Genomic DNA, 56,962 nt, shown 5'->3' on the forward strand with positions numbered 1-56,962 from the left:
CGCAGGGGGCGCCGGGCGGGCCGCCGGGCGGCGCGGCGCCGCGGGCGGGGCCGGGCGGGCGCGGCGGGCCGCAGTCGCGGGCGGTTCCCCGGCCGCCGCCGGCCCCGTGGCTGCGGACGCCTCGACGACGATCTCGGGCTCGATTACCTGTTCGGTGGCCTCGACGGCGACCCCTGCCGCCGGTCCGGCAGTGCGGGTGGCGGCCGGTCCGTCCGGTTCGTGGATGGCCGGATCCATGCGCCCTCCTGGCGCCTGATCCCCTACCGGGCCATCCGCGGGCAGTGCGTTGTGGCGAACCGCGAGGTACGCGCCGATGCCGGCCGCGGCGACGACCAGCGTGACGGCGAGGGCGGCGACGACGAAGAAGGATGCACGTGTCATGCCAGAAGACTCCTCACTCGTCGAAAGGACAGCAAGAGCCGTGCCGTTAGTGTCCCAAGGCGATTATGCCTCGTTTCCATGGGGCTGCAAGCCGTTCCGTGCGCGCCGCGGCCCGTCGGAAGCATATTCGACGGGGAGGAACCGTGTCACCGCGGGATGACCGGCTGTCATCCCGCGGTGCCCGTGCTCGCCCGCGCGAGCCGCCAGCGTGTAGAATGAGGCGCCGGATCGGTTGGGGGGCCGAGCCGGTAGTCCGTTCGAAGAAAGGCAGGACACGAGCATCGTCCGGACCGCTTTGCCCGCCACAACCCCCAGCCCTGAACGTTTCGGGTCGACCGTCGTCCAGCGCGCGCTGAGCGTGACGGCCCTGTTGTTCGTGTTTCTCCTCGGCGTCAAGGGACTCGGTGACGGCTTCGAGCTGATCGGGCAGGACTTCATCGAGAGCTTCTTCGCGGCGACCTCCAATCCGTTTATCGGCCTCATCGTCGGCCTGCTGGCGACCACGGTCATGCAGAGCTCCTCGGTGACCACCTCGATGGTCGTCGCTCTGGTCGCGGCGCCCGAGAATCCGCTGCCCCTGGCCAACGCGATTCCCATGGTGATGGGGGCCAACATCGGGACCACGGTGACGGCGACCATCGTCTCGCTGGCCCACATCGGACGCCGGGACGAGTTCGAGCGGGCGTTTCCGGTCGCGATCTGCCACGACATCTTCAACTATCTGGCCGTGCTGGTGCTGCTGCCGGTAGAGATTGCCACCGGCTACCTCGGACGCACCGCCAGCACGCTGGCCGAGACGTTGGGACACGTGGGCGGGGTCGAGTACGAGAGCCCGCTGAGCACGGCGCTCAACGCCGGATTCGAGCCGATCATTGCGATGGCCCGGGGACTCTTCGCGGCCGCGGGCGGGCAGGCCGTCTTCCTCATCGGCATCAGCGGCGCGTTCATCTTCTTCGCGCTGTTTCTGCTCGTGAAGGTCATGCGGGCTGCAGTGACCTCACGGGTCGAGGGCATGATCGACCGGGCGCTCAGCTCGAGCGCGATCATCGCCATGCTGGTCGGCGTGGTCGTGACCGTCATGGTGCAGTCGAGCTCGATAACGACGTCGCTGCTCGTGCCACTGGGCGGCGCCGGCCTGCTGCGGCTCGAGCAGGCGTTCCCGGTCACGATCGGGGCGAACATCGGCACCACGGTGACGGCGCTTCTCGCAGCCCTTGCGGTCTCGGGGCCGAACGCGGCGGCCGGCCTCGAGATCGCCCTGGTGCACCTGCTGTTCAATATGAGCGGCCTGCTGCTGATCTACCCGGTGAAGGCGATTCGTCGATGGCCGCTGGAGGCTGCACGCCAGGTGACGAAGCTCGCGCTACGGTCGCGCAAGCTGACGGTCGTGTGGGTCGCCCTCCTCTTCTACGGCCTGCCCGCGCTCTGCATCGCCATCGGGCGCCTCTTCGAGTAGTCTCGGCGCCTCGTCTGCCGGCACGGGACGCGTACGGCCCGGCCGTAGTACACTCAGGGGTTTGGCAGGACCCAGAACCGTGGACCAGACATCGCAGGTCGTCGTCATCGGAGCCGGGATCGTCGGGTGTGCGGTCGCTTACGAGCTGGCGCGGCGCGGCCTGCACGTTCGCGTCATCGACCGTCGCGAGGTTGGGCAGGGCGCGACACAGGCGTCGGCCGGCGTGCTGGCGCCGTACATCGAAGCGCCCGATCGCCGGCCGCTCCTCGACCTGACCACCCGCAGCCTGGATCTCTACGACGAGTTCGTGGCGGGCATCGTCGAGGACTCGGGCGCGGCAGTGCAGTATGCGCGCACCGGTACGCTCGAGGTCGCCTCCGGCCCGCAGGACATGACGCGTCTGGAGAGCATCCTGGCCGCCTGCGAAGCGCGCGGCATCGGCGCCGAGCTCCTCGACGCGGGCGCGGTGCGGCAGGCCGAGCCGCAACTGGCGCCGGCCGTGCACGGGGGTTTGATCGTCGAGTCGCACGGCTTCGTCGGCGTCTCCGAGCTGACCGCTGCTCTGCGGCGGGCCGCAGCGTCCCACGGCGTAGCGTTCCAGACTTCCGCGGCCGTGACGCGCGTCGCGCGCAACGGCGCCGCCGTCCGTGTCGAGACGGCCGGCGACGCGCTCGCCTGCGAATGGGCAATCATGGCTGCCGGGAGCTGGGCGGGGCACGTGGAGATCGAGGGGGCCGCACCGGTCCCGATTCGACCGGTGCGCGGGCAACTCCTGCACCTGGGGTGGCCGGCGCCCGCCCTCAAACGCGTGATCTGGGCGTCGGACTGCTACCTCGTGCCGTGGAGCGACGGCTCGGTGCTGGCCGGTGCGACCAGCGAGGAGGTCGGTTTCGACGAGCGCGCCACGGTGGCCGGCGTCCGGGAGCTCATCGACGCCACGCGACGGGTCACGCCGGCGGTGAGCAACGCGTCGTTCCAGGAAGCCCGCGTCGGCCTCAGGCCGGCGACGCCGGACGAGCTGCCCGTCATCGGGCCGTCGGCGGCCGTGCCCGGTCTCGTCTATGCCTGCGGCCACTTTCGCAACGGCATCCTGCTGGCGCCGTTGACGGCGGCTCTGGTCGGGGATCTGGTGGTCGACCGGCGTCTCGACGGTGCGCTCGACATCACGAGTCCGTCCCGTTTCGGCTCGTGTTGAGCCCGACGGGTGGGGCGAACACGTCGCCCGATGCAGTAATCTCTGTCGCAGACCGAAGGAGCCGCTTGAATGATCAACGCTCGAGTGCAAGTACCGACACCCGTGAACGAGCCCGTGCTGAGCTATGCGCCCGGGTCCGGGGAGCGGGAAGAGCTGAACACCCACCTCGCCGAGGTCGCCGGCCAGCAGATCGAGATCCCGCTGATCATCGGCGGCGGCGAGGTCCGCACCGGCGATCTGGGTCAGTGCGTCATGCCGCACGACCACCAGCACGTGCTGGCGACCTTCCACAAGGGTAACGCCGACTCCGTGCAGCAGGCGGTGGCCGCCGCGGCAGCGGCGCGCCCGGAATGGGCGGCCATGCCGTGGGAGGCGCGCGCCTCCGTCTTCCTGAAGGCGGCCGAGCTGCTCGCCGGCAAGTACCGGCCGATCATCAACGCGGCGACGATGCTGAACCAGAGCAAGACGGTCTTCCAGGCCGAGATCGACGCGGCCTGCGAGTTGATCGACTTCCTGCGCTACAACGTCTCGTACATGCCTCAGATATTCGCCGAGCAACCCGCCAGCGCGCCGGCGATATGGGACTACGTCGAGTACCGGCCGCTCGAGGGCTTCGTCCTGGCGATCACGCCGTTCAATTTCACCTCGATCGCCGGCAACCTGCCGACCAGCCCGGCAATGATGGGCAACACGGTCATCTGGAAGCCGGCTTCGACCGCCGTTCTCTCCGCCTACCGGCTGATGGAGATGCTCAAGGAGGCGGGACTGCCCGACGGCGTCATCAACCTCGTGCCGGGCAGCGGGGGGCAGATCGGCGAGCCGGCGATGAACCACCCGGATCTCGGCGGCGTGCACTTCACCGGCAGCACCGCGGTCTTCCAGGGGATGTGGAAGACGGTCGGCGCCAACATTGCGGGCTACCGCGGCTATCCGCGCATCGTCGGAGAGACCGGCGGCAAGGACTTCGTCTTCGCCCACGCCTCCTCCGATCCCGACGCACTGGCGACCGGGCTCATTCGCGGCGCCTACGAGTACCAGGGCCAGAAGTGCAGCGCGGCCAGCCGGGCCTACATTCCCAGGAGCCTCTGGGACCGGTACGGCGACGAATGGTGCCACGAGATCGAGGCGATCAAGTGCGGTGACCCGGCCGACCTGACCAATTTCATGGGCGCGGTCATCGATCGCGCGTCCTACAACACGCTGAAGTCGGCGATCGACGGCGCGCGCGCCGATGCCGGCGCCGACGTCGTCTGCGGCGGGCACTGTGACGACAGCCGGGGCTACTTCGTCGCACCGACGCTCATCCGGGCCCACGACCCGCGCTACCGGACGATGGAGGTCGAGCTGTTCGGGCCCGTGCTGACCGTCTACGTCTACGACGACGACGCCTACGAGGAGACGCTGGAGCTGTGCGACAAGACGTCGCCCTACGGGCTGACCGGCGCCATCTTCGGCACCGACCGCAAGGCGATCAACCTCGCTCACGGCAAGCTCGCCAACGCGGCGGGGAACTTCTACATCAACGACAAGCCGACCGGGGCGGTGGTCGGCCAGCAGCCGTTCGGCGGCTCCCGCGCCTCGGGGACGAACGACAAGGCGGGCAGCCTGCTGAACATGATCCGCTGGGTCAGTCCGCGGACCACGAAGGAGAACTTCCTGCCCCCGCGCGACTACCGCTACCCGCACATGCAGGACGGAGACTGAGTGCCATGAGCTTCTGCGAGCACTGCGCGGGTCAACGGTTCGATCGGGCGCAGGTGCTCCGTACCCTGCGAGCAGCGCGCAAGCGGTTGAGGGACGGGCCGCAACTGTGCAGCGCGGTGGATGCGCTCGATGACGTCATCCAGGCCGTGCGCGAACTGGAGATACCGCACCTCGAGCCGCTCGACGAAATGGGCGACGATACCGTGATCCACTAGTCCGGGGGCTGCGCAGCGGGAAGTCGCGGCATGCAGACGACGTCCGGCCGAGCGAGGCCGGCCGCACCGGCTCGACGGTGCTCCGGCACGTGCGCGCGGCGAGGCGGACGAAGGGCCGCGCGACGGGCGCCTCCCTCCGTTCGCCGCGCCCCTCCTACTTCGGCTGCGGGACGATGCGGATGTAGGGCAGCGGCGCCTGCCAGCCGTCGGGGTACTTCTCGCGCGCCTCGGCGTCGGAGACCGCGGGCAGAATGATGACGTCCTCGCCCTGGTTCCAGTTGGCCGGGGTCGCCACCTTCTTCGCCGCGGTGAGCTGGCACGAGTCGAGCAGCCGCAGGATTTCGTCGAAGTTACGCCCCGTACTCATCGGATAGGTCAGCGTAGCCTTGATGCGCTTGTCCGGTCCGATCACGAAGACCGAGCGCGCGGTGGCGTTGTCGGCAGGCGTACGCCCGACCGACGAGTCGCCGGCGTCGGCCGGGAGCATGTCGTAGGCCTTGACGACCTTCAGCTCCGGGTCGCCGACCAGCGGGTAGTTGAGCGCGTGGCCCTGCGACGCCTCGATGTCCTTCGACCACCGCTCGTGGTCGCTGACGCCGTCGACGCTGATGCCCAGCACCTTGCAGTTGCGCTTCGCGAACTCCGGTCCGAGCCCGGCCACCGTGCCCAGCTCGGTCGTGCAGACCGGCGTGAAGTCCTTCGGGTGCGAGAACAGGATCGCCCAGCCGTCGCCGACCCAGTCGTGGAAGTCGATGGTGCCCGCGGTCGTCTCCGCCGTGAAATCCGGCGCGACGTCGTTGATGCGCAGTGACATGATTCTCTCCTTCGCAGACGTTGCCGCCTCTCCGGCTTCCCACCAGTTCCAGCGCCAGGACCTCCAGAAAGGCATGATTCTCCTCCCCGCAGGCAGGTGCCCGTCCCGCGCCGGAACCGCACCGTGGTCGGGCAGGCCCGCTCTCCCGGAATTATAGGTCGCGGCGTCGGTCCGGGAGTCGGCGGTCGAGTTTTCCGGACGCGCCGGACCCGCGAGTCGAAGTGATATTCTATTGGCGGATTCGGCGGTCGTGGGCCGTGTTCAGGCCCTTTTTCCCGTCGTCGAACGGAGCAGCGAGATGGATCGGGTGCAGATTGCGATACCGGTGCGGGGGTTCGGTGAGACGTCGCGGCGCGACGCCTGGTGGCTGCAGCCGGCCGCCGTCTTCGCCGGTCTCCTGGGCGCCCTCATCTACCTGAACTGGGCCGCGGTCCAGGGCGAGTACTACGCCCACGGCGGCTACCTGTCGCCGCTGTACTCGCCCGAGCTGTTCGGCGACTCGTCGCACAGCCTGTTCGGGCCGAAGCCCGGGTGGTGGCCGGCGTGGCTGCCCTTCTCGCCCGCGTTCCTCATTCTGTGGGCGCCGGCCGGCTTCCGGGTGACCTGCTACTACTACCGGGGGGCGTACTACAAGGCATTCTGGGCCGACCCGCCGTCGTGCGCGGTCGGCGAGCCGCGCAACGCGTTCCGCGGCGAGAACTCGTTCCCGCTGATTCTGCAGAACGTGCACCGCTACTTCCTGTATCTCGCGCTCGGCTTCATCGTGTTCCTGAGCTACGACGTCTGGAACGCGCTCTGGTTCGAGGACGCGGCCGGGACCGTGTCGTTCGGCGTCGGCATCGGAACGCTCGTGCTCGCGCTCAACGTGGTCCTGCTCGGCGGATACACGTTCAGTTGCCATTCCCTGCGCCATCTGGTCGGCGGCCGGCACGACTGCATCTCGGCGAACCCCGTACAGCAGCGCGCGTACGACTGCGTGAGCTGCTTGAACCGCCGTCACATGCTCTTCGCGTGGCTGAGCCTCGTCTGGGTCTGTTTCTCCGACGTGTACGTGCGGCTCTGCTCGATGGGGGTCTGGACCGACCTCCGCATCCTGTAGTTCCGCGAGCTGTGGCCCGCGGCCTCATCGAAGTGAAGAACAAGCGAAACCAGGGATGGACTACCAGACATTCGAACACGACGTCCTGGTGATCGGCGCCGGCGGGGCGGGGCTGCGGGCGGCGGTGGAGGCCTCGGCGGCCGGGGTCTCCGTCGGCCTCGTCTGCAAGTCGCTGCTCGGCAAGGCGCACACCGTGATGGCCGAGGGCGGGATGGCCGCCGCGCTCGGCAACGTCGACGACCGCGACAGTTGGCAGACGCACTTCGCCGACACGATGCGCGGCGGCCAGTACCTCAACAACTGGCGCATGGCCGAGCTGCACGCCAGGGAGGCGCCGGCCCGGGTGCGCGAGCTCGAGGCCTGGGGCGCGGTCTTCGACCGCACGCGCGACGGACGCATCCTGCAGCGCAACTTCGGCGGCCACAAGTATCCCCGGTTGGCCCACGTCGGCGACCGCACCGGCCTGGAGATGATCCGCACGCTGCAGGACCACGGCGTGCACCAGGGCATCGACGTGCACATGGAGTGCACCGTCGTCGAGCTCCTCAAGGACGGCGAGCGGGTCGTCGGCGCGTTCGGTTACGACCGCGAGCGCGGCCGGTTCCGGCTCTTCAAGGCGAAGGCGGTGGTCCTGGCCTCGGGCGGCATCGGGCGCGCGTTCAAGGTGACGAGCAACAGTTGGGAGTACACCGGCGACGGCCAGGCCCTGGCCTACCGGGCCGGCGCCGAGCTGATCGACATGGAGTTCGTCCAGTTCCACCCGACCGGCATGGTCTGGCCCCCGTCGGTCAAGGGGATCCTGGTCACCGAGGGGGTGCGGGGCGAGGGCGGCGTGCTGCGCAACAGCGAGGGGCGCCGCTTCATGTTCGACGACATCCCCGACCTCTACAAGCACCAGACCGCCGACAGCGAGGAAGAGGGGTGGGTCTACACGCAGGGCGACAAGAACGCCCGCCGGCCGCCGGAGCTGCTCACCCGCGACCACGTGGCGCGCTGCATCGTGCGCGAGATCAAGGAGGGCCGCGGGAGCCCGCACGGCGGCGTCTTCCTCGACATCGCCTGGATCAAGTCGAAGCTGCCGAACGGCGCCGAGCACATCCGCAAGAAGCTGCCGAGCATGTACCACCAGTTCAAGCAGCTCGCCGGCATCGACATCACCGAGACGCCGATGGAGGTCGGGCCCACGACCCACTACGTCATGGGCGGCGTCCGGGTGGATGCCGACTCGCAGATGTCGACCGTCTCCGGCCTGTTCGCGGCCGGCGAGGTGGCGGGCGGCCTGAACGGCGCCAACCGGCTCGGCGGCAACTCGCTCTCGGACCTGCTCGTCTTCGGCAAGCGCGCCGGGGAGTACGCCGCGGCGTTCGCGCGCGACCACCAGTCCGGCGTGATCGACGACGGGCAGGTCGAGGCGGTGGCGCGCACGGCGCTCGAGCCGCTCGACCGGCAGGGCAGCGGCGAGGCGCCCTACCAGCTCCAGTACGAGCTGCAGGACCTGATGCAGAGCCAGGTCGGCATCGTCCGCAACGACGCCGAGCTGCGGCAGGCGCTCGACTCGCTGCAGCGGCTGCAGGAGCGGGTCAAGCGGGTCGAGGCGCAGGGCAACCGCGAGTACAACGCCGGCTGGCACACCGCGCTCGACCTTCGCAACCTGATGCCGGTGGCCGAGGCGGTGACGCGCTCGGCCATCGAACGGCAGGAGAGCCGCGGCGCGCACTTCCGCGAGGACCACCTCGGCAAGGACGAGGAGTGGGGGAAGACCACGCTCGTCGTCAAGCAGGGGGCCGACGGTTCGATGGATCTTCGCCGGGAGGCCATCGCGCCGCCGCGCGAGGATCTGCAGCGCATCATCGAAGAGAGCCAGAAGAGCTGACGAAGCGGGGGAGACCGATGGCGAGGGCGACGTTCAGGATCTGGCGCGGCAACGACGAGGGCGGCGACTACCAGGACTACACCACCGAGGTGACCGAGGGGATGGTGGTGCTCGACGCCGTGCACCAGGTCCAGGCCGAGTCGGCCAACGACCTCGCCGTGCGCTGGAACTGCAAGGCGGGCAAGTGCGGCTCGTGCTCCGCCGAGGTCAACGGCCATCCGAAGCTGATGTGCATGACGCGGCTCAACAGCCTGAACCTCGACGAGCCGGTCACCATCGAGCCGATGAAGGCATTCCCGGTCGTCCGCGACCTGGTCACCGACGTGTCGTGGAACTACGAGGTCAAGAAACGGATCAAGCCGTTCAAGCCGCGCCCGCCGGACGCCGAGGACGGCACGTGGCGGATGCGGCAGTCCGACGCGGAGCGCGTGCAGGAGTTCCGGAAGTGCATCGAGTGCTTCCTCTGCCAGGACGTCTGCCACGTGCTGCGCGACCACCGGCTGCACCACGAGTTCATCGGGCCGCGCTTCTTCGTCTACACCGCGGCGCTGGAGATGAACCCCCTCGACACCGAGCACCGCTCCGAGGACCTGGCGAACGACTTCGGGGTCGGCTACTGCAACATCACCAAGTGCTGCACCAAGGTCTGCCCCGAGGAGATCACCATCACCGACAACGCCATCATCCCGCTCAAGGAGCGCGTGGTCGACAAGCTCTACGACCCGCTGAGCCGGCTGCTGCGGGTCTTCCGCTCGTAGGGAGGTGCTCGGCCGCCGGGGGCCGGGTCTGAGCGTGGCGTTCGCCGCTGTCACATGCCCCACACGGTGACCGGCGCACCGTCCGCCGTCGGGTCGCGGCGGAAGAGCTTCTCCGCCCACGTCCGCTCCGGCGCGCGGTCGAACACGATCAGGTGGCCCGCCTCGGCTCCGCAACGGTCCATGTAGCCGCGCGTCTGCGTCATTCCCTCCGTGATGGTGCGCTCCAGCTCTCCGCGGCGCAGCTTGCACTCCACCACGAACTTCCTCGTCCGCCCGCCCTGCGGCCAGCGGATCAGCAGGTCGGTGCGGCCCCGGCCGAGCGCGTACTCCCGCTCGATGGTCCCGCCGCCGTTCACCACCCGCTGCAGATGCGCCTGGAGCAGGAGCTGCGGGCCTGCCTCCTGGTACTGTTCGAAACGCTGCACCCAGTGCTGGGCGTGTTCCCGGAAGAACGTCTGGAAATCGGCGATCAGCGCCGCCACGTCCAGGGCGCCGTCCGCGTCCACGTACCACGCCCGGTCGTGCGGCAGGCCCGCCTGCACGGCGGCGTTCAGGTGGCGCGGCACGACCTCGGCGTAGATCGGGTTGGCGATGCGCGGTGCGCCACCGGCGTCCTGCGCGATGAGCCCCAGGTCGCGCAGGTAGAGGAGGTCGTCCTCCGACCACGACTGCTCGTCCGCGCCCGCCAGGATCGGCTCGATCACCCGCCGCACCCGCTCCTCGCGCAGCTTGTGCGCCAACTGGTCGATATGCGTGTCGCGCCGCAGGATCAACCGTTCCTGGGCCGCGAGGATGTCATCACCGGTGATGGGACGCGAGCGGTTCCGGCCGCTCCTGTCGTCGAAGCAGGCGTCGTAGCACAGCGCGTTCACCAGCCACGGCTGGCCGGCGGTGCGGGTCCGGACCATCCGGAATGCGTCGTCGGTGAACGCCTGTCCCGTTTCGGCGGTGTGCTGGGCGAGCAGGGCGCGCACCTCCTCCTCGGTGAAATCGCCGAGTCGCAGCGACTTCGACTTGACGTTGAAGGCGCTGCCGCCGAGCACCAGCGCGTTCGCGGCGCTCGACCGAATGCGGTAGTCGCGCACGTCCACCACGCCGCACAGAATGACGCTGTGGGGAAAGCCGGTGGGCCGCTGATCGTAGCCGGCACGCAACTGCCGGAGCACGGAGACGAGCGTGTCGCCGATCAGGGTGTCGATCTCGTCGATCAGCAGCACCAGCGGCCGCGGGTCGGCGGCGGCCCAGCGCGAAAGCACGTCGATGAGTGCGCCGTCGGCGCCCTCCGTTTCCAGCGCCGTGCCCCGCAGGGCGTCCGGCGTATTGTCACCCAGCGTTACGCGCGCCCGGCGGGCCAGCTCCCCGAGCAGGGCGCGCATCGCCCTCTCGGTGTCCTCGCGCCCAGCCTGTCCGACCTCGAAGTCCGCGTACACGCATCGGTAGTCGCCGCCGCCGTTCAGCAGGTCGCGCAGCGCCAGCAGGGCCGACGTCTTGCCCGTCTGTCGTGGCGCGTGCAACACGAAGTACTTCTTGTCGCGAACGAGGCCGAGCACCGTGTCGAGGTCGATGCGCTCCAGCGGCGGGATGCAGTAGTGGTCGTCCGGCCGTACCGGACCCTCGGTGTTGAAGAAGCGCATTCGTCTCATTGTCGCAACCCGCGACGCGTCTGTCATGCGGCGGCCGTCGACGCGGCCGAGGCACGTTGGTCCGGCATCGCGGGAAGCACTCCACGCGGCATGGAATAATGGGCCGCGACACGGCAGCGCGGAGGCGATGATGCGACGACGATGGCTCCGGTATCTCCTGTTCGGCTTGCTCGCGTCCGGTTGGGCGTCGAGCCTCTCCGCGTCCCAGCTTCCCGAGGTTTCTACCGAGGACGCCCTCATCGCGCTCGAGCGAGGCTGGAACGAGGCATTCTACGCGCGGGACGTAGCGTTCCTCGAGAGCATTCTCGCCGACGATTTCATCGTGACCTACGACGACGGCACGCGCGGCGACAAGGCCCGCGAACTGGCGCTTGCCGAGTCGTTCAACCAGCGGGTGATCTCGGCCACGCAGGACGACTTCATCGTGCAGGTCTACGACGACGCCGCAGTGGTGTGGTTCACGCTACGCGTGGTCGGCATCCGACGCGGGCAGGAGGCCGAGATCGTCCTGCGCTACACGGACGTCTGGGTGGTGCGCGACGGACGCTGGCAGTGCGTGTCGTCCCAGAGCACGCGGGTCAATCCACGGTAGCCTGCGCGGCTCGGCGCTTCCGCGCCGTCAGTGCGGCGCCGTCTTCGTCGCCTGCGGGTCCTGCATGGACACCGCCGGTGGATGCTCGATCCGCAAGCGGTCAGATGCACGTCCGGCCAAGGCGCCGCCAGAAGTCCGCCTCATCGGTACAGGCCAGTGCAGCGGCGGCCATCCGAGCGCCGCCGGGCGTGTCGGCGGCCTTCGCGGCCCGGGCCGTGAACGACTCGGAGACGGTGACCCCGCGCTCCGCGAGCATCGCGCGGACGAGCTCGGCCTGCCCTTCGGCTCGTCCCGCTGCCTTGCCTTCCGCCCGTCCGGCGGCCTCGCCCTCGGCCCGTTCCCGGCTTCCCAGTACGCGCAACAACGGGTCGTCCTCGGGGCCGGTTCCTTCCCGCGTACCCAGCATGCGCCCGACCCGCTCCAGCACGCGACAGGTGCGCTCCGTCGTCAGCGGCTCGGTCAGCGCCACATGGATTTCCGAGGCGGTCCAACCCGGAAACGCCTCACTTTCCGGCACGACGCCATACCGGTCGCCCTGCAACCGATGGATCGTCACGCCGGCGGGCCAGCGGCGGGTCGCTCCGGCCGGCGGCACCAGCATCCACAGCTCCGGGAAGCCCCACGCCTCGTACAACGGCAGCTTGCCCCGGCGGATGTCGGTGGTGTGATCGACCTCCAACACGACGTCCGGCAGGTCATGGAGGCCGATGATCAGCGGCCCGGACGGCATGCGGGCGCGGCGCGGGTGCAGGTAGAGCGTCTCGTCCGCCTGCATGATCCGCTCGGCCCGGCCGGCGTCGTCGTTCACCCGCAGGTCGACCGACCCGAACGCCCGGATCGGCGCGCCGCGCACGGTTGCGATCAGCCGTGCGAGCTCCGGCAGCCGGCGTGACGTCGACTCGTGGATGCCGCCGGTCGGCTCGGCGAGAACCCAGGCGGTTTCGGTGCGCGCCTCCCAGTACTCGAGACGACCGTCGAAGTCGGCGAGCTGGTCCCGGCGCAGGGCTATCGGTCGACACCCGGGAAACTGCAGTCCGGTCGGCGTGCGACGGTCGCGGGTCGGTGCCGAGGTCGGCGTATCCCTGTCGCTCGTGGATCGGGCCGCGCGCGTCGAAAGGCCACCGTAAGCCATGCCCGATTATAGTCATGCACGATAACCGCTGTCGAGCCGCCCTGCGAACAGCGTCACCGTTACGCACATCGCCACGTTGACGCCGAGCCCGACCACGCCGGCGTGGACGTTCCACACCGTCGGCAGTCCCGCGAGCAGCAGCCCCGCATAGATCGCGCAGCCGGCCAGCATCCCGCTGGACGCCGCGGCCGTCGTCAGGCGCCGCCACGTCACGCCGAGGACGAACAGCGGCGCCACCTGGGCCAGGATCTCCATCTTGATTTCGGTCAGGCCCCACAACGTCACCCGCGGCGACAGGGCGATGATCACCAGCACGCCGACGACAACCCACGAGAGCAGCTTGCCGATGCGGGTCAGTCGTTCCTCGGAGGCGCCCTCGAGCAGGGCGGCCCCCACGATGTCCTTGGCGAGGATCGACGAGAGGCTCAGGAGCACCGAGTCGGCGGTCGACATGACGGCGGCGACGACGGCGGTGATGACCGTCACGCAGAGGAGGTAGAGCAGCAGGGACCGCCCGCTCCAGACGGTCAGCAGCGCCGGCATCACCTGGTCGGCGTCGCCGCCGGCGGACAGCTCGCGGATGGCCAGGATGCCCACCATGAACATGACCCCGGTGGTGACCAGCGGCAGGAAGACCATCACGCTGAAGGCCCGCTTGAGCGTCGCCGCGTCGCGGGCGGCGTAGATACGCTGGATCGCGTGGGGATAGACGGCGCCGGAGAAGCCGATCAGCAGCAGCGTGCTGAGCCAGTTGCGCGAGACCTCCCACGCCGGGACGGCGACCTTCTCCGGCGCCTGCGCCGCGACCGCCAGCGTCAGCTCGGTGAGGTGGGTCGGGGTCGGCACCACGGCCAGCAGCAGGCCGGCCAGTCCCACCAGCAGCATCACGCCCTGCACGCAGTCGGTCCAGGCGACGGCGCGCATGCCGCCGACCGTCTCGTAGACGATGACGACCAGCGTCAGCAGCACGACTCCTGCCCAATAGGGCACGGCGCCGCCCGACAGTCCTTCCGTGACGTGGCCCATCGCCATGAGCTGGGCCAGCAGGTAGTTGGAGATCGCCAGGACGAGCAGCACGTTGGCGAGCAGCGTCAGGCGGGGCGAGCCGAAGCGGTGCGTGATCCAGTCCCCCGGGGTGACGAAGGCATGGCGGCGGGCGACGCGCTGTAGGCGCGGCGCGAAGATCAGGTAGACGACGATGATCGCCATCATGAAGCCGACGCTCATCACCCAGGCGTAGCCGATACGGAATGCCTCTCCCGGATAGCCGAGCAGCGTGTTGCCGCTGTACTGCGTCGCGTAGAGGGTCAGCAGCAGCACGAAGCCGCTCAGGTTGCGGCCGGCCAGGTAGAAGTCGCCCAGGCCGGTCTGGGCGCCGCGGCGCCGGGTGGCGTAGCCGACCGAGACGAGCACCAGCAGGTAGAGGCCCACGGCCGCGCCGGCGCCGAGCGCGAGCGACGAGCTCACGGTTCGCCTTCCGCGTCGTCCGGGTCTTCGCCGGCCGGCGGTACGGACCAGTGGCGCGCTACTACGTACGCGGTGAAGACGGCGACGGCCAGGTAGGCGGAGAGAGATATGACGACCCAGTGCGGGAGCCCGAACCAGAGCCGCGCGGGACTGCCGGCCGGGAGGTACCAGGGCACGGAGGCGGCGAACAGGAAGACGTACACGAACCAGATCCAGAGGTGCGACCGTGGTTCCAGCGGTTCGTGGCGAGACCCTGCGGGGCTCTTGCCGCGGGCTGCTCGCGGTTCGGAAGGAGCCGGCATGCTTCGTCCGGACCGACGCCGGACATCGCGGCCGACTGGCAGCGCGTCCACCGGCGGAATCCCGGCCCGGTGGCCCTATGATAGTGCCGTGCGGCTCGGGACTGGGACCGGGCTCCGGCCGGTCTTCGCGAGGACAGGAGGGCGTGCGATGGGAAGAATGAAGCGAGTTGTCGTGCTGCCGACCATCGCGGCCGGCATGGCGGTCGTTGGCGCGGCCGCGGTGGCGCAGGGGCAGGAGGAAGAAATCTCCCTGGAGGGCGTGGTCGATCTGCACTTCCACACGGGACCCGATTCTCGCCCGCGCTCCGTGGACGACATCGAGGCGTCGCGGCTGGCCGCCGAGGCGGGCATGCGCGCCATCCTGCTGAAGAACCACTTCACCATGACAGCCGATCGCGCGGCCATCGCGATGGAGCAGGTGGACGGCCTGGAGATCTTCGGCGGACTCGTCCTCAACCGGGCGGTCGGCGGCATCAACCCCGAGGCGGTGCGGCAGATGGCCGCGTTCTCGGGCAGACGCGGCAAGGTCGTATGGCTACCCACTTTCGATTCGGAGTACGCCGCGACGTCGTCGGGCGGCGGCGTGCCGTACGTGCCCATCCTGGAGGGCGGCGAGCCGCTGCCGGCGGTGCTGGAGGTGTTCGAGCTGCTCGCCGAGCACGACCTGACGTTGGCGATGGGGCATTCGGCGCCGGGTGAGGTCCTGCGTCTGATCCCGGAGGCGAAGCGTCTCGGGGTGCCCCGGATTCTCGTGACGCACGTGTTCAGCCAGGGCGCGACCCGCGAGCAGATGCGGCAGATGGCCGACGCGGAGGCGATCATGGAGATCGACTGGCTGGCCGTGCACGGCGGCGGCCGCACCATCGAGGACTATGTCTCGGCGATCCGCGATCTGGGCGCCGACGCCTTCTTCATGTCGTCCGACCTTGGGCAGGAAGGTAATCCGGTGCACACCGACGGCCTGCGGACCTATATCCGCGCGATGCTGGACGCCGGCATCACTGCGGATGAGATCGACACGATGATCCGGCGCAACCCGGCGCGGCTGCTGGGGCTGGATCCCTGGTAGACGGATCGGCCGCGGCGGCGCGACCGGCCGCAAACGTCGTGGGCGGCGCTGTTCGAGATTCGGGATGCGTCGCGAGCGTCAGTGCACCCGATAGTCGGGCCGGTGTTCGTCCCAGGGATCCGTATCGAGTGCCTCCTCGGCCTCCCAGCGCCGCCGGCGCTCCGCGCGCCGCAGACGATGGCGCCAGATCGCGGCCAGGGCCAGGCTCGTGATCAGGGTCCAGAGGGTGAAGGGGCTGGCCAGGAACGTTATCCACTCTTCCCAGCCGCCGGAGCTGCGCCAGAAGAGGCGGGTCGCGCCGCGCACGGTCGTTCCGGTGGCGCCGATGAAGGCGTTGTCGAAGGTGGCTCCGGCCGCGACCCCGGACAGTATGCGCGACACGACGGCGGCGCCGTGCCGCCGGATGACGTCGCGGACGATGGCGTGCGAGATGATGTAGGCGCGCGCGGCGTCCCGTCCATCCCCGTAGAAGAGGCCTTCGAGGGCGGTGACCGTCGGCTGGCCGGCCATGACGGTGGCCCACAGGAACCGGGACCGGTTGCCGATGCCCCAGCTTCGTTCCGCGACGCTGGCGAGTCCTTCGTCGAACCAGCGGGGCAAGCGTCCGCCGCCGGCCGCCCGCGCGGCCAGAATGTGGGCCACCTCGTGGTGAAGCACCACCTCCAGCGAGTCGTGGGGGTAGCTTCCGATGCGGTCGGGGAAGAGGACGATGAGGTCGTTCGCCGCATCGGCGAACCCTCCGACCCACGGGGCGGTTTCGCGCGCGATGCGCGAGTCCTCCGGCACGAGCACGACCCGAATCCGGTTGCCCGGATCGCTCAGGCCGACCAGGCGCATCACCGCCTGCAGGCGGCCGACGTCGAGCCGCCGGATCTGGCTGGCGACGGCGCGGAGCCGCTCGGGTGCCTCGATCGCCAGCTCGGGAAGACGCAACTGGGCGCTCGCCGGTGCGACGCAGGCCAGCGTGAGGCAGCCGACCAGTCGCAGCGCCGCGGCCGTCGGCGCCTGCGCGCGAGGCCGGCGGGTCCCGGTGGGCAGAGGATCGTCAGGCAGAGTCCGGGGCGCCGGGGCGGATCGACGCGACCGTCGCGCCGAGGTGGGATCGCGGATCGTCCCAGAAGGCCGTGACCAGGGGATGCTGCTCGAGCGTGGACTGGACGTTTCCGCGCTGGACGCCGGTCCCGCGCCCGTGCACGAAGCGTACCTCCTGCAGCCCCGCGGCCGACGCCGCGTGCACGTACTCCGTGACCACGGACCGGATGTCGCGCGGCGCGAAGGTGTGCAGATCCAGCTCCGCCTCGATGGGCACGCGGTGTGGCGGTTCATCACTCATCGCCTGGAAATCGCCGCCGAAGGCGACCACGAGGTCGCGCTGCGGCCTCCGCTCTCCGTCCAACCAACCCTCGCTATGAGTCTACGCCGTCGTGCGGCGCAGACGCGTAGACGGCCGTCACCTGGGTGGTGATGCCCCCGCGCACCGAGAAATCGCCGACCACGGTCATCCGGCGCGGGCGGCACGCGGCGACGAGGTCGTCCAGGATCCGGTTGGTGACGTCCTCGTAGAAGATGCCCTGGTCACGAAAACGAATCAGGTAGTACTTCAGCGCCTTGAGCTCGATGCAGCGTTCGCCGGGCACGTACGTGATGCGGATCTCCCCGAAGTCGGGGAGCCCGGTCTTCGGACAGACCGACGTGAACTCGGGGCAGCGGATGGCGATCTCGTAGTCGCGCTCGCGTCTGGGGTTGGGAAACGTCTCGAGCGGCGAATCCGGCATCCGATGAGTTTAGCCCGACCGGACACCGGGTCGGTACGCAACGGATTGACACGCGAGAACCCCCGCGCTAGGCTTCTCTCACTTTTATTGGGTTTTTCCGTCCTGATGACCGTCGGCGCGCGCGGTCTTCGAGGCGTCCACAATCGCGCGCTCACACCAGGGGGAGCGCCGATGGCCGCAGCCCGCAAGATGGGCAAGACCGAGTTGTTCGCGCACTTCGTCGAGCACATGTCCAACTACGACGTCACTCTCAAGCGCGGTGACGTGCGGGTGTTCTTCGAAGAGTTGCAGCGACTGTGCGAGGAGCAGCTTCAGGATTCCGGCGAGTTCACGCTCCCCGGTATCGCGAAGCTGGTGCTGCAGAACCGTGAGGCGCGGATGGGTCGCAACCCGGCGACGGGCGAAGCCATCGAGATCCCGGCGAAGCAGGTGGTCAAGGCGCGCATCGCGAAGCAGCTCAAGGACGCCGTGCTCACCGACGCGTAGCGTTCCTGTGCCGGACGCCGGACCGAGCCGGCGCCCAGCGCGAAGTGCGCCAGGCCGGGGTGGGCGTCTCCCCGGCCTCCCGCTTCACTCCTTCCGGACCGACGTTGCGGCCGGTCCGAGCGAACTCGGGTTTGCTGTCCTTCCTTCCGCCACTCTGCGACCAACCGATGGCGATCGACGTGCTCATGCCGCAGCTCGGCGAATCCATCGCCGAGGGCACCATCGTGCGGTGGAACAAGCGCGTGGGCGACCGGGTCGACAGGGACGAGCCGCTGTTCGAGGTTTCCACGGACAAGGTCGACGCGGAGGTGCCGTCACCGGCCGGGGGCGTCCTGGCGGAGGTGCGTGCGGAGGCGGGCGAGACCGTGCCCGTCGACAGCATCGTCGCCGTCATCGGTGCGCCCGGGGAGACCGTGGTCGAGAGCGGCGGTGCGCGCGCGCCGGAATCGTCCGCAGCGGCGCCGGGGGCCGACGGCCCCGCGCCGGCAGCGGCGCCGCCGTCGGCGGGGCGCCGGAGCGCCCATGTATCTCCGGTCGTTCGCCGGCTGGCGCGCGAGCACGGCGTCGACCCCACCGAGGTAGCGGGCACCGGTGCGGGCGATCGCGTCACGAAGGACGACATCCTGAAGCACGTCGCGGCGGCATCGCCGGCCGGCGCCCACGCGCCGGCGGCGCCGAGGGACGACCGTCGCATCGAGCCCCTGTCGGTCATGCGGCGCGGGATCGCGGAGCACATGGTCCGCAGCCGCCGCACGTCGGCGCACGTGCACACGGTATTCGACGTCGATTTCTCGCGCGTAGTCGCGCTGAGAGAGGCGCACAGGGACTCGTACGCGCAGCGCGGCGCCCGCCTGACGTTCCTGTCGTTCGTCGCGAAAGCGGCGATCGACGCGCTGGTCGAGATGCCGCTGCTCAACGCGTCGCTCACGAGTGACGGCGGCGGGATCATCCACGCGCCCGACGTCAATCTGGGCATCGCCGTGGCCCTCGAGGGCGACGGCGGTCTGATCGTGCCGGTAATCCGGCGCGCGGGCGAGAAGAGCGTGCCGGAGCTGACCGCGGCGATTGCCGATGTGGCCGCGCGCGCACGCTCGAAGCGCCTCGCACCGGAGGAGGTGCAGGACGGGACCTTCACGATCACCAATCCCGGGGCGTTCGGGTCCCTGTTCGGGATGCCGATCATCAACCAGCCGCAGGTGGCGATACTCTGTCTGGGAGCGGTGGAGCGCCGGCCCGTGGTGATTGACGACGCGGGGACGATCGCGGCGCGCCCGCGCGCCTACCTTGCGCTCGGCTTCGACCACCGGCTCATCGACGGCGCGGTCGCGGACCGGTTCATGGCCCGGGTAAAGTCCGGCCTCGAGCGATTCGACAGCGGCAGCCTGTAGCTTTCACCCGTCTCTCCATGCGTCCAGCGCGGGCTCTTCACGTTCGGCGGCTCGGGCTCGTACGGTACGCCGCTGCCGTCGAGCTGCAGAGGAAGCTCGTGTCCGAGCGCCAGCGGGACGCGATAGCCGACCAGTTGCTGCTGCTCGAGCACCCGCCCGTGATCACCCGGGGCGTGCGGGCCGGCGCGGACAACGTACTGGCGCCGCCGGACGTGTTGCGCCGGCGCGGCGTCGAGGTCCACGACGCGCGGCGCGGCGGTGACGTGACCTATCACGGACCCGGACAGCTCGTGGGGTACCCGATCCTGTTGCTGAAGCCGGACCGTTGCGACGTGCACCGGTACGTCCGGGATCTCGAGGAGGTTCTCATTCGGGCGGTGGCCGGGTTCGGCGTCCGTGCAACGCGGATCGAGGGCCTCACCGGGGTCTGGGTCGGCAACGACAAGCTGGCCGCGATCGGCGTGCGCCTGTCGCGCTGGGTCACCAGTCACGGATTCGCGCTGAACGTGGCGACCGATCTCGACGATTTCGCGCTGATTCGGCCGTGCGGCCTCGCGGATCGCGGCGTGACCTCGCTTGCCCGGCTTACCGGTACGAAGGTTTCGGACGTCGCCGTCGCCGACCGCGTCGCCCGACGCTTCGCCGAGGTGTTCGACCGCGAAATCGTGGTCGATGATTAGTACTAGTCGGCTCGGTCGACGGCGTCAGCCGGCGCGGGCGGCTTCGAGCCTGCTGCGCTCGCCGGCGTCGAGCGCCGGCTCGACGATGCGCGCCACACCGCCGGCGCCGAGCAGGACCGGCGCGGCCAGCGCCTGCCTGCGCGTCCCGAATTCCCCGTCGACCGCGACGAAACAGGAGGCCTGGCGGCGGCTGCCGGTGACGAGGGACGCCGCGACCCGTCCGGCCGCCGCCGCGAGGGCGTAGGGACCCGGGGGCCACAGCGCCGCCGCTCGCGCGCGCAGGCGCCGGTACCGCGGGGGCGGGAGCAGCGCCTCGAGCGACAGGCCGCCGACCGTCGCCTGGCTCCACGGCACGACGACGTGCTCCGGGGGCGCACCGAGCACGGTGAGGGCTACCTCGGAGGCCTCGCATCCGGCCTCCAGCGCGACGATGGCTCGCAGCGCGCCCCGGAGGGCCTCCGGGGCGGAGCCGAGCAGCCGGCGCCTGTCGAATCCCGCCTCGGATACGCCTCGTTCGACGAGGCCGCGCTGCCCGGCGCCCGCGCAGATGACGATGGCGCCGCGAGCAAAGGCGGCCACTTGGCGCAGCCGATTCAGCCCGGCATCCGCATCCCACGCGGCATCGTGAGTGCCGGCCGGGCCGGCCAGGATCAGCAGGTCCGCTCCTACTGCGGCCGAGGGGTTGCTGTCGGCGGCGATCGCCGTGCCGAACCCCTCGATAGGTCCTGCCTGGCGGATGTCGAGCGCCTTGCCGGCCGCGATGTCTCCGGCGTCGTCGATCAGCCGCACTTCGCGGTAGATGTCGTGCGCGGCCGTCACGCGCGCGACAGAACCGCCGAGCGTTCCGGCGCCGATGATGGCGAGAACCGGCATGTCGGGAGCCTGCGGCAAGAGCCCGCTGCAATTCGAGCCGCGATGCTCGCGGTATTCTAGTGGCGATGACAGTCGACACAGGACCGGCGGCCGAAGAGCGGGATGCCCGTTTCGCGGGCTCGGTGGCCATCGTGACTGGAGGATCGAAGGGGATTGGGCGCGCGGTGGCCGAGAGCCTGCTGCAGCGCGGCGCCGACGTCGTGATATCGGGGCGCTCGGTCCGGTCGCTGGACGAAGCGGCCGCCGGGCTGGCGGCACTCGCCGGGACCGCGGGCGCCGGACGCATCGAAACCGTGGCGGCCGACGTGCGGCGGCCGGCGGACGCGGAGCGGCTGATCGCCGCCGCCGCGGATCGTTTCGGCGGCGTCGATATTCTGGTCAACAACGCCGGCGTCGGTTGTTTCGACTCGGTCGCGGAGCAGTCCGTCGACGATTGGGCGCAGGTGATCGAGACCAACCTGAATGGGGTCTTCTACTGCTGCCGGGCGGCGATCCCGATTCTGCGTAGCCGCGGCGGCGGGTGGATCGTAAACGTGAGCAGCCTGGCGGGCAGCCATCCGTTCGCGAACGGCGCGGCCTACTGCGCGTCCAAGGCGGGCCTCGATGCGTTCACCGCCGCCCTGATGCAGGAGGTGCGGTTCGACGGCATCCGGGTGAGCGCGGTGGCGCCCGGATCCGTAGGGACGGCGTTCGCCGGCAGCGACGATCGGCACGCCGCGGCGCCCTGGAAGCTGACGGCCTCCGACGTCGCGCAGGTAGTCGTCGATCTCGTGAGCCATGACGCGCGAAGCCTGCCGAGCCGGGTCGAGATTCGTCCGTCACAGCCGCGCAAGGGCTGACCGCCGGGAACGCCATGTGGATTCTCCGCGGCACCGTCGACGAAGAGCCAGTGATCATCCGGCTGCCGCCGGGGGCGGCCCGGACGCTGGGCCGGGGAACGAACGCCGACTTCATCGTCGGCGATGCACTCATGTCGCGCGTTCACTGCCGGTTGACGGCTTCGGAACGGCAACTCGTGATAGAGGATCTGCAGAGCACGAACGGCACCTTCGTCAACGACGTGCGCCTCAAGCTCTCCACCCTCGATGACGGCGACCGCGTGCGGGTGGGCCAGGTGGAGTTCAGCGTCAGCCACCGGAGTTGAGAGCGGGTCGGAAGACCGGTCGACGGCCGCCGCCGCGCAGACTCCTATTCCGCGGGGAGCGTCCGCTCGATCCAGTCGATCAGGATCTCGGCGACTCGCGGGCTGATCTCGGGGTTCCCCGGCGACGCGTTCTGTTCTGCGCCGCTCGCCGCCAGCAGCAGGTGGTTCACGCCGTCGAGCGTGGCCAGCTCCACCGTCGATTCCCGCCGTCCCCGCAGGCGCGCGACGTTCTGGAGACGTTGAGCGTGATAGGGCGGGACCAGCCGGTCCAGCGCGCCCTGAATCAGCAGCAGCGGCTGCCGCACGCGGCGCACCTCGTCCGTCGGGTCGAATGCCAGAAAGCTGCGGAACAGCGGCGTATCGGCCTGTCTGCGCATGTCGTCGGGAATGCCGTCCCACCCGCCGTCCCCCAGCACCGCGCGGTGGATGCGCGTCTGCAGCTCGATCCGTTCCTGGCGTTGGTCGCCCGTCGTGCCGGTACGGCGGAGCTCGTCCCGCTGCTGCTCGAGCACGAACGTGGCGCCGGTCGTGCCGGGCGTAGCCACCAGCGCGAGTCCCCTGATGCGGTTCTCGCGGCGCGCGGCCAGCAACCCGATCCAGCCGCCCTCGCCGTAGCCGACGGCAACGATGCGATCGCGGTCGACGTCCTCGCGCCGCTGCAGGTAGCGCACCATCTCGCGGACGTCCTGGGCGTAGTCGATGAGCGCGGCCGATTCGGCGCGGCCGCCGCTCTGCCCGAAGCCCCGCTTGTCGTAGCGGGCGACGACGAATCCCCGGTCCGTCAGCGTCCAGGCGAGCTGCCGGAAGATCGGCACGCCGGAGACGATCTCGTCGCGGTCGACCGGACCGGTGCCCGGCACCAGCAGCACCGCGGGCCAGCGGCCGTCCGCCGGCGGCGTCAGGTCGACCGGCGCGGTCACCGTCGTCGCCAGGGTGAACCCGGCCGCCGGCACGCGCACGCGCTCGCTGCCGGGGTGCGGCGGATCGGTGGTCAGCCGCGCCGAGACCGACGCGATGTCGCGCCGGGCGACCTCCAGCGCCGCGTACGGCAGACTGACCCGCAGCAGGCGGTCGTTCTCGTCGATCCACACCTCTGCGTCGAGCGGCTGGGAGGGGTCGACGAACGTGATGCGATAGGTCCGCGCCTCGATCGTTCGCGCGGCGGTCTCGATATGCTGGATGCCGACTGCATCGACGCGAGCCGAGACGCGGCCGCGCGGCGGGACGTAGATCGGCAGCTCCGCGCCCGGTCGGGCGCCGGCGAGGCGCATGGCCAGCGCCTCGTAGCTGGCGAAGACGGAGTTTGGAAGCAGGACCGAGGCCGGGTCGATCCGCGCCTCGGTGGTGCTCCGCCGGTCGCCCTCCTGCAGGGTGTTCGTCGCGGCGCCGTCCGCGAACGTGCTCTCGAGGCGGAAGGAAATGCCCGCCTGGGAACCTTCGAGCGTGAGCTGCCGGGGGCGCCATTGTGTGTCGTAGGCGGCTTCGAAGACCCGCGTGTCGACCGGTACGGGCGTTGTCAACTGCCCGCTCGACTGCAGGAGCCAGCCGTCCCCGGTGCGTACGACGCGCACGCGTTCGAAGCCGGCCGGCGTCGAGCGAACGAAGATGTTGAAGAGGGCCTCGCCGGCGCCCGCGTCGGGGGGCGGCTGGGTGCGGACGGCGGTTGCCGTCGCGGCCGCCGCGGACAGGCAGAGCGCCAGGCGCAGGCACGTGCGAAGTCGTCGTTGCACGAGAATCAGCATATCATCGACGCGCCCGACGGACCGCCCATGAACATTGCCGACTATCGGATTCTACGGACCCGCGCGGGGTTCATCGCAGCGGAGGACCGCGGCTGGATCGCGGTCGCCGGCCAGGACCGCGCCGACTTCCTGCAGGGGCTGTTGAGCAACGACGTCGTCGCCCTGTCGCCGGGGGCCGGCTGTTACGCGGTCTGTCTGACGCCGCAGGGGCGCATGACCGCGGATATGTACGTTCTTGCCCAGCCCGACCGCCTGTTGCTGGACGTCGACCGCGGCGTGGCGGATCGGCTCCGGGAGCGGTTCGACGATCTCGTCTTCACCGAGGACGTGCGCGTCGCCGATCTGAGCGCCGGCTCGGCGGGGTTCGGCGTGCACGGACCGGCGGCCCGCGAGGTGGCGGAGGCGCTGAGCGGGCCGGCGGCCGGGGCCATGGCGCCATGCGCGCATCGCGCCCTCGAACTCGGCACGGCGGCGGGCTGGGTGGCGCGGACCGACGACCTCGGAATCGAAGGCTACCGCGTCGTCGTGGAACGCCCGGCCGCGGAGGCGTTGCAGCGTGCGCTCGAGGCCGCCGGGGCCGTGGCGGTGGACCGCACCGCCGCCGAAGCCGTGCGGGTGGAATCGGGCCGGCCCGCGTATCCCATCGACATGGACCACGACACGATTCCGCTGGAGGCGGGGATCGCCGACCGCGCCATCAGCTTCGACAAGGGATGCTACGTGGGACAGGAGGTCATCATCCGCATCCTCCACCGCGGCCAGGGTCGCATCGCGCGCCGGCTCGTGGGGTTGACGCTGGGGAGGCGCGACGGCGCGGAACCGGCGCCGCCGCCGCGGGGTGCGGCGATCTTCAGCGGCGGCGCCGACGTGGGGCGCGTGACGAGCGCCGTCCGCTCGCCGGCCCTGGGCGGGGTCATCGCGCTGGGATACCTCCGCCGGGAACTGGCCGACGCCGGCGGGGCGTCCGTCGAGGTCTCGTCGGGTACGGAGCGCGTGCCGGCGACCGTCACGCCGCTGCCGTTCGTACCGCCTGCCGATCGCGCCGTGTGATAATCCCCCGAACGCATGCCTCTCTACACCGGGGTCGGCGACCGCGGCACCACGGCGCTGTTCGACGGGACCACGGTGCCGAAGGACGATGCGCGCGTCGCCGTCTACGGCGACGTCGACGAGCTGAACGCGGTGGTCGGTCTCGCCCGCGCGGCCGGGCTGCCGGACGACCTCGACGAGATGGTCGTCGCGGTGCAGCGCGATCTGTTCGCGATCGGGGCGCGCCTGGCCGACCCGCGGTCGCGCATTGCGGCGCGCGTGACCAAGGCGCAGTTGGGTGCGGACGACGTCCACCGCCTGGAGGCCTGGATCGACCGGGTCGACGGCGCGGTGCCGCCGCTGCGCAGCTTCATCCTGCCGGGCGGCAGTCCGGCCGGGGCGGCGCTGCACCAGGCCCGCGCCGTGTGCCGCCGTGCCGAGCGCCGCATAGTCGGACTCGGCGTGGAAGCGGTGGAGCCCGAGCTGCTGCGCTACGTCAACCGGTTGTCGGATCTGCTGTTCGCCCTCGCCCGCGCGGTCAACCACCGATCCGGGGCGGCCGAGATCGAGTGGTGACGCGGTCCGGTCCGGGTGCGCGGCCCGGGGGTTCAGCCGCGGGCTTCGAGGGTGCGCTTCACCGCGTCGAAGATGTTGCGGGCGAGCTCCTGCGAGATCTGCTCCCGGATGGCGCCGCAGGGGACGATGACGGTGTCGTCCCCGGTTTCGATGGCGACGTCCCACTGGTCGCGCGCGAGCCCCTCCGGCCGCTGCTGGACGAGGTCGCTCGGTATGGCGGTCGAGGCGCGATGATCGGGGCTCGCGGCGACGGCGATCGGGGCGCCGTTGATCAGCACGCGGGCCGCCGTCACGTCCGCTTTCGGAATCGTCCGGTCGCCGTGGTGAAACGCCTCCGCGTCCTCGGCGAAGAAGACGAGGCCCGTTTCCGACGGAATCTCGGCCAGTATCGTCCGCCCGTGCGCCTCGATGGATGCGCGTTCGCCGCGCCGCTTGCGCCGGTCGCGGGTCAGCGCCGTCGCCATCCGCAGGGCGAGGAAGAGGAGGAGCATCGCGACCACGGCCCACAGCACGTCGCGCATGCAACCATGGTAACGCCTGCCGGCGAAGCGTGATCCCGGGGGCGGGCGGCTGGCTCGCGAGCGGGCCGCCGGATACGATCGGGGGGGCGGTCGGCGCCGGAGACGGGAGATGGAGTCGGTCATCGTTCACTACCAGGAGATCGCGCTCAAGGGGCGGAACCGACCCTGGTTCATAGACCGGCTCGCGAGCAGCCTGCGCGACGCGACGGCCGATCTCGACGTGACCCATGTGCGCCCGCTCATGGGACGCATCGAGATGGGACTGGGGCCGGCGGCCGACTGGCCGGCGGTCCGCGAGCGGCTCGGCCGGGTCTTCGGCGTGGCGAACTTCGCCCGTTCCCGGAACGCGGGACGAGAGGTCGACGAGATCGCCGGCGCCATTCTCCGGCACCTGGACGAGCCCGGCGCCGGCGCCCCGGAACGGGTGACAAGCTTCCGGGTCCGGGCCACGCGCGCGGACAAGACCTACCCGCTGACTTCGCCGCAGATCGAACGCGAGGTAGGGGGGCGGATCAAGGCGGCGCGGGGCTGGCGCGTCGACCTGGAATCCCCGGACCTTCCCATCAGCGTCGAGATTCTGCCCGACCGCGTGTTCTACGCGCTGGGCAAGGAACCCGGCCGGGGTGGACTGCCGACCGGCACCAGCGGCGCCGTGCTCTGCCTGCTGTCCGGCGGAATCGACTCGCCGGTGGCCGCCTACCGCCTGATGAAGCGGGGCTGCCGGGTGCGGTTCGTGCATTTCCACGCGTACCCGATCCTGTCGCGGGCGTCGCTCGACAAGACGCAGGAGATAGCCGACCTGCTGACGCGCCACCAGTTGCGCTCGCGGCTGTACGCCGTGCGCTTCGGGGAGATCCAGCAGACCATCGTGCTCTCGGCCCCGCCCCCGCTGCGGGTCGTGCTCTACCGGCGGATGATGATGCGGATCGCCGAGCGGATCGCCGGTGTCTGCGGCGCTAAGGCGCTCGTCACGGGGGAGTCGGTGGGGCAGGTGGCGTCGCAGACCATCGAGAACCTGGCCGTGATCAACGACGTCGTCACGCTGCCGGTGCTGCGTCCGCTGATCGGCTCCGACAAGGAGGAGATCACGCAGGAGGCGCGGCGCCTTGGGACGTATCCGATCTCCATCATCCCCGACCAGGACTGCTGCACCCTGTTCGTGCCCCGCCGGCCGGCGACCCGGGCCCGGCTGGAGGACGTCGAGCGCGCGGAGCGGGGTCTGCAGGTGGCCGAGCTGGTCGACAGGGCGGTGGCGGAGGTCGAGCGGCAGGACTTCCTGTTTCCGGCCCCGGCCCCGGCTGCGGCCGCAGGGTTGGCCGCGGGCGGCGGCGCGGACACCGCGGCGGCGCCGGCCCGGCCGGGGTGAACCGCGTCGCGCCACGTGCGCCGGCCGCCGCGCGCCCCCGGTCGGGTTTCAGACCAGATCGGCGTGGAGCAGCCCCCGCCGGTGGTCGCGCAGCGCATCGCGGGTGCTCCGGAAGGCGAGATCGTCCCACGGAACGGTGTCCAGCGCGAACCACGCGGCCTCCAGCGACTCGTCGGCCGCGTCGAGCGTTCCGCCCACCACGGATGCCTTGTAGACGATGACGATCGGCACCGCCCCCGCGTACGCGTAAATGTTGATGAGTCCGTCGAGCCGGATGTCGAGGCAAGCCTCCTCGCGCGCCTCGCGAACGGCGGCAACGGTCGGCACCTCACCGCGGTCGACGTAGCCGCCGGGAAAGACCCACTTGCCGTAGCCCGGCTCTATCGACCGCCGCACCAGCGCGATACGGCCTTTGTCGTCGGTGATCACGGTCCCCACCGCCACCTTCGGGTCCAGATAGACGACGTGCCCGCACTGGGTGCAGACGGGCCGTTCCGGCTCGCCCGCCTTGATCCGCTTCGGCGCGAGGGGACCGCCGCAGGACGGGCAGAACCTGAGCGCGGGGTCGTGGACGTGCGAGTCGCTCACGGGGCGAAATATAATGCGAATCGATGTCCATCCTGAAAGTGGCGCGCATGGGCCACCCGGTCCTCCGCCGGCCCACGCCGCCGCTCGACCCGGCCGACCTCGGCTCCCGGGCCGTCCAGCAACTCATCGACGACATGTTCGAGACGATGAACGAGTACGCCGGCATCGGCCTGGCCGCTCCGCAGGTGCACCAGAGCCTGCGGCTGTTCGTGGCGGGCGTGGACGACCCGGACGGCGGCCTGCCGCCGGTGGTGATGATCAACCCGGAGATCGAGCCCCTCGGCATGGCCGAGGAAGAGGACTGGGAGGGCTGCCTGAGCATCCCGGACATCCGGGGCCGCGTGCCGCGCTCGGTGGAGATCCGGGTCCGGTGCCTCGATCGTCACGGCGCGCCGCAGCGCATCACCGCCAACGGCTTCGCCGCCCGCGTGATCCAGCACGAGACCGACCACCTCGACGGCGTGCTGTTTCTCGACCGGATGGGTTCGTTCGAGAGCCTGACCTTTCTCACCGAGTACGACCGCTACTGGCACAAGGACGGCGAATCCGGCGGGTAGCATAGCATCGCGCGCGGCCGACGAAGCGTCTTGCGGGGCTTGGTGCCGTCCGCGCCCGCGCCTGCGGCGAGATGGAGCTGTCAGGGCGCGTGTTCTTGTGCCGCCCGCTTCCTGTCGAGGGCGCGCTCGGAAGCGAGCCGCTCGAGTTCGACGCTCGAGGGATTCGCGAAAGTCATCGCGTCGGCGATGGCGCCGTGCCCCGCCTCGACGTCGATGGACTTCCACATCTCTCGACAGATGCGCCGGTACGATGGGTGTCCCTGTGGTGAGGTTCTGAGCTCGATGACGTGCATCGCCTCCCGTGCGTTCATGCGCATGTAGAAGCGGATGCGGAACGCCATCGACACGGCGTACTGTGCGACGGTGGACGAGTACTTCCGCGCCAGACGTTCGTAAAGCGCCGCGGAGTCGTCCATCACACGCTTCCAGTCGCCGAGCGCACCCACTTCCGTGACTGCTTCAGGAGGCGGCGCATAACCGTGCTGCGTCGTCAACTCCTGCCAGTCGAGAGTCAGCATCCGGTGGCGTTGCAGATCCCTGAACGCCCCGTAGTCCGAGATCACGTCGAACGTGTAGGTGGCGTGTTCGAAGGCCCGGCCGGGGCGGTGCCGGCGGTTCTTCCGCTCACCGACGTAGGTTCTCAGTACGCGGGCGCGATCCGCCGCTGTCATCGAGCCTGCGACGGCAAGAAGTCGGTCAAGAGGAAGCTGGGTCGCAGGGTACAGTGCAGCAGCCACCACCTTGACCTCGCCCTCCGGATCGAAATCGCTCAGAACAACCTGGGGGCGTGCCTTTCGGTCGGCCTGTCCCGCCATGCTGTCGGACAAAATTCGGGTTTCGCGAGCACGGTCACGCAGGTATTCGGTCCATGCGCCACCCCGATCAGGTAGATCAATGCGCTCCAGGAACTCGGGGAGGACCTTTCTGAGCTCGGGGAGCATCAGGTCGGCCACCTCACGCGTCTCGGACAGCGGATGGGCGCGCATCCTGAGCAGGAGTGCCTCGTACGCCTGGCCGGAACCGTAGATGCCGACGTTCGACCGCGTGGCGGCCGGCAGAAGACCACGCAGCGTATCGAGCGCCTTGGCGCGGATGACGGCCCGGTAGACGGCCTCGGAGTCCTTCGCAGTGCGTGGGTGCCGAATGCTGTAGTGCCGCTGCATCGGATCGATCCAGCGCGCATACGTTTCGAATGCTCGGTCCAGCGTCTCTTCGAACGCCCGGCGGTCCGAGTCGTCCTCGAGCTCCGACGGGACGACGTACTTCCAGCGACCGCCGGGCCGATCCGTGTACGGCACGTAACGCGTGGATTGCTCGAGGTAGGACATCAGCCGGCCGCGCTCGAGCACCTTCGTAAGGAGGTTGGAGACACCCTCGCAGGCGATGTGCGCGCCGCCGAGCTGCGCCACCGAGTCGTCGCCGTACTGAACGAACACCCGGTGGTACAGGCTCTCGGCGCGGCTCTTGCCGGGACCGGGCACTGTCCCGCCGGCACCGGGCTCGACACTGTCGAGGAACTCGTCGAGAAAGAGCCGGCGCGCCGACTTCGGTGACCGCGAATAGCGCGCGAAGAGGGCTCCCTTGACCGCTTCCGGCAGGTTGGTCAGGACGAAGACCGGCTTGTCGCAGTTGCCGAAGTACGGTGCTAGAGCGGCGGTCTCCTCGCGCGTAAACGTCTCAGGGGTCGAAAGCGTCGAGAGCACGCGCTAGGATACACAGTCTGCCGGCAGGTCATCCTCTGGCGGATACCGATCGGACTGGACCATGAGGATCACGATCTCCTTGCCGGACCACTTGGCACAACTTGCGAAACGCGAAGCGCGCCGGCAGGGCATCAGTCTCTCGGCGGTCATTCAGCGTTCGCTGGAGATGAATCTGCGCAGGCCGTTGGGTGCAAGACTCCCGTGGCAGGGAATCGTCAGCGATGGCGGCAGAGCCGCACGCAACGTGGACGCGATGCTGGCCGACGCATGGCCGGACCGCATTGCCGTTGATCGTTGAACAACTCCCGTGTCCGCGAAATCAACGTGCGGATCCGGCACGTTCGCGAGCACGCGGTATGATACGCCGTGACTTCGGCCTTCACCCATCGTATCGAGGTGCGCTTCCGCGACTGCGACGCGATGGGGCACGTCAACAACGCGGTCTACTTCACCTACTTCGAGCAGGCGCGCGCCGTGATGGCGGAGACGCTGGGCCTGCGCCGCGAGTTGTCCCAGGCCGGGCTGGGCGTCATCCTGGCCCATACGTCCTGCGACTACAAGGCGCAGGTGGTGTTCGGCGACCAGGTCGAGGTGGGCGTTCGCGTGGTGACGCTCGGCCGCAGCAGCTTCACGTCCGAGTTCGAGGCGCGCCGCGTGCGGGACGACGCGGTCGTGGCCGTCGGCAGGTCCGTGCAGGCTGTGTTCGACTACGATGCCGACCGGACCACTCCCATCCCGGACGGTCTCCGCGCAAAGCTCGAGGCGCTGATGACCGGCCCGGTTGCGGCCTCGTGAGAGTCACGCTGATCGAGGGGTTCAACCCGGGCCCCTATACCGGGGCCGGCAACAACACCTATCTGCTCTCGGGCCTTGAACCTACCCTGATCGACGCCGCTACCGGGCAGACCCGCCATCTGGCTGCGCTCGACGAGGCGCTCGGGGGGTCCGCGCTCTCGCGCGTGCTCGTGACCCACGCGCACCCGGACCACGCGTCCGGCGCGCCGCATCTCGCGTCCCGCTGGACCGGCGCGGGGTTCTTCAAGCTGCCCTGGCCGGAGCGCGACGGCGAGTACCGGGTCGACTGGCGGCCGCTGGTCGACGGCGATGTCGTGCACGCCGGGGACGGCGCCTTGCGGGTGCTGCACACGCCGGGCCACGCGCCGGATCACGTCTGCTTCCTCGACGAGGCGGACGACACGCTCTTCTGCGGCGACCTGCTGATTCAGGGCGGCACGGTGGTGGTGCCCGGCAGCTACGGCGGCAACCTGACGGACTACCTGGCGTCGCTGGCGCGCGTGCGCGAGTTGCGGCCGGCCCGCGTGCTGCCGGCGCACGGACCCGAGATCGACGATGTGACGGCGCTCATCGACGAGTACGTCGCCCACCGGCGCCGGCGTGACGAGCAGATCCTGTCGGCGCTGCGCGAGGGTCACACCACGCACGCGGCCGTCGTCCGGGTGGTCTATCCGGATCTGGCAACGGAGCTTCTGGGGGCGGCGGGGGAGAGCGTGCTTGCGCATCTGCTGAAGCTGGAAGCGGACGGCGCCGTCCGACGGCACGACGCGACGTGGGAGGCGGTCTGAGGGCCGGAGCGAGTACCGCGATAGGGAGATTCGCATGGAGAACCCGAAGGGCTATGCCAACCCGGAGTTGCTGATGACCCCGCGGGAGCTGGCCGGCCGAATGCACATCGTCACGGCGGACGGCGTGTGGTCGGAGACACCGGAACACGGGCAGGACGCGGTCCGGGGTCCGGTTCCCGTCCTGCTGGACCTGCGCCCCGCCGAGCAGTTCTCGTCCGGTCACATCCCCGGCGCCGCGCACCTGGATCTCTTCGGCCTGAGCCTCGTCGACACCGATCCGGCGCCGCTCGCGGCGTTCCTGTGGATCATCGCGCACCTGCTCACCGCGCGGGGCGTCGACGCCGGCCGCCCGGTCGTCGTCTACGACGATCAGTCGGGAATCCGCGCCGCCCGCGCCTTCTGGTTTCTCGAGTTCTTCGGCCACCCGGACGCGCGGCTCCTCGACGGCGGCTTCGGGGCCTGGGAACGGAAGCGGCTTCCCGTGACCCGGGACGCGGAAGCGCCTGCGCGCGGGACCTGGGAAGTCGGGCGGGACGATGCGCGTCTCGCCACCTGGCGAGAGGTCAGCGAACGCCTGGAGCGCCGGGACGTGGCGATTCTCGATACCCGCAGCGACGAGGAGTACTGCGGCACGCTGGTGCGCGCCCGGCGCGGGGGCGCCATCCCGGGCGCCGTTCACGTCGAGTGGACACGCAACCTGGACGAGGCGGGCGCCTTCAAGCCGGCCGCCGAGCTGCGGGCGATGTACGAGGCCGCCGGCGTCACTCCCGACAAGGAGGTCGTCTCCTACTGCCAGGGCGGCTACCGCGCCGCGCACGGCTACTTCGCGCTGCGGCTGCTGGGCTACCCGCGGGTCCGGAACTACCTCGGGTCGTGGAAGGAGTGGGGCGACCGCGAGGACCTGCCGATAGAGACGCCGGCGCGCTGACACCCGTTCAGCGCCGAAACGGTACCGTCAGTCACTGCCGGAGGCCGGGAGCTTCCGGCCCATCACGACGGTTACCACCATGTGCAGCGTTGCCTCGAGAGCGTCGACCCGGCCGGTCAGACGGTCCACCTTGCTGTTGACCACCAACACGCCGACCGCGCTGACGAAGGAGAGCAGGGCCGTGAGGACCTCGAGCACCGTGGCATCCATGTCTTCCATCATAGCCCGGTCCGCACGGACAGCGGACCCGGGCCGGAATTCCACCGCAACGGGGCGGGACTCGAAGCCCCGCCCCGTCGTTGCGAGTCGCATGGATCCCGGCCCTCCTACCAGCGGTAGCGAGCCGCTACCCAGCGGTAGCGAGCCGCTACCAGAGGTAGCGGGCCGAGAAGACCATCGTGCGCGGCGGACGGGCCGAGATCACCTGCCCGAACCGCTCGTCCACCTGGTTGCCGGCCTCGTCGAACTGCGCGTTGAGGTCGACGTTGCGGAACTGCACCTGGTTGAACACGTTGTAGATCTCCCAGCCGAGCTCGAAGAACCGCCCGTCGCCGATCGGCATCCGCTTGCCGAGGCGGAGGCCGGTGTCGTAGAAGCCGGGCAGCCGCAGGTCGTCCTTGCGCACGTTGCCCACTTCGCCCAGCCCGGGGCGGCTGAAGCAGTCGGTGTTGAACCAGCGGTCGATCGTGCCGCCGCCCGCCGACAGGTCGCAGCTCCGATCGATGTTGGCCGGCACCACCAGGTCGATGCTCGCCAGTCCGTCCGGGTTCGTGGACCGGCGCATCAGGTCGCCGCCGCCCAGGATGTCCTGGTTGTCGGTGGTGCTGAAGGCGACCATGGCCGGCGCGCCGCTCACCATCTGCGTGATGCCGGAGAGCACCCAGTCGTCCAGCAGGAAGCCGGCCGCTCCGCCGGGATCGGGCAGGTCCCAGGTGTAGTTGATCGTCAGCAGATGGGTCCGGTCGAAGTCCGACAGGCCCCAGGACCAGGTGTCGCGGTTCTCGTACTTCGGCACGCGCGAGCGGGCGCCGTAGAGGATGTCCGCCGACGTGTGGTCCTTCGACTGCGACAGCGTGTACGAGACCGAGAACTCCAGGCCGCCCGTGAAGCGGCGGTTGACCTGCGTCTGCAACGCGTTGTACTGCGACCGCCCGGCGTTCTCCGTCATGATGATGCTGGCGTAGCCGGGGTAGGGGCGGAAGAAGTTGTCGGGTAGCGGGAGGCCGGTCGTCGGGTCCTGGTTCTCGGGCAGGAACCGGGCGCCGCGCTCGATGGTGTTCTCGTCCCAGAGCTGCGGGAGGTTGGTGGCGCGCGTCCCGACGTAGGCGATGTCGAGCACCGTCTGCCAGCCGATCTCGGTCTGCACGCCGGCCGTGTAGCTGTAGAGCGTCGGCGCCCGATGATCGGTCACCACGCCATACACCGTGCCCGTCGGATAGACGATGCCGCCGGTGCCGGCGAGCACGCCCTGCCGGATCGTCTCCCAGTTGTACATCGTGTTGTACCAGACCTGCGGCGTCGCGACGAGCGGCGGGTTGAGCGCCTGCCGCCAACTGAGCGCGCCCGCCTGCTGCGTGTTGTGGAAGACGCCGAAATTCGCCCGCAGCGCCGTCCGGCCGTTGCCGAACAGGTCGTAGGCGAAGCCGATCCGCGGCTCGAGCAGGATTGTCGGCAGGTTCTGGAACGGGGCCGGCACCTGCGGATCGTCGTGGCGCACCATGCCGTTGTCGCTGGGCGATCCGGGCACGAGCGCGCCGATGACCACCTCGGGCCGGATGTCGGTCGGGTCGTTGGGATTCATCGCCATCCGGACGCCGTCGACCATGGTGGGCATGTAGAGTTGCGCGGCGTTCATGTGGTCGAAGCGCGACGGCAGGAACGAGGCCGAGGGGTTCGCCTGCTCGAACACCGTGTACTTGCTGAAGCGCATGCCGATGTCCAGCGTCAGGCGGTCGACCGGCTGCCACTTGTCCTGCACGAAGACGTTGCCGATCCACTGGCTGGCGAGCTGGCCCAGCCGGGCGGTGTTCTCCTGGTACGACCGGAACGCGCCGATCAGGGCGTTCGCGTACGGGTGGCCGGTGCCGAACGGGTTCGCCGGATCGCGGTTGAAGTCGTAGCGCCCCGCGAGCGCGCTGGCGCCCTTCCCCTCGATGTTGGTCAGGTGCTCGACGTAGGCGCCGACCTTGAAGTTGTGGCGTCCCGAGGTCCACGACAGCCCGTTGTAGAAGTTGAACAGGTCGTCGTTGCCGTAGTTGATGAAGCGCGAGTCCCAGCTCGGGTTCGCCGGGTTCGGAATCGGCGCCCCGAACGACATCGCCGGAATGATCCCGTACAGATTGTTGGTCGGATACCACTGCGCGAGCGTGTACGGCACGACGCCCCGCGTGTTGGAGCCGTCGCCCCCGTTGTCGCGGCCGTCGTCGCCGGGGAAGGCGGTGTCGGAATCGATGCGCCGGTTCCGGTTGATGTCGAACGAGCTGGCCCACGGGTTGTGCTCGGACGAGTGGCGCCAGCCGAAGTTGAATTCGTTCACCATGTTGTCGCCGATGACGCGCGTGTAGTTGGTGGCGACGGCGAAGTCGTTGTAGGTGAACGTCCGCTCCAGCATCTCCCAGCCGCCGCGCCAGGAGCTGGTCGGCTGCAGCCAGTGCGAGAAGCGCGCGTAGATCGAGTCGCTCGTGGTCGGCCGGACGTCGACCCGGGTGACGTTGTTGATCCGCGGGGCCCGCTGCTGGCCCTGGAACTGGTAGTTGTAGTTCGACTGTCCCTCGACGTTCGGGTCCGGATACCAGTTCAGCAGCGCCTGCCCGTGCGGGTTGATCCGGTCCGCCGGGACGACGTTGCCCGGGAACGGCATGCCGGTCAGCGGATCGACTACCGGGATCAGGTTCCCCGACTGATCGAAGCTGCGCGAGAAGTCGCCCATCCGCTCCGCCAGGCTCGGCACCGTGAGCTGGGCGAGGTTCTGCGGCGTCCTGACCCCCCACTGCTCGTAGCTGTAGAAGAAGAACACCTTGTCCTGCACGATGGGGCCGCCGGCGTTGGCGCCGAGCGTCCAGTAGCGGTACTCCGGCTTCGGGATGCCGGCCTGCTTGTCGAAGTAGTCCTCGCTCCGGAACTGCTCGCTGCGGCCGTAGGTGTAGGCCGTGCCGGAAAACTCGTTGGTTCCCGCCTTGGTGACGAGGTTGATCTGCGCGCCGCCGTTGCGGCCGGTGTCGGCGGTGAAGTTGGTGAGCTGCACGTTCACTTCCCCGACCGCGTCCGGGTTCATCGAGTGGCTGGAGACCTCCGGCAGGCCGATGTCGTTGCCGGGGATCCCGTCGATGGTGACGGTGCTCCAGCCCTGGCGCGTGCCGCCGACGTTGGGCAGCCACGAGCCGATGACGATCTCGCCGATCGCGTCCGGGTCGGGCTGGTAGCCGACGCCCGGCAGGATCCGCAGCATCGACGTGACGTCGCGCCCGCGGACCGTTATCGCGTCGATCGTCTCCTCGGTGATCAGCGCCGAGCGGTCCGAGCTGATCGTCTCGACGATCCGCTGCGCGGTGACCTGGACGGTCTCTTCCAGGGCGGCGATCGAGAGCTCCACCGTGCCGACGTTGTACTGCTGGTTGGTCGACAACTGGGCGCCGGTCAGCTCGTAGGCTCCGAAGCCGGGCAGCTCGACGCGGACCGTGTACGGCCCGGGCTGGACCGCGGCGAAGTTGAAGACGCCGACCTCGTTCGTGACGGTGTTTCTCAGCGCGCCGGTCTCTTCCTGCAGCAGGGTGACCGTCGCGCCCGGCAGGACCAGGCCGCTGTCGTCGACGACGTTGCCGGAGAACCCGCCGGTGGTGGTCTGCGCATTCGCGTTCGACGCAAGACCGAGGACAAGCAGAGTGACGAGAGTGAGCTTCCACGTGTGTCTCATAGGGGTGTCTCCTCATCACGAACGGAGTTCCCGCCGCACGGACGCTCGATCGCCGTCTTCCTCGACTAGTTCAGGTTCGCGACGCGCCTCCGCAGTGCCTTCACGTGCTCCCAGATCTCCTTGTGCTCGTCGTTGTCGCTCGAGTCGTCCTCGCTTCTCTCGCTGCCTCCGACCCTCCCGCGCGAGGAGAACCGCAGGTACGCCTCCAGGTCCCGCAGCGCGGCGGGGTAGTCGTTCAGGTGGTAGGCCAGCAGGCCGCGGTCGCGCAGCTCCGTCGTGGCCGAAGGGTCGAGGGCCAGCAGCAGCTCGGTGATCGCGTGCGCTTGCGGGAACGAGCGCATGCGGACGTAGATGCGCTTCAGGTTGACCAGCATGCGGACGATGATCTCCGGCTTGGTGGCTCGCATCAGCATCCGGCGGTCGAACGCGACCTCGTCGCCCGCGTGGGACCGCAGCAACTTGCTGCAGTCGAGTTCGGAGAGGATGGCGCCGCCGTGGAAGGGATCCACGATGACCTGGTCCTCCTCGAGCGGGGCGTCCGCGCCGCCCGGCTGTACGCGGAGCAGAAAGTGACCGGGAAAGTTCACGCCGTCGGTTTGCAGGCCGGCCCGCCGGGACACCTCGATGTAGACGAGAGCCAGGGTGATCGGGATGCCGGTGCGGCGATCGATGACGTTGTTGAGGAAGCTGTTCCGCGGGTCGTCGTAGTGCTTGCGGTTACCGGCGAACCCCTGCTCCTTGAACAGATAGGAACTGATTCCCGCGATGCGCCGCAGCAGGTCGGCGTCCTCGCCCAGGGCCGCGATGCGGTCCGCCGCCGCGGCGCCCATCCGGTCGAGCGCCCGCAGGTAGCGCGACGCGTCAAGCTGCGGGTACTCGATGCGGGCGATGGCCAGAGCGGCCGGCGCCAGATCGGGAGACGGAGCCTTGGCGACTTCGGTGAAGCGTCGGATGAAGTCCGCGGAGACCACGCTCATCACCTGTCTCCATTCTGCACCGGTCGAGCGTGTACGTCGACCCCGCTCCGCCGGCACAGCGCGGCCAGCGCGCGATGGTCCACGTCGGCGAGGCTGGAAACGATGGCGGTTGCGCCGGTCAGCGCGGCGGCTTCGTAGGTCGTAGTGACCCCGACGCACGGGAGTCCTGCGGCGACGGCGGCCTCGATGCCCCAGCGGGAGTCCTCGATGGCGACGAAGCCGGAGGGCGACGGGGAGCGGCCGAGCTCGGCGCTCAACAGCTCCACCGCTCGCACATAGCCGTCCGGGGCAGGCTTGGCGCGCTCGACGTCGTCGGCCGCGACGATGGCCGAGAAGTGCCGGCGGAGTCCGGCGCCCTGCAGAATGTCCTCGATCTCCTGATGGAGTGCGCCCGAGGCGATTCCGAGGACGAGTTCTCCGGCGAGCCGCTCGATGCACGCGGGCGCGTCCGGAAACACGACGTCGCCAGCGCCGACCAGCTCTTCGTAACGCCGTCCCTTGGCTTCGATCAACCGCTCCAGATCGCCTCCGTCGAAGGCCAACCCCTGGTCGGCCGCGACCGTCGTGAACACGCCGACGTCGTCGAATCCGAGGTAGCGGGCCTCGTAGTCCTCCCTGGAGAGGGTCATTCCCCGGTTGCGCAGAACGTCCCGATACGCTCGCAGGTGCAGGCGCTCGGTGTCCGCGATGACGCCGTCGAAGTCGAAGACGACGCCGACCAGGGGACCGCCGGCGACCATCCGGGCGTCGGGATGCCGGACGTCGGGCGGGCTCATGGCCCGGGCGCTTCGACGGGCTCGACCGGAACGAAGATCGGCAGCCGGCGTTCGTCTTCGGGCGGCAGCTTCTCGCCGGCGTGAATCGGTCTCGGGAGGCGGTTCTCCGGCGGAGGAAACGGGCAGTCGTACTGCTCGTCGAAGTAGCAGGTGGGGTGGTAGGCGCGGTTGAAATCGAGGTCGTAGACGCCGGTGGAGCTGAACGGCAGGTCGATGTAGCGTCCGGCCGGATAGGTCTCGCTGCGGCTCGTTTCGTCGCGGAACGGCACGAACAGGCCCTCCTCTTCGGACAGCAGCGCCGTCAGCCTGTGGGATTCGCCGTGAAGCACGAACTCCAGGTGGCCGATGCGCTGCATGCGCCGGAACTGCCCGGTCGACGTGGGGACGTCGTAGATGGGCTGATCGTCGGCGATGTCGAGCTGGGCGGGCACGCGGTACGACGGATCCGGATCGTAGTAGCGCAGCGGCACCATCCACGAGCGTCGATCCAGCGGCACGAAGGACTCGGGGTCGCTCTTGAGGAACTCGTCCTTGTAGGCGCGGGCTTCGAGAAGCAGCTCCAGGTAGCTGTGCTCATCCGGTTCCGGCGGCCCGCAGCCCGCCGCCAGCAGGAGGGCGCCGGCCGCGACGGCAATGACGAGTCGCCGTCCTCCGTCGCCCGCCGCGTCCCAATTGCTGCTTCTTCTGGTCACGAACTCTCAAGTCCTCACTGCCTGTCCTACAAATATATCGCCGATGCTCGGGGAAGCAAGCATCCGGGCATCCGCGAATTCGGCGGCGCGACCGGCCGCGGCCCCTACAAGGGGTACGCGCCCCGTTCCACCGCCGCGTCCGAGAGCCGCCGCCGGAGGCGCACGTCGTTGGCCGGCGTCACCTTCAGGAGCCGGCGCAGGCCCGCGAGGCGCGTCCGCAGCTCGTCGCCTTCCGCCATGGCGGCGAACGCGGAACGGGCCGTCGTCTCGATGCGCATGGCGGCCCCGTCGACGTACGACGCGGCGGCGTCGGCCTGCAGATCGGCGCCGGTTGCTCCGGACGCCGCGGCGGCCCGGGCGCGGGCGACCGCGCTGTCCGCCGCATAGGTGTCGATGACCACGTCCGCCGCGAACGAGAGCACCTCCTGCTGCTCGCTGAGCTTCTGGCCGTAGGTCTGCATCGCGAGGCCGATGACGGCCAGACCGACCTTGCGGAACATGCCGACCGCGGCCGCCGCGGCCCCGAGCGGGCCGTCGGGTGCGGCTGCCGCTCCCGACGGGGCCAGGATCTCGTCCTGCAGCTTCTTCGCCGCCGGGATCAGCGGCAGATCGCCCTTGACGGCGCGCTTGACGAGCATGCCGGGGATGAGCAGCCGGTTGATCTCGTTCGTGCCCTCGAAGATGCGGTTCACCCGCGAGTCGCGATAGTGGCGCTCGGCCGGGTAGTCCCTGACGAACCCGTTCCCGCCGTGAATCTGCACGTTCTCGTCGAGGACGTCATGCAGTGTCTCGCTGCCCGCCACCTTGAGGATCGACGACTCGACCGCGTACTCCTCGAGGGCGCGCAGGATGGCGCCGCCGTCGCCGGGATCGACGCCCTCGAGCGTCCCGTCGATGAGTCCCACCGTCCGGAACACCATCGACTCCAGCGCGTAGGTCCGGGCGACCATCCCGCCGATCTTGTGCTTGACGGCGCCGAAGCTCGCTATCGGCTGCCCGAACTGCCGCCGGCTGGCCGCGTAACGCGCCGATTCGCCGATGGCGCCGCGAGCGCCGCCCACGGTCGACGCCCCCAGCTTGAAGCGGCCGTAGTTCAGGACGTTGAAGGCGACCTTGTGGCCCTTGCCGACCTCGCCGAGCAGGTTGTCGGCCGGGACCCGGACGTCCTGCAGGATCACCGGCGTCGTCGACGAGCCGTGCAGGCCCATCTTGTGCTCTTCCTTGCCGGTGGAGACGCCGTCGAACCCGCGTTCGACGATGAACGCCGTGAAGTGCTCGCCGTCGACCTTGGCGAAGACGATGTAGAGATCGGCGAACCCGCCGTTGGTGATCCACATCTTCTCGCCGTTCAGCACGAAGCTGCCGTCCGCCTGCCGCGCCGCGCGCGCCTTGGCGCCGAGCGCGTCCGAGCCGGAGCCCGCCTCGCTCAGGCAGTAGGCGCCGACGGTCTCCCCGGTCACCAGGGACGGCAGGTAGCGCTGCTTCTGCTCGTCGGTGCCGAACATCCGGATCGGCAGGATCGCGAGGTTGGCGTGCGCGCCGTAGGTGGCGCTGAACGAACCGCACTGGCCGAGGCAGCCCGCGATGACCGCGGCGCTGGCCTTGTCGAGCGCCAGGCCGCCGTAGGCCTCCGGCACGTCGGTCGCCAGCAGCCCGAGTTCGCCGGCGCGTCGCAGCAGCTCGCGGGTCAGGTCCCAGTCCTTCGTCTCGAGTTGCTCGGTGTGGCCGGCGACCTCGTCGGTGAACTCCTGGGCCGTCTGCCGTATCAGTCGGTGCTCTTCGGTCATGCGCTCCGGGGTGAATATCGTCTCCTGCGGCGCCGCCTCCAGGAGCCACTCCCCGCCGCGCGGAACCGTCTCGATTGCGGTGGTGGTCATGATGTCCCTCGTCTCTTGAATTGCCCCGGCCCGCGTGGTCGCACCGCGTGGAACCCGGTCAGAGTCGCTCGAAAATGCCGGCGGCCCCCATGCCGCCGCCCACGCACATGGTGACCATGCCGTAGCGCCCGTTCCGCCGCTCGAGCTCGTGGAGCAGCGTGGCCGTCAGCTTCGCGCCGGTGCAGCCGAGTGGATGGCCGAGCGCGATGGCGCCGCCGTTGACGTTGAGCCTGTCGGGATCGATCGGCAGCTCGCGCAGGCAGGCCAGGATCTGGGCGGCGAAGGCCTCGTTCAGCTCCACCAGGTCGATGTCGTCCAGCGTCAACCCGGCCGTCTTCAGCGCCTTGCGTATCGCCGGGACGGGGCCGATGCCGAACAGCTCCGGGTCGACGCCCGCCGTCGCGTAGGCGACGAAGCGCGCCAGCGGCTTCAGTCCCGCCTGCGCGGCCCGCTCCGCGGTGGTCACGACGACGGCGGCCGCGCCGTCGCTCATCTGCGACGAGTTGCCGGCGGTCACCGACCCGCCGGCGAGAAACGCCGGGCGCAGCTTGCCCAGCGCCTCCAGCGAGGTGTCCGCGCGCGGTCCCTCGTCGCGGTCGAACGTGACGTCCCGCACCGCCGGCGCCTCTCCGTTGCCGTTGGCCGGCTCGGCGATGCTGACCGTCACCGGCACAGTCTCCGCGTCGAAACGGCCGGCCCCCAGGGCCGCGAGCGCACGCTGATGGCTGCGCAGCGCGTAGGCGTCCTGCTCGTCCCGGCTGATCGAGGACTCCCGCGCATGGTTCTCGGCGACCAGGCCCGTGCTGAGATAGACGTCCGGGTAGTGGGCCACGAGCTCGGGATTCGGGGCGATCTTGTGCCCTCCCATCGGCACGAGGCTCATCGACTCGGTGCCGCCCGCCACTATCGTTTCGGCCCAGCCGACCATGATCTTCTCCGCCGCGAAGGCGATGGACTGCAGCCCCGACGAACAGAAGCGGTTGATGGTGACGGCCGACGCCGCGACCGGAATCCCGGCCCGCAGGCTGGCGATGCGGGCCACGTTCATTCCCTGCTCGGCTTCGGGCATCGCGCAGCCGAGGATGACGTCGTCGACCGTTTCGGGCTCGATGCCCTCGGCGCGCCGCAACGCCTCGCGAATCGCGACGGCGGCCAGCTCGTCGGGGCGGGTCGTGCGCAACGTGCCCTTGGGCGCCTTGCCGGCCGGGGTGCGGACGGCGGATGCGATGACTGCGTCTCTCATGGTCTTGACTCGCTGGGTTGCTCAAGTCGATCAGGCCGGTACCCGTACCGCGGCGGGTCTGCCGGCGTGCAAGCGGACGAACTGCGTCACCACGTCGGCGAAGCGCTCCGGACGCGTGACGAGTCCCAGGTGCCCGGTTCGGTCGAGCCGATCGTAGCGCGCGCCCGGGATTGCCCGCAGGTACTCCCGCGTACTCGCGACGTCCACGACCCGATCGAGACCCGGATCGCCGGTCACGATCTGGGTCGGCGCCGCGATGCGGGCGCAGTCGGCCGCGAAATCGAAGCGGTCCGCGCAGCGCGCGCGTTCGGCCATGCAGGTCGGCGCCGCCGGATACCGTGCGACCCGCCACAGGTGACCGGCGATGAAGGGGATGCGCTCGCCGGGCGACGGGAAGGCGGCCGCCAGCTCCGGGTAGAGGCGGAAGCACGACCCGAGCGCGAAGACCGGCGCCATCAGCCGGGGGGCGGCCAGATACCGCTCGACCCTGCATCCGGGCCGCCACGCAGGCGACGGCGTGGAGACGAGCGTCAGGGTCCTGACGCGTTCCGGGCGGCGCGCGGCGTAGTGCAGGGCTATCCAGCCGCCGTAGGACACGCCGCACAACGACACCGGACCGTGAACGCCGGCGCGGTCGAGCAGGGCGTCGAGCCATTCGGTGTGGCGTTCGAATCCGACCGCCGGATCGGTGCCGGCGATGGAGCCGGAGTCGCCCGGCAACGACCCGCTGATCACGCGGCAGCGCGCCGCGAGCGCCTCCACCGCGGGCAGCATCCACTCCCAGCGGCCCTGAATGCCGGGGACGAGCACGAGCGGCGGGCCGGCCCCACGGTCGGTCATCAGTTCCTCAGGGGCTTGCCGGTCTTGAGCACGTGGGCGATGCGTTCCTGCGTCTTCCGCTCGCCGCACAGGCTCAGAAACGCTTCGCGTTCGAGGTCCAGCAACCGCTGCTCCGACACCGTCGTGGCGTGCGGCAGGTCGCCGCCCGCGAGGATGCGGGAGAGGGTCCGTCCGAGGTGGGCGTCGTAGTCGCTGATGCGTCCGCCGCGCCACGCGATATGCACGCCGAGATCGAGCGCCGCGCGGACGCCGGCTCCGCCCACGGGGATGTCGTGGCGCGGCGGCGGCTGATAGCCGGCCCGCGCCATGTCCAGAGCCGTCGCCTTCGCATCGGCCAGCAGACGCTCCCGGTTCATCGTGATGGCGTCCGCCTCGCGCAGCAGCCCCAGGCGCCGGGCGTCGGCGGCGCTCGTCGAGACCTTGCCGAATCCGATGAGCTCGAACGCCTGCTGGATGCAGGGCAGCGGGTCGGCCGCACCCGCCGGGACGCGGGCCGTGAACCGGGCGAGCAGCTCCTTCGTGCCGCACCCGGCCGGGATCAGGCCGGCGCCCACCTCCACCTGGCCCATATAGGTCTCGGCCGCCGCGTGCACGCGGTCCCCGTGGAGCACGATCTCGCAGCCGCCCCCGAGGGCCAGCCCGGCCGGGGCGACGACCACCGGCACGGCGGCGTACCGCAGCCCGACCACGGCCGATTGGAACGTGCGCACCATCAGGTCGATCTCGTCCCAGTTCTCTTCCTGCGCCTCGAGCAGCAGGAGCATCAGGTTGGCGCCCGCCGAGAACGCCGGCGCGTCGTTGCCGATCACCAGCGCGTCGAAGTTCCGGGACGCCTCTTCCACGCCGGCCGTCATCATCGCGACGGTATCGCCGCCGATGGCGTTCATCTTCGAGTGGAACTCGAGGCCGAGCACGCCGTCGCCGAGGTCGACGAGGCTCGCACCGGCGTTGCGTCGGACCGGCGGACGCTGCTCTTTCGCCCGTTGCAGAATCTGCAGGTCGGGTGCGCGCGGGGGGACCGGGCCCTCCCGGAAGCGGACGCTGCTCGCCGCCGGTGGCGCCGAATGCTGCACGGCGCGCACGATCGCGGGCGGCTTCGTCCGCCCGGCCGCCTCCAGCACCCGCTCCACCCCGATGGCGTCCCAGAGCTCGAAGGGTCCGAGCTCCCAGCCGAAGCCCCACCGCATGGCGCGGTCGACGTCGTCGATGGTGTGCGCGATCTCCGGCGCGGCCTCCGCCGCGTACACCAGCGTCGGGGCGAGCGTGGCGCGCAGGAACTCCCCGACGCGGTCGCGTCCCTCGAACAAGGTCCGAATCCGCTCGCCGCGGTCGTCCATAGCGGCGGCGGCGTCCAGCGCCGGCAGTCGTGGCGGCCGGCGGGCGCGGTAGTCCATCGTGCCCGGATCCAGCGTCAGAATCTCGCTGCCGTCGCCGGTCTTCTGCTTGCGGTAGAAGCCGCCGCCCGCCTTCGATCCGATCCAGCCCCGCTCGACCATGCCGGCGACCAGCGGGGGCAGCGCGAAGGAGGCGCGCTCGGCATCGTTCTCGAGGCGCTCGGCCAGGTTGGCCGCCACGTGGGCCAGGATGTCCAGACCCGCGATGTCCAGTGTGCGAAACGTCGCCGAGCGGGGCCGGCCGATGACGGGGCCGGTCATCGCGTCGATTTCCTCGATCGTGTACGCGCCGCCCGCGAGCTGTTCCAGGATCCGTGCGACGCCGAACATGCCGATGCGGTTGCCGATGAAGTTCGGGGTGTCCTTCGCGACGACCACGCCCTTGCCCAGCGCGTGATCGCCGAACTTCACCATGGCGTCGAGCAGGGCCGAATCCGTGTCGGCCGTCGGGATGACCTCGAGCAGCGGCAGATAGCGCGGCGGGTTGAAGAAGTGGGTGCCGAGCCAGTGGCGGCGGAAAGCCTCGCCGCGCCCGTCCGCGAGGCTGGCGATCGGGATCCCCGACGTGTTGGAGCTGACGACGGCGTGTGCCGCGCGGTGCGGCTCGACCCCGGCCAGCAACTCCCGCTTCACGTCCAGCCGCTCGACGACGGCTTCGAGGATCCAGTCGTGCTCGCCGACGCGCTCCAGATCGGTGTCGAACCCGCCCACGGCGATGCGCCGCGCCGTCTCCGGCGTGAAGAACGGGTCCGGTCTCAGCTTGCGCGCACGCTTCAGCCCTTCGCGGGCGGTCGCGGCGTCGAGATCGAGGAGGAGCACACGGAGGCCGGCGTTGGCGGCATGGGCGGCGATCTGGGCGCCCATCGCGCCCGCGCCGAGCACGGCGATGGAGTGTATCCGTTGCATCGTTCAGACCGTTGGCTGCGCCTTCATTCCATTGACCAGCAGATCGATGACCGGGTCCGCGTCGTCGACCAGCCGGTGGTCGCGGTTGCTCAGCACCCAGTTCGTCACCATCTCGTCGAGTGCGCCGAAGATGGCCTTCGCCGCCAGCGTCGCGTTGAGGTCGGTCCGGAACACGCCAGCTTCCTGCGCCGCACGGACGGCGTCCCGCAGGTGATCGAGATACGTTCGGAGCTGGGCGGCCGAGAAGCGCTCCATGAACTTCGTGGACTGCCGCAACTCGACCTGGAACACGATCGCCAGGTCGCGCCGGCTGCCGAGACCGCCGAGGTGCACGCGCGCGAGGCGGCGCAGCCGCTCGACCGGATCGGTGACTCCGGTGAGCGCGCGGTCCGCCTCTTCGAGCGCTCGCGTCATCGACTTCTCGAAGATCGACGTCAGCAGGTCGTCCTTGCTCCGGAAGTAGAGATACACGGTCCCGGCGGCGACCCCGGCCTCCCGCGCCACGTCCGCGACCTGGGCGTTGAAGAAGCCGCGGCGGGCGAACACGCGCGTGGCGGCGTTCAGAATCGCGGTCCGCTTGTCGCCCGCGCCGGGCTGCCGGCGAGCCGGGATCCCGTGTTGCGCGCTCGCGCCGGACGGAACCGTCTGTGAATGAACGTTCATTCAGTAAAATTCTGCAACGACCGTCGCGGAGTTGTCAAGGGGGCGACAGTGCCGTGTTTCAAGGAATGACGGAAACGTGCACGCGGTGCCGGATTGCGGCACCGCGTGCGACGAGGAATGTGCGGATCCTCCCCCCGGCGGGGGGCGGCGCTAGGGCAGTGCGTTCAACGTAGCCTGGGCCTGCGCGGTCTCGGCTGCGGACGTCGGATCGTCGACGTCGATCGTGCGCTGGAAAAACTCCTTGGCGGTGTCCATGTCGCCCTTGTTCAACGCGACGAGGGCGAGCTTGAAGAGGGGCTTCGCCCAGCTTGGATCGACCATGTTCGCCCGCTCGTACCATTCGGCCGCGCCGTCCACGTCTCCCTGGGAGAAGGCCTGCTCGCCCTGGTTGTAGAGATCCTCGCGCGAGGCGGAGAGGCTGGTTGCGGCCTGCTCGAGCAACTGTCGGTCCGCCGCATCCGCCGTGCCGGCTGCCAGGCGCACCCTGGCGCGGGCGACCTGTACGGTCTGGTTCTGCGGGTCGGCAGCCAATGCGCGGTCGTACGCCGCGATGGCGGCATCGGTCTGCTGCAGTTGCGCATAGGCGTTGCCGATGTTGAAGTGCAGGTTGCTCAGTGCCGGGAGCTGAGCGAGAACGGTCTCGTAGCCGGAGATCGCCTCCTGGTAGTTCCCGCCGTTGAAGGCCCCGTCGGCAGACGCAATCTGCGCGTCGATCGCGTCGAGGTCGATCCCGGCGACCGCATCGTCGCCCAGCATCTGCGCCAACGGGTGGCGGATGCGAATCAGCTCGAAGTCGATGGGCGCGTTCCGTGTCTGGGTGATGTTCGAAGGACCCTCGCTCGGCGAGTAGCCTCGCGGCGACCCGTTCCGCTCGCCGCAGGCGTCCGTGCAGTCAGCCCGGAACATCCATTGTCCGCTCACCAGTCCGATGATGGCGAAGTTCCCGTCGTTCCCGGTCGTGGTGGTGAACTCCGTAGGATTGGCATTCGGATTGGTAGCCGTAATCCGGGCGCCGGCCAGTGGGTTCCCGTTGTCGTCCACGACCTGGCCGACCACGCGCCCCTGGCCCTGTGCGGCTGCCGAACCGGCAATCGCGAAGCTCAGGGCGAGACCGAACGTGCAAGAGATGGTGTGTTGCAGACGCGGGCTCATGTCATGCTCCTGTGTGTCCCGGAACGCCCCGGGAGATTGCTCGCCGAAGTATGTCGAATGCGATGGGCGCCCCCTCCGCGCTCCGGGCGCGCGGAATCGGTTGAGCTACCGGTCCTCGCCGGCCTGGAGCGCTGCGATCGCGCCCTGGGCCTCGACGCTCGCGGGGCCGCCGGCCGGAACCGCACGATATGCCGCGAGCGCGCGCGCGCGGTCGTTCTTCTCGCGGTAGGCATGTCCTATCTGGACGTGCAGACCGGTGAGCCCGGGCACATTCTCCAGCACCGACTCGTATGCTTCGATGGCGGCATCGAAGTCGCCGCGGTCGTAGAGCGCGTCGGCGGCGTCGAGGGCTTCTTCCAGCTCGTCACCCCGGAGGTTGGCCAATACGCCGGTCGACGGCGCGGGCGGATGGAGCGGGTCGGTCTCCATGACGAAGTTCACGCGCCCCGTGCCCGAGCCCCGAACGTTGGCGAATCCCTGAACCGGCTCGTAGCCCCGCTGCCGGATCAGAAACAGCCAGCGTCCCCGCTGCAGGCCGATGAAGGAAAAGCGGCCTGCGTCGTTGGTGGTCGTGTCGATGCGGCGCTGCCACTCCGTGTTCTCTCCCACCACCTCCGCGCCGACGATCGGCTCGCCTTCGACATCGCGCACGGAACCCGTGACCACGCCGGTCTGCGCGGACGCGACCGCGGCGAGCGACGTCAGGAGCAGTGCTGCGACGACCGTCGCCGTCACGCTGATTGCGGAACGTGGCATGGCGTATTCCTCTTGGCCTGATGGTGGCTCCACCGGCGACGGGGGGAGTGCGACGCCCCGCGTCCGCCCGGAGCGAACCAACAGTATACACTCGGATCCGGTCCGACCGATGCGCTCGATTCGCCTTCGCCTGATCCTTTTCGGAGCACTCGCGGCGATGCTCGTCGCGCCGCCGGCGCCGGCCGCGGCGCGGTCCGCTGTTCAGGAACGCGAGGGCCCGGCGCCGGCACTCGACGCGGCACGTCTCGCGCGAATCGATGCCGTCGTCCGGGATGCGATCGCGGCCGGGCAGTTGCCCGGCGCGGTGGTGCTGGTCGCCCACGCTGGCCGGACCGTCTACCGGCAGGCGTTCGGCCACCGCGCGGTGAGTCCGGTGCGCGAACCGATGACGGTCGATACGATCTTCGATCTCGCCTCGCTGACGAAGGCCGTTGCGACCGCTCCGAGCGTGATGGTCCTCGTGGAGGAGGGCGTCGTCCGGCTGCGAGACCGCGTCGCCCGCTACCTGCCCGGATTCCAGCGCCACGGCAAGGACGCCGTCACCATCGAGCACTTGTTGACGCACGTATCCGGGCTGCGGCCCGGCCTGCCCCTCGAGGAGGAGTTCGAGGGCACCGGCGAGGCGTTGCGGCGCGTGTTCGCCGAGCGCCTCGAGGCGCCCCCGGGCGAGGCGTTCATCTACAGCGACCTCAACTTCCTGCTGCTCGGCGAGATCGTCCGGCGGGTGAGCGGGACGCCGCTCGACGTCTTCGCGGCGGAGCGGTTGTTCGTTCCGCTCGAGATGCTCGACACATCTTTCCGACCGGGTGGCGATCGCGTAGCGCGCATTGCCCCAACCGAGGCGTGCACGCCCCGCGGCTGGCCGTGCGGCGGACCCGGGGCGGTCATGCTGCGGGGCACCGTGCACGATCCGACCGCGCGGCGGATGGGGGGCGTGGCGGGGCACGCCGGATTGTTCGGCACGGCCGACGATCTGGCTCGTTTCGGTGCGATGCTGCTTGCCGGCGGCCGAGCGCCGTCCGGCGCCGCGCTGCTGTCGCCGCTCACCGTGGCCCGCATGACGAGGCCTTCGACGCCCGCACGCCTGCAGGACGTGCGCGGGCTCGGCTGGGACATCGACTCGCGCTACTCGAGCAACCGCGGGGATCTCTTCGCCCGCGGGTCCTACGGCCACACCGGTTTCACGGGAACCTCCATCTGGATCGATCCGCAGACGGAGACCGTCGTCGTCTTTCTGTCGAGTCGAGTGCATCCGGACGGGGGCGGCGACGTGGTCCGCCTGCGCGGCTTGGTGGCCACCCTCGCCGCGGCGGCAGTCGGCGTGGCGCGGTAGCGCCCCGAAACGCCTCGCAGGCTCGGAATCTCGGCCCATCCCCCCCCCGCTCCACGACCTTGCGCCGCAGAACTTCGCTTCGCTTCGTTCTGCCGCGCAAGCCCCTAGCCGGCCGGTCGCTCACATCCGGTACAGCATCCAGTAGACGATCACGCCGGTCACCGACACGTACAGCCAGACCGGCAACGTCCAGCGGGCGATCGCCGCATGGGCCGCGAAACGCCCGCGCAGCGCGCGGATCAGGGTCACGAGGGCCAGCGGCAATATGAGCGCCGCAAGCACGATGTGGCTGATCAGCACGGTGAAGTACACGAAGCGGATCGGCCCCTGTCCGGTGAATGCCACCGAGCCGACGTTGAGGTGGTAGACGACGTACGAGGCCAGGAAGAGGGTCGAAGTGGCGCAGGCGGCGAGCATGCACGCGCGGTGCTGCTCGGTCCGGCCGGTCCTGATCAGGATGTAGCCGGTCGCCAGCAGCGTGGCCGAGACGGCATTCAGCGTGGCGTTCACACCGGGCAGATCGGTGACGTCGAGCACGCGGGCGGCCTCAGGGTGCGGGGGTTGCCAGCAACGAGATCCAGAAAAACGGCAGATACACCAGCGAACCGACGAAGAGGGCTCGCGCCCGCGCCTCGCAAGGCTGCGCCAGAAAGCGGATGGCCAGGGCCAGGAAGAGCGCGCCCAGGGCGCCGGCGATCATGACATGCTGCGGCCCCGCCATCCCGGCCGCCGTCGGGGCCAGGCTCAGGGGGATGAGCGCCGCGGTGAAGAGGAGCGCGTGCAACGCCGTGCGCCGGCCCTCGGGGTCCCGAGTGGCCACCAGGGGCAGGCCGGCGCGGCCGAAGTCTTCCCGGTAGAGCCAGGACAGTGCGTGGAAATGCGGCAGTTGCCAGAGGAAGACGATGCCGAACAGGATCCACGCCTCCACCGTCAGGGCGCCGCGCGCGGCGGTCCAGCCGATCACGGGTGGCAGTGCGCCCGGCACGGCGCCGATCAGGGTGGCCCACGCGGTCCTCCGCTTGAGCGGCGTGTAGATGCCGGCGTAGCTGATCAACGTGGCCAGGGCGACCAGGGCGGTGAGCGTGTTGACGCGCAGCGCGAGCTCGATCAGGCCGGCCGCGCTGAGTGTCGCGGCGAAGAGCCGGCCCTCGGTCGGCGTGAGACGGCCGGCGGCCATGGGGCGCAGCCGGGTGCGCAGCATCACTTCGTCGATGTCCCGCTCGGCGACCTGGTTGAAGGCCGCCGCGCCGCCCGCCACCAGCGCCGACCCGACCAGCACGTGGAGCGCGACCGCGAGGTCGGGCGCCGCGGCGCCGAGGTAGTAGCCGACGCCGGCCGTCACCACCACGAGCGAATTGAGCCGCGGCTTCGTGAGCGCCAGGTAGTCCGCAATGCGGTTCGACGTCGCCGGCATCGTCGCCGCATCGCTCTTCACGCCCGCGCCTCCGAGCCTGCGCCGATCGGCTCCGCCGCGTCGCTCGACGCCGGGCGGACGTCGGCCCCGGCGTCCGCGAACCGCTCCCGGTGCACGCGTAACGCGAGCACGACCGACGCGGCGAACGCGACGGCTCCAACGGCCACGTGGGCGGTGTTCACCGCCACCTGCCGGCCGCTCAGCACGGTCCAGGCGCCCAGGCCCACCTGCACGAGCACGAGCGCGGAGAGCACGAGCGCGGGCCGCGTCAGTTCACGTCGTCCCGGATGATGGAACAGCAGGTGTCCTGCTGTCGCGATCACGATGGTCGTCACCACCAGCGCGCCCACGCGGTGGGCGAAGTGGATGGCGATGCCGGTGGTCCACTGCGGCGGAACGAGGTGTCCGAAGGCGAGCGGGAAATCGGGAATCGCGAGGCCGGCCCCGGTATGGCGCATCGTCGCGCCGATCAGGATCTGTGCATAGATGACCGCCGGCGCGGCCAGCGCGAGCCGCGCCAGGACAGGATCGTTGCGTGCGCCGCACGCGTCGGGACCTGTACGCCAGCCCGGCGAAGTGAACAGCGTCAGGCTCACCACGAGCGCAAAGAAGATCTGCGCCAGACCCGCGTGGCTGATGGAGACGGGAGCGGGCAGAAAGTACAGGACAGTTATCCCGCCGAGCAGCCCTTGTATGACGACCGCCGCCAGCGCGGTCCACCCCAGGCGGCGGACCCAGCGTCGCGGCTCGATGCACGCCAACCAGAAAGCCAGCCCGATGGTCAGCAGACCGACCGTGCTTGCGATAAGACGATGGCCGTGCTCGTAGAAGATGCCGCCCACCATCTGCGAGAGGGGGAAGGCGAACATGAAGGTGCCGTAGGTGTTCGGCCAGTCCGGAACGGCCAGCCCGGAACCGGTGCTGGTGACCAGGCCGCCGGCCACGATGAGCAGCAGAGACGCCGCGACGACGAACCTCAGATAGAAGTGCAGCCAGCGCATGAGCGGCGGCCGCGCGGGGCCGCGACGGAACGTACCGGGCCGGGGCGCCCGCGACCGAACGACCCCGACCCGATCGATTCCCCAGGTGTCGACCGGTTCGAAACTAACCGACGGTGAACGTGAACGAAACGTTGGCGGTTGCGCCGTCGCCGACCGTCACGTTCTGCGTCTGCTCACCCAGCATCTCGTGCCATGCCGCGATGACGTAGTTTCCGGCCGGCAGGTTGCCGATGTCGAACCCGCCGTCGGGGCCCGTCGTCACGAAGTACGGATGGTCGAGCACGCCGACGTAGGCGTTCATCCAGCCGTGCACGTCGCACTTGAAGGGCACCATCGGCGAACCGTCCAGGGCGACCTCGACCTGGTCGAACGTCCGCTCCATCGACATGCCCTGAATCGGCTGGCCCGTGTTGAACTCGGGGTTGACGGCCGGCGTGGCGTGGATGTTGTGCAGCGTGGGATCGGAGTTGGTGATCTGCACGGTCTGGCCGACCTGCACGCCGAAGATGTGCGGCGTATAGCGGCAGCCCTGCTGGTCGAGGACGACGGTCTCGCCGGACGCGGGGTACGACCCCGATAGGCCTTCCTTCACGTACACGAACACGTTGCCGAGCCCGCCGCCGTCGCCGACCACGTAGTACTCCGTCTCGGTGTTCGTCGCCTCCTTGACGCAGACCGGATCGGAGTTCATGCGGATGGTCTCGGGTGCGGGAGGTTCGCCCTCGATCGTGATCGAGCCGCTCACGGTGCTGGTGCCGGTGGCTCCGACCGCGTTGGCGGCGGCGCCGCCCCCCTCGGGGACGATGGACACGGGCGGTACGTCCGAGCGCGAATTGCATGCGCCCGCGACCGCGATCGCGGCGAGCGAGACGAGGATCCAGAATGTGCGGTGTCGCATCGAGCTTCTCCTGCGCGGATGTGAGTACGGGCTCAGACGGAACGGCACGCGAGGGTGCGTTCCCCGGGTTCCTTGCGAACCCTTCGATTATAGCAGTCCGCCGCGCGGGTCACCTGGGCGCCGGCGCGCCGGCAACCTCGCGCAGCTTGCGCAGCACGCGGTCCTCGATCCAGTGCTCGTCCCACCATTCCATGGGGGTCACGGGTCTGCCCTGCAGCAGCATCGCGAAGTGCAGGTGGTCTCCGCCGGCCAGCCCGGTCTGCCCGCTCAGGCCGATCTGCTCGTCGCGCTCGACCGGCGTTCCCGCCGCGACGTCGACCGACGACAGGTGGGCGTAGAGCGACTGGAGCCCCATGCCGTGATCGATCACGACGCAGCGGCCGTAGATGCCGAGGTACTCGGCGAAGACGACGGTTCCTGCGTTCGCCGCACGTACCGGCGCGTTCGCGGTCGATGCGAGATCGAACCCGAGATGTACCTGCTGATCGACCTCGTTGCCGTCGTAGAGGTACGTCCGATGGTCGGCGAAGCCCGATTCGACCTGCGAGTTGGCGAGCTGCCGGAACGGACCGCTCCAGAGCTGGCGGGGAGCCGTGTCCGCGGCCAGCGTCCTGATGGCGGCCCGGTTGCTCTCACGGAGCTGCCCGTTGATGAGCAGATAGATCTGGAGCAGCTCGGGGGGCGGCGTGGAGTTGTCGGCGTGCTCGCCGGCCAGCTCCGGCGACTGTGCCACGATGCCGGGCACGACGCGGCGCAGGAAGCCGTCGCTCAGGGGGATCCGCGAGCGGCGAAAACGCCGTTCGAAGACCCGGTGCGCGAAGTCGGCCGTCGCTTCGTTGCCGGCCCGGTCCCGCGCGTACAGCTCGATCGGCGTACCCAGGTCCTGGTCGTGGAGCAGCGCGAAGTACGCGATCCGCAGGTCGTCGCGCCCATCGATTCCGGCGCCAGCCGCCGGGTAGCCCGGGTACTCGACGTCTCCGACGCGGACCCCCGACCCGGCGTCCGCGGGGGTCACCCGGTAGACGACGAGCTCCGAGCCGCCGTGCCTGACGTGGTGCAGCGTCGACAGCGGCGTCAGGCGGGGCGGCGTGAGGCGGATGGTGACGTCGACGGCGGTCTCCGACCCGCTCTCGCGCAGCCCGAACAGCACCGGCCTGGTCGCCGCGACGACGATGCGCGCCGGGCCCTCCGTCAGGTCGGGGTGCGTCTCCCGGTCGAACGTACGCGCGATGCGCAGGCGGTCGTCGGTCTCCTGCTGCAGCGCGGCGCCCGCCGGATCGTCGAGGGAAAAGAGCGGGTGGACGGTTCCTTCCTGCTCGATGTGCGCGGTGAGCGTGAGGAACTCGGCTCCAGGCGTCTCCGCGGTCGCGACGAAGGTAGCCGTGCGCCCGACGAACTCGCCGGGTTGCACGATGGCGAGGGCCGGGCCGGCGACCTGCCCCGCCGAGATCCAGGCGGCGGCGGCGGCACCCAGCGCCAGACCGGCCGTGAGCCCGAGGGCGGCGCGAATCACGCGTCCATGATAACGCCCTTCGTTGACGGTCGAAACGGCGGGTTGCTAAAATAGAGGGACGGTCGACGTGGCGGTATCGTCTAGGGGTTAGGATACGTGGTTCTCAGCCACGGGACCGGGGTTCGAATCCCCGTACCGCTACCATCCCACACCCGTCGTTCCTCAACATCGGCAGTCGGGCGCGAAGGCTACGATGAGGTCGTCGCCAAGATCGTCTCCGGCGGCCGGGGATTCTGCCCTACCTCCGGCCCCGCCGGCCGTGCCGATGGCGTCTGACAGGCGGTGCGCCCGATGACGCGACGTGTCAGGACGATAGACGCGCATGCGGGGGGCGAGCCGTTGCGCCTGGTGGTCGAAGGGTTCCCCGCTCCGGTCGGGGCATCGATGCTCGACAAGCGGGCATGGGTGCGTCGCCGCCACGATGGCGTCCGCCGGGCCCTGATGCGCGAGCCGCGCGGGCACGCCGACATGTACGGCGCCGTGCTGACGGAGCCGGTGTCGGCCGGTTCCCACGCCGGCGTGCTGTTCATGCACAACGAGGGCTACAGCACGATGTGCGGGCACGGCGTCATCGCGGTGGTGAAGATCGCCATCGAGCAGGGACTGCTGCAGCTCGCGGATCCCGGCGCGGACATCGTGCTCGACACGCCGGCCGGCACCGTGCGGGCGCGCGCTGCGCTCGGCGAGGGCGGCAGGGTCGAGGCGGTGTCGTTCGTCAACGTGCCGTCGTTCGTGCTGCGGGCGGGGATCCCGGTCGACGTGGACGGCCGCGTCGTTCCGGTCGACGTGGCGTTCGGGGGCGCGTTCTACGCCATCGTCGACGGCGAGGCGGCCGGCGTGCCGATACGCGGCGAGCAACTGGCCCGCCTGCGCGCCCTCGGCGGGGCGATCCGGGACCGCATCGACAAGGCCGTCGACGTCGTGCATCCCGCGGACGCCCGCCTGCAGGGGATCTACGGGACGATCTTCACGGGGCCGCCCGACGCCGAAGGGGCCCACCTGCGGAACGCGACCGTCTTCGCCGATGCGCAGGTGGACCGTTCCCCGTGCGGCACCGGCACGTCGGCGGTCATGGCGGTCGTCGACGCGATGGGGCTGCTGGATGCCGGCGGCCGCTTCGTGCACGAGAGCCTCATCGGAACGACGTTCTCGGGAGCGGTCGAGGAACGGACGTCGGTGGGCGACCTGCCGGCCATCGTGCCGCGAATCGAAGGCCGCGCCTGGATCACCGGACACCACGAGTTCGTGCTGGACGACGAGGATCCGCTCCGCGACGGCTTCTTGCTGTAGACTTAGGCGAAAATGAGATCGGGTCGCATTCCCGGGGGCTGCCCGGGGAGGGCCACGGTCCCAGACATATTCGGGAGGCGTCAACGTGCACCAGGGCCTCCGTACGCTCGATCAACTGCCGATCGGCCAGAGTGCAGTCGTACATCGCATCGACTGCGAGCGCCGCGTCGGCGGCCGGCTCATGGAGATGGGTTTGCTGCCGGGCACGCGGATCGAGATGGTCCGCCGCGCCCCGTTCGGCGACCCGCTGGAGATCCGGCTGCGCGGTTACCTGCTGAGCCTGCGGTCGGCCGACGCCGCCGAGGTCTCGCTGGCGCCGCTCGACCAGGTGGACCCCGGAGACGATGGCGAGACGTCGGGAACGCCGTCCCGCTTCGATGCCCATTCACCGCGTGATGCGGCCCCGAGGGCGCGGGTTCCGCGCGTGCTCGTCGCCGGCAACGCCAACTCGGGCAAGACCACCATCTTCAACGCCCTGACCGGCGCGCGCGCCAAGGTCGGCAACTATCCCGGCGTCACCGTGGCCCGGTCGTCGCGGGAGATCGAGCTTCCCGACGGGGCCCGCGTCGAGCTGGTCGATCTGCCCGGCACCTACAGTCTCAGCACGCACTCGCCGGACGAGCAGGTCGCCGTCGACGAGGTGCTCGGGAGGCGCGGCGAGGCGCCCGACGCGGTGGTGGTCGTCGTCGACGCGGGGACGATAGAGCGCGGCCTCTATCTCGTCCTGCAGATCATCGAGACCGGCGTGCCGGTCGTGGTCGCGCTGAACATGGTCGACGAGGCGGCGGCGGCCGGCGTGACCGTCGATGCGGCCCGGCTCTCCGACTGGCTCGGCATCACCGTCGTGCCGACGGTCGGCTCGACCGGCGAGGGGCTGGACGACCTGCGGCGCGCCATCGGCGGCGCCATCGAGCTGGCTCCCCGCGGCGACGTCGCGTGGACCGGATTTCCCGTGGCGGTGGAGAAGGCGGTATCCGAGGTGGAGGGGACCCTGCACGGCGGGGCGTTCGACCGGACGCCGGCGGCGCGCCGGTCCTGGGCCGTCTGGTCGCTGCTGTCGCACACCACCGACGAGGACGACGTCGAGGGGCTGCCGGCCGTTGCCCGGAAGACCGTCGACGATCTGCGCCTGCGGGCCGCCGGCGAGCAGGTGAACCTGGATCAGGAGGTCATCGGCGCGCGCTACCGGTGGATCGAGACGGTGGTGGCCGACGTGCGCCGCGTGTCGTCGGCAGAGGGCGGCAATCGCGGCTGGACGGATCGCATCGACGGCATCCTCACCCATCGCTTCTACGGCATGGGGGTCTTCGCCATCGTCATGGCCCTCCTGTTCGAGGCGCTGTTCGCCTGGTCCGAACCTTTCATCGGCGCTATCGAGTCGGCCACCGCGGCACTGCAGACGGGGGTCACGGCGGTCCTGCCGGAGGGGCCGCTGCAGGACCTGATGGTCAACGGCGTCATAGCAGGCGTCGGCAACGTCGTGGTGTTCGTGCCGCAGATCGCGATGCTGTTCCTGTTCATCGCGGTCCTGGAGGACGTCGGTTACCTCGCGCGCGTCGCGTTCGTCATCGATCGGTTGATGGGCCGCGTCGGCCTGCACGGCAAGGCGTTCGTGCCGATGCTGTCCGGGTTCGCCTGCGCCATCCCGGCGGTCATGGCCACCCGGACCATCGAGAGCCGCCGCG

The 56,962-nt window shown here is 70.0% G+C and carries 54 protein-coding genes and 1 tRNA gene (1 of these 55 cut by a window edge); 25 read left to right on the forward strand and 30 right to left on the reverse strand.

Features of this window, described 5'->3' with window-relative positions:
* A partial coding sequence (locus tag F4X11_18335; GenBank protein MYN66962.1) for a hypothetical protein occupies positions 1-381 on the reverse strand: 381 nt, incomplete at its 3' end.
* A 232-nt stretch (positions 382-613) separates the two neighbouring features.
* On the opposite strand from F4X11_18335, the gene F4X11_18340 reads away from it, so the two are divergent.
* From F4X11_18340 to F4X11_18355, 4 genes are all read left to right on the forward strand, one after another.
* Positions 614-1,837, forward strand: coding sequence for a hypothetical protein (locus tag F4X11_18340; protein ID MYN66963.1), 1,224 nt, complete (start codon positions 614-616; stop codon positions 1,835-1,837).
* A gap of 61 nt (positions 1,838-1,898) precedes the next feature.
* Positions 1,899-3,032, forward strand: a complete 1,134-nt coding sequence (gene thiO / locus F4X11_18345; GenBank protein MYN66964.1) for a glycine oxidase ThiO — start codon at positions 1,899-1,901, stop codon at positions 3,030-3,032.
* Between the two features lie 69 nt (positions 3,033-3,101).
* Positions 3,102-4,736, forward strand: a complete 1,635-nt coding sequence (gene pruA / locus F4X11_18350; protein MYN66965.1) for an L-glutamate gamma-semialdehyde dehydrogenase — start codon at positions 3,102-3,104, stop codon at positions 4,734-4,736.
* Positions 4,737-4,741: 5 nt separating this feature from the next.
* The gene (locus F4X11_18355; protein ID MYN66966.1) at positions 4,742-4,951 is read left to right on the forward strand and encodes a hypothetical protein; all 210 of its coding nucleotides are present in this window, start codon (positions 4,742-4,744) and stop codon (positions 4,949-4,951) included.
* A 154-nt stretch (positions 4,952-5,105) separates the two neighbouring features.
* On the opposite strand, the gene F4X11_18360 is transcribed toward F4X11_18355, so the two are convergent.
* Positions 5,106-5,765 carry a peroxiredoxin gene (locus F4X11_18360; GenBank protein ID MYN66967.1) on the reverse strand — a complete coding sequence of 220 codons (660 nt, stop codon included), beginning with the start codon at positions 5,763-5,765 and terminating at the stop codon, positions 5,106-5,108.
* A 298-nt stretch (positions 5,766-6,063) separates the two neighbouring features.
* Here F4X11_18360 and F4X11_18365 point away from each other — a divergent pair, with 298 nt between their 5' ends.
* Genes F4X11_18365 through F4X11_18375 form a run of 3 tightly spaced genes read left to right on the forward strand, consistent with a single transcriptional unit; the run spans position 6,064 to position 9,495 of the window.
* Positions 6,064-6,864, forward strand: coding sequence for a succinate dehydrogenase (locus tag F4X11_18365; GenBank protein ID MYN66968.1), 801 nt, complete (start codon positions 6,064-6,066; stop codon positions 6,862-6,864).
* Between the two features lie 55 nt (positions 6,865-6,919).
* Positions 6,920-8,737 (forward strand): fumarate reductase/succinate dehydrogenase flavoprotein subunit, encoded by a 1,818-nt coding sequence (locus F4X11_18370; protein MYN66969.1) that lies wholly within the window; start codon positions 6,920-6,922, stop codon positions 8,735-8,737.
* 17 nt (positions 8,738-8,754) lie between these two features.
* Positions 8,755-9,495, forward strand: coding sequence for a succinate dehydrogenase/fumarate reductase iron-sulfur subunit (locus F4X11_18375; protein ID MYN66970.1), 741 nt, complete (start codon positions 8,755-8,757; stop codon positions 9,493-9,495).
* A 50-nt stretch (positions 9,496-9,545) separates the two neighbouring features.
* On the opposite strand, the gene F4X11_18380 is transcribed toward F4X11_18375, so the two are convergent.
* Positions 9,546-11,129: an ATP-binding protein gene (locus F4X11_18380; GenBank protein MYN66971.1), complete on the reverse strand. Its 1,584-nt coding sequence runs from the start codon at positions 11,127-11,129 to the stop codon at positions 9,546-9,548.
* 34 nt (positions 11,130-11,163) lie between these two features.
* Between F4X11_18380 and F4X11_18385 the strand changes: the two genes are divergently transcribed.
* Complete coding sequence (locus F4X11_18385; GenBank protein ID MYN66972.1) at positions 11,164-11,730, forward strand: nuclear transport factor 2 family protein; 567 nt, start codon at positions 11,164-11,166, stop codon at positions 11,728-11,730.
* A gap of 100 nt (positions 11,731-11,830) precedes the next feature.
* Here F4X11_18385 and F4X11_18390 read toward each other — a convergent pair whose 3' ends face one another.
* From F4X11_18390 to queF, 5 genes are all read right to left on the reverse strand, one after another.
* Positions 11,831-12,862: a hypothetical protein gene (locus F4X11_18390; protein MYN66973.1), complete on the reverse strand. Its 1,032-nt coding sequence runs from the start codon at positions 12,860-12,862 to the stop codon at positions 11,831-11,833.
* Between the two features lie 12 nt (positions 12,863-12,874).
* Positions 12,875-15,127 (reverse strand): hypothetical protein, encoded by a 2,253-nt coding sequence (locus F4X11_18395; GenBank protein MYN66974.1) that lies wholly within the window; start codon positions 15,125-15,127, stop codon positions 12,875-12,877.
* A gap of 651 nt (positions 15,128-15,778) precedes the next feature.
* A complete protein-coding gene (locus tag F4X11_18400; protein ID MYN66975.1) occupies positions 15,779-16,633 on the reverse strand; it encodes a hypothetical protein in 855 nt (284 codons plus the stop codon).
* Positions 16,634-16,745: 112 nt separating this feature from the next.
* Positions 16,746-17,096, reverse strand: a complete 351-nt coding sequence (locus F4X11_18405) for a Smr/MutS family protein (GenBank protein ID MYN66976.1) — start codon at positions 17,094-17,096, stop codon at positions 16,746-16,748.
* Between the two features lie 10 nt (positions 17,097-17,106).
* On the reverse strand, positions 17,107-17,475 hold the full coding sequence (gene queF, locus F4X11_18410; protein MYN66977.1) for an NADPH-dependent 7-cyano-7-deazaguanine reductase QueF: 369 nt from the start codon (positions 17,473-17,475) through the stop codon (positions 17,107-17,109).
* A 189-nt stretch (positions 17,476-17,664) separates the two neighbouring features.
* Here queF and F4X11_18415 point away from each other — a divergent pair, with 189 nt between their 5' ends.
* The 3 genes from F4X11_18415 (at position 17,665) to lipB (ending at position 20,029) form a co-directional block, all read left to right on the forward strand.
* Positions 17,665-17,961, forward strand: a complete 297-nt coding sequence (locus tag F4X11_18415) for an HU family DNA-binding protein (GenBank protein MYN66978.1) — start codon at positions 17,665-17,667, stop codon at positions 17,959-17,961.
* Positions 17,962-18,128: 167 nt separating this feature from the next.
* A complete protein-coding gene (locus tag F4X11_18420; GenBank protein MYN66979.1) occupies positions 18,129-19,349 on the forward strand; it encodes a 2-oxo acid dehydrogenase subunit E2 in 1,221 nt (406 codons plus the stop codon).
* Between the two features lie 17 nt (positions 19,350-19,366).
* Complete coding sequence (gene lipB / locus F4X11_18425) at positions 19,367-20,029, forward strand: lipoyl(octanoyl) transferase LipB (protein ID MYN66980.1); 663 nt, start codon at positions 19,367-19,369, stop codon at positions 20,027-20,029.
* 24 nt (positions 20,030-20,053) lie between these two features.
* On the opposite strand, the gene F4X11_18430 is transcribed toward lipB, so the two are convergent.
* Positions 20,054-20,902 (reverse strand): hypothetical protein, encoded by an 849-nt coding sequence (locus F4X11_18430; GenBank protein ID MYN66981.1) that lies wholly within the window; start codon positions 20,900-20,902, stop codon positions 20,054-20,056.
* Between the two features lie 65 nt (positions 20,903-20,967).
* Here F4X11_18430 and F4X11_18435 point away from each other — a divergent pair, with 65 nt between their 5' ends.
* Entirely contained in the window at positions 20,968-21,741 is a 774-nt protein-coding gene (locus F4X11_18435; protein MYN66982.1) for an SDR family oxidoreductase, read from the forward strand.
* A gap of 14 nt (positions 21,742-21,755) precedes the next feature.
* Positions 21,756-22,046 carry an FHA domain-containing protein gene (locus tag F4X11_18440; GenBank protein ID MYN66983.1) on the forward strand — a complete coding sequence of 97 codons (291 nt, stop codon included), beginning with the start codon at positions 21,756-21,758 and terminating at the stop codon, positions 22,044-22,046.
* A gap of 44 nt (positions 22,047-22,090) precedes the next feature.
* Here F4X11_18440 and F4X11_18445 read toward each other — a convergent pair whose 3' ends face one another.
* On the reverse strand, positions 22,091-23,776 hold the full coding sequence (locus tag F4X11_18445; protein MYN66984.1) for an alpha/beta fold hydrolase: 1,686 nt from the start codon (positions 23,774-23,776) through the stop codon (positions 22,091-22,093).
* 39 nt (positions 23,777-23,815) lie between these two features.
* Between F4X11_18445 and F4X11_18450 the strand changes: the two genes are divergently transcribed.
* Both F4X11_18450 and F4X11_18455 read left to right on the forward strand, forming a co-directional pair.
* Positions 23,816-24,838 (forward strand): aminomethyl transferase family protein, encoded by a 1,023-nt coding sequence (locus F4X11_18450; GenBank protein MYN66985.1) that lies wholly within the window; start codon positions 23,816-23,818, stop codon positions 24,836-24,838.
* A gap of 15 nt (positions 24,839-24,853) precedes the next feature.
* A complete protein-coding gene (locus F4X11_18455) occupies positions 24,854-25,393 on the forward strand; it encodes a cob(I)yrinic acid a,c-diamide adenosyltransferase (GenBank protein ID MYN66986.1) in 540 nt (179 codons plus the stop codon).
* A 32-nt stretch (positions 25,394-25,425) separates the two neighbouring features.
* Here the strand turns inward: F4X11_18455 and F4X11_18460 are convergent, their stop codons facing one another.
* Positions 25,426-25,914, reverse strand: coding sequence for a hypothetical protein (locus F4X11_18460; GenBank protein MYN66987.1), 489 nt, complete (start codon positions 25,912-25,914; stop codon positions 25,426-25,428).
* A 109-nt stretch (positions 25,915-26,023) separates the two neighbouring features.
* On the opposite strand from F4X11_18460, the gene thiI reads away from it, so the two are divergent.
* Positions 26,024-27,280 (forward strand): tRNA 4-thiouridine(8) synthase ThiI, encoded by a 1,257-nt coding sequence (gene thiI / locus F4X11_18465; protein MYN66988.1) that lies wholly within the window; start codon positions 26,024-26,026, stop codon positions 27,278-27,280.
* 48 nt (positions 27,281-27,328) lie between these two features.
* Here thiI and F4X11_18470 read toward each other — a convergent pair whose 3' ends face one another.
* A complete protein-coding gene (locus tag F4X11_18470) occupies positions 27,329-27,868 on the reverse strand; it encodes an NUDIX hydrolase (GenBank protein ID MYN66989.1) in 540 nt (179 codons plus the stop codon).
* A gap of 23 nt (positions 27,869-27,891) precedes the next feature.
* Here F4X11_18470 and def point away from each other — a divergent pair, with 23 nt between their 5' ends.
* A complete protein-coding gene (gene def, locus F4X11_18475) occupies positions 27,892-28,425 on the forward strand; it encodes a peptide deformylase (GenBank protein MYN66990.1) in 534 nt (177 codons plus the stop codon).
* 80 nt (positions 28,426-28,505) lie between these two features.
* Here def and F4X11_18480 read toward each other — a convergent pair whose 3' ends face one another.
* Entirely contained in the window at positions 28,506-30,128 is a 1,623-nt protein-coding gene (locus F4X11_18480) for a thymidylate synthase (protein ID MYN66991.1), read from the reverse strand.
* Positions 30,129-30,189: 61 nt separating this feature from the next.
* Between F4X11_18480 and F4X11_18485 the strand changes: the two genes are divergently transcribed.
* From F4X11_18485 to F4X11_18500, 4 genes are all read left to right on the forward strand, one after another.
* Positions 30,190-30,426 carry a hypothetical protein gene (locus F4X11_18485; GenBank protein ID MYN66992.1) on the forward strand — a complete coding sequence of 79 codons (237 nt, stop codon included), beginning with the start codon at positions 30,190-30,192 and terminating at the stop codon, positions 30,424-30,426.
* A 68-nt stretch (positions 30,427-30,494) separates the two neighbouring features.
* Complete coding sequence (locus F4X11_18490; protein MYN66993.1) at positions 30,495-30,923, forward strand: acyl-CoA thioesterase; 429 nt, start codon at positions 30,495-30,497, stop codon at positions 30,921-30,923.
* Positions 30,920-31,711, forward strand: a complete 792-nt coding sequence (locus F4X11_18495) for an MBL fold metallo-hydrolase (GenBank protein ID MYN66994.1) — start codon at positions 30,920-30,922, stop codon at positions 31,709-31,711. The genes F4X11_18490 and F4X11_18495 overlap by 4 nt, the downstream gene beginning before the upstream one ends.
* A gap of 34 nt (positions 31,712-31,745) precedes the next feature.
* Positions 31,746-32,639, forward strand: a complete 894-nt coding sequence (locus tag F4X11_18500) for a sulfurtransferase (GenBank protein MYN66995.1) — start codon at positions 31,746-31,748, stop codon at positions 32,637-32,639.
* Between the two features lie 27 nt (positions 32,640-32,666).
* On the opposite strand, the gene F4X11_18505 is transcribed toward F4X11_18500, so the two are convergent.
* The 12 genes from F4X11_18505 to F4X11_18560 all read right to left on the reverse strand — a co-directional run bounded on the left by F4X11_18505 (position 32,667) and on the right by F4X11_18560 (position 47,828).
* Entirely contained in the window at positions 32,667-32,849 is a 183-nt protein-coding gene (locus F4X11_18505; protein MYN66996.1) for a hypothetical protein, read from the reverse strand.
* 157 nt (positions 32,850-33,006) lie between these two features.
* Positions 33,007-36,552, reverse strand: coding sequence for a carboxypeptidase regulatory-like domain-containing protein (locus tag F4X11_18510; GenBank protein ID MYN66997.1), 3,546 nt, complete (start codon positions 36,550-36,552; stop codon positions 33,007-33,009).
* 65 nt (positions 36,553-36,617) lie between these two features.
* Complete coding sequence (locus F4X11_18515) at positions 36,618-37,529, reverse strand: tetratricopeptide repeat protein (GenBank protein ID MYN66998.1); 912 nt, start codon at positions 37,527-37,529, stop codon at positions 36,618-36,620.
* Positions 37,529-38,305: an HAD family phosphatase gene (locus F4X11_18520; GenBank protein ID MYN66999.1), complete on the reverse strand. Its 777-nt coding sequence runs from the start codon at positions 38,303-38,305 to the stop codon at positions 37,529-37,531. The genes F4X11_18515 and F4X11_18520 overlap by 1 nt, the downstream gene beginning before the upstream one ends.
* A complete protein-coding gene (locus tag F4X11_18525) occupies positions 38,302-38,997 on the reverse strand; it encodes a DUF1684 domain-containing protein (GenBank protein MYN67000.1) in 696 nt (231 codons plus the stop codon). Before F4X11_18525 ends, F4X11_18520 begins: the two co-directional genes overlap by 4 nt.
* A 104-nt stretch (positions 38,998-39,101) precedes the next feature.
* Entirely contained in the window at positions 39,102-40,874 is a 1,773-nt protein-coding gene (locus F4X11_18530; protein ID MYN67001.1) for an acyl-CoA dehydrogenase, read from the reverse strand.
* 58 nt (positions 40,875-40,932) lie between these two features.
* Positions 40,933-42,117, reverse strand: a complete 1,185-nt coding sequence (locus tag F4X11_18535) for a thiolase family protein (protein ID MYN67002.1) — start codon at positions 42,115-42,117, stop codon at positions 40,933-40,935.
* Positions 42,118-42,147: 30 nt separating this feature from the next.
* Positions 42,148-42,957 carry an alpha/beta hydrolase gene (locus tag F4X11_18540; GenBank protein ID MYN67003.1) on the reverse strand — a complete coding sequence of 270 codons (810 nt, stop codon included), beginning with the start codon at positions 42,955-42,957 and terminating at the stop codon, positions 42,148-42,150.
* Positions 42,957-45,257 (reverse strand): 3-hydroxyacyl-CoA dehydrogenase, encoded by a 2,301-nt coding sequence (locus F4X11_18545; protein ID MYN67004.1) that lies wholly within the window; start codon positions 45,255-45,257, stop codon positions 42,957-42,959. The genes F4X11_18540 and F4X11_18545 overlap by 1 nt, the downstream gene beginning before the upstream one ends.
* A gap of 3 nt (positions 45,258-45,260) precedes the next feature.
* Positions 45,261-45,920 (reverse strand): TetR/AcrR family transcriptional regulator, encoded by a 660-nt coding sequence (locus F4X11_18550; GenBank protein MYN67005.1) that lies wholly within the window; start codon positions 45,918-45,920, stop codon positions 45,261-45,263.
* Between the two features lie 150 nt (positions 45,921-46,070).
* Positions 46,071-47,072 carry a tetratricopeptide repeat protein gene (locus tag F4X11_18555; protein ID MYN67006.1) on the reverse strand — a complete coding sequence of 334 codons (1,002 nt, stop codon included), beginning with the start codon at positions 47,070-47,072 and terminating at the stop codon, positions 46,071-46,073.
* Between the two features lie 105 nt (positions 47,073-47,177).
* The gene (locus F4X11_18560; protein MYN67007.1) at positions 47,178-47,828 is read right to left on the reverse strand and encodes a hypothetical protein; all 651 of its coding nucleotides are present in this window, start codon (positions 47,826-47,828) and stop codon (positions 47,178-47,180) included.
* Positions 47,829-47,985: 157 nt separating this feature from the next.
* Between F4X11_18560 and F4X11_18565 the strand changes: the two genes are divergently transcribed.
* Complete coding sequence (locus F4X11_18565; protein MYN67008.1) at positions 47,986-49,161, forward strand: beta-lactamase family protein; 1,176 nt, start codon at positions 47,986-47,988, stop codon at positions 49,159-49,161.
* A gap of 120 nt (positions 49,162-49,281) precedes the next feature.
* On the opposite strand, the gene F4X11_18570 is transcribed toward F4X11_18565, so the two are convergent.
* From F4X11_18570 to F4X11_18590, 5 genes are all read right to left on the reverse strand, one after another.
* Entirely contained in the window at positions 49,282-49,698 is a 417-nt protein-coding gene (locus F4X11_18570; GenBank protein MYN67009.1) for a DUF420 domain-containing protein, read from the reverse strand.
* Between the two features lie 10 nt (positions 49,699-49,708).
* Positions 49,709-50,596 (reverse strand): protoheme IX farnesyltransferase, encoded by an 888-nt coding sequence (cyoE, locus tag F4X11_18575; protein ID MYN67010.1) that lies wholly within the window; start codon positions 50,594-50,596, stop codon positions 49,709-49,711.
* Positions 50,593-51,576: a heme A synthase gene (locus tag F4X11_18580; protein ID MYN67011.1), complete on the reverse strand. Its 984-nt coding sequence runs from the start codon at positions 51,574-51,576 to the stop codon at positions 50,593-50,595. The genes cyoE and F4X11_18580 overlap by 4 nt, the downstream gene beginning before the upstream one ends.
* A gap of 103 nt (positions 51,577-51,679) precedes the next feature.
* Positions 51,680-52,474, reverse strand: coding sequence for a hypothetical protein (locus tag F4X11_18585; protein ID MYN67012.1), 795 nt, complete (start codon positions 52,472-52,474; stop codon positions 51,680-51,682).
* Between the two features lie 109 nt (positions 52,475-52,583).
* The gene (locus F4X11_18590) at positions 52,584-53,987 is read right to left on the reverse strand and encodes a M23 family metallopeptidase (GenBank protein MYN67013.1); all 1,404 of its coding nucleotides are present in this window, start codon (positions 53,985-53,987) and stop codon (positions 52,584-52,586) included.
* Between the two features lie 69 nt (positions 53,988-54,056).
* Between F4X11_18590 and F4X11_18595 the strand changes: the two genes are divergently transcribed.
* The 3 genes from F4X11_18595 to feoB all read left to right on the forward strand — a co-directional run.
* Positions 54,057-54,131, forward strand: a tRNA-Glu gene (locus tag F4X11_18595).
* 147 nt (positions 54,132-54,278) lie between these two features.
* The gene (locus F4X11_18600; GenBank protein ID MYN67014.1) at positions 54,279-55,277 is read left to right on the forward strand and encodes a proline racemase; all 999 of its coding nucleotides are present in this window, start codon (positions 54,279-54,281) and stop codon (positions 55,275-55,277) included.
* Positions 55,278-55,362: 85 nt separating this feature from the next.
* On the forward strand, positions 55,363-56,962 hold the 5' portion of the coding sequence (feoB, locus tag F4X11_18605; protein ID MYN67015.1) for a ferrous iron transport protein B. It continues 917 nt past the right edge of the window; only the first 1,600 of its 2,517 coding nucleotides appear in the window; it begins with the start codon at positions 55,363-55,365; the stop codon falls past the right edge of the window.

This window comes from Acidobacteriota bacterium, assembly GCA_009861545.1.
Taxonomy (GTDB): Bacteria; Acidobacteriota; Vicinamibacteria; order Vicinamibacterales; family UBA8438; genus WTFV01.

Bases quoted from the DNA above. Each gene is read 5' to 3' on its own strand.
- F4X11_18585 (MYN67012.1), bottom strand. From the start codon at position 52,474: ATGCGACACCGCACATTCTGGATCCTCGTCTCGCTCGCCGCGATCGCG.
- F4X11_18450 (MYN66985.1), top strand. From the start codon at position 23,816: ATGAACATTGCCGACTATCGGATTCTACGGACCCGCGCGGGGTTCATC.
- F4X11_18550 (MYN67005.1), bottom strand. From the start codon at position 45,920: ATGAACGTTCATTCACAGACGGTTCCGTCCGGCGCGAGCGCGCAACAC.
- F4X11_18565 (MYN67008.1), top strand. From the start codon at position 47,986: ATGCTCGTCGCGCCGCCGGCGCCGGCCGCGGCGCGGTCCGCTGTTCAG.
- F4X11_18365 (MYN66968.1), top strand. From the start codon at position 6,064: ATGGATCGGGTGCAGATTGCGATACCGGTGCGGGGGTTCGGTGAGACG.
- F4X11_18535 (MYN67002.1), bottom strand. From the start codon at position 42,117: ATGAGAGACGCAGTCATCGCATCCGCCGTCCGCACCCCGGCCGGCAAG.
- F4X11_18435 (MYN66982.1), top strand. From the start codon at position 20,968: ATGACAGTCGACACAGGACCGGCGGCCGAAGAGCGGGATGCCCGTTTC.
- queF (MYN66977.1), bottom strand. From the start codon at position 17,475: ATGCCGGATTCGCCGCTCGAGACGTTTCCCAACCCCAGACGCGAGCGC.
- F4X11_18505 (MYN66996.1), bottom strand. From the start codon at position 32,849: ATGGATGCCACGGTGCTCGAGGTCCTCACGGCCCTGCTCTCCTTCGTC.
- F4X11_18600 (MYN67014.1), top strand. From the start codon at position 54,279: ATGACGCGACGTGTCAGGACGATAGACGCGCATGCGGGGGGCGAGCCG.
- F4X11_18375 (MYN66970.1), top strand. From the start codon at position 8,755: ATGGCGAGGGCGACGTTCAGGATCTGGCGCGGCAACGACGAGGGCGGC.
- F4X11_18530 (MYN67001.1), bottom strand. From the start codon at position 40,874: ATGACCACCACCGCAATCGAGACGGTTCCGCGCGGCGGGGAGTGGCTC.
- F4X11_18380 (MYN66971.1), bottom strand. From the start codon at position 11,129: ATGCGCTTCTTCAACACCGAGGGTCCGGTACGGCCGGACGACCACTAC.
- F4X11_18545 (MYN67004.1), bottom strand. From the start codon at position 45,257: ATGCAACGGATACACTCCATCGCCGTGCTCGGCGCGGGCGCGATGGGC.
- thiI (MYN66988.1), top strand. From the start codon at position 26,024: ATGGAGTCGGTCATCGTTCACTACCAGGAGATCGCGCTCAAGGGGCGG.
- F4X11_18485 (MYN66992.1), top strand. From the start codon at position 30,190: ATGAGGATCACGATCTCCTTGCCGGACCACTTGGCACAACTTGCGAAA.
- pruA (MYN66965.1), top strand. From the start codon at position 3,102: ATGATCAACGCTCGAGTGCAAGTACCGACACCCGTGAACGAGCCCGTG.
- F4X11_18540 (MYN67003.1), bottom strand. From the start codon at position 42,957: ATGACCGACCGTGGGGCCGGCCCGCCGCTCGTGCTCGTCCCCGGCATT.
- F4X11_18430 (MYN66981.1), bottom strand. From the start codon at position 20,902: ATGCCGGTTCTCGCCATCATCGGCGCCGGAACGCTCGGCGGTTCTGTC.
- F4X11_18555 (MYN67006.1), bottom strand. From the start codon at position 47,072: ATGAGCCCGCGTCTGCAACACACCATCTCTTGCACGTTCGGTCTCGCC.
- F4X11_18370 (MYN66969.1), top strand. From the start codon at position 6,920: ATGGACTACCAGACATTCGAACACGACGTCCTGGTGATCGGCGCCGGC.
- def (MYN66990.1), top strand. From the start codon at position 27,892: ATGTCCATCCTGAAAGTGGCGCGCATGGGCCACCCGGTCCTCCGCCGG.
- F4X11_18460 (MYN66987.1), bottom strand. From the start codon at position 25,914: ATGCGCGACGTGCTGTGGGCCGTGGTCGCGATGCTCCTCCTCTTCCTC.
- F4X11_18385 (MYN66972.1), top strand. From the start codon at position 11,164: ATGCGGCGGCCGTCGACGCGGCCGAGGCACGTTGGTCCGGCATCGCGG.
- F4X11_18515 (MYN66998.1), bottom strand. From the start codon at position 37,529: ATGAGCGTGGTCTCCGCGGACTTCATCCGACGCTTCACCGAAGTCGCC.
- F4X11_18510 (MYN66997.1), bottom strand. From the start codon at position 36,552: ATGAGACACACGTGGAAGCTCACTCTCGTCACTCTGCTTGTCCTCGGT.
- F4X11_18415 (MYN66978.1), top strand. From the start codon at position 17,665: ATGGGCAAGACCGAGTTGTTCGCGCACTTCGTCGAGCACATGTCCAAC.
- F4X11_18440 (MYN66983.1), top strand. From the start codon at position 21,756: ATGTGGATTCTCCGCGGCACCGTCGACGAAGAGCCAGTGATCATCCGG.
- F4X11_18420 (MYN66979.1), top strand. From the start codon at position 18,129: ATGGCGATCGACGTGCTCATGCCGCAGCTCGGCGAATCCATCGCCGAG.
- F4X11_18360 (MYN66967.1), bottom strand. From the start codon at position 5,765: ATGTCACTGCGCATCAACGACGTCGCGCCGGATTTCACGGCGGAGACG.
- F4X11_18455 (MYN66986.1), top strand. From the start codon at position 24,854: ATGCCTCTCTACACCGGGGTCGGCGACCGCGGCACCACGGCGCTGTTC.
- F4X11_18580 (MYN67011.1), bottom strand. From the start codon at position 51,576: ATGCGCTGGCTGCACTTCTATCTGAGGTTCGTCGTCGCGGCGTCTCTG.
- F4X11_18355 (MYN66966.1), top strand. From the start codon at position 4,742: ATGAGCTTCTGCGAGCACTGCGCGGGTCAACGGTTCGATCGGGCGCAG.
- F4X11_18520 (MYN66999.1), bottom strand. From the start codon at position 38,305: ATGAGCCCGCCCGACGTCCGGCATCCCGACGCCCGGATGGTCGCCGGC.
- F4X11_18500 (MYN66995.1), top strand. From the start codon at position 31,746: ATGGAGAACCCGAAGGGCTATGCCAACCCGGAGTTGCTGATGACCCCG.
- lipB (MYN66980.1), top strand. From the start codon at position 19,367: ATGCGTCCAGCGCGGGCTCTTCACGTTCGGCGGCTCGGGCTCGTACGG.
- F4X11_18560 (MYN67007.1), bottom strand. From the start codon at position 47,828: ATGCCACGTTCCGCAATCAGCGTGACGGCGACGGTCGTCGCAGCACTG.
- F4X11_18390 (MYN66973.1), bottom strand. From the start codon at position 12,862: ATGGCTTACGGTGGCCTTTCGACGCGCGCGGCCCGATCCACGAGCGAC.